General features: G+C 64.4%; 54 protein-coding genes. 31 read left to right on the top strand and 23 right to left on the bottom strand.

All coding sequences use genetic code 11. The annotated features are described in order from the left end of the window. On the bottom strand, positions 1-350 hold a 350-nt coding region (locus AC0L3U_RS35225), incomplete at its 3' end, for a transposase family protein (protein ID WP_473358155.1). A 556-nt stretch (positions 351-906) separates the two neighbouring features. After that, entirely contained in the window at positions 907-2,238 is a 1,332-nt protein-coding gene (locus AC0L3U_RS35220) for a tyrosine-type recombinase/integrase (protein WP_259216370.1), read from the bottom strand. A 633-nt stretch (positions 2,239-2,871) separates the two neighbouring features. Here AC0L3U_RS35220 and AC0L3U_RS35215 point away from each other — a divergent pair. Together AC0L3U_RS35215 and AC0L3U_RS35210 are read left to right on the top strand one after the other, a co-directional pair. Beyond that, entirely contained in the window at positions 2,872-3,144 is a 273-nt protein-coding gene (locus AC0L3U_RS35215) for an AbrB/MazE/SpoVT family DNA-binding domain-containing protein (protein ID WP_027520193.1), read from the top strand. Then, complete coding sequence (locus AC0L3U_RS35210; RefSeq protein WP_473364758.1) at positions 3,131-3,520, top strand: type II toxin-antitoxin system VapC family toxin; 390 nt, start codon at positions 3,131-3,133, stop codon at positions 3,518-3,520. The genes AC0L3U_RS35215 and AC0L3U_RS35210 overlap by 14 nt, the downstream gene beginning before the upstream one ends. Positions 3,521-3,652: 132 nt before the next feature. Here the strand turns inward: AC0L3U_RS35210 and AC0L3U_RS35205 are convergent, their stop codons facing one another. The 4 genes from AC0L3U_RS35205 to AC0L3U_RS35190 form a co-directional block, all read right to left on the bottom strand. Beyond that, entirely contained in the window at positions 3,653-4,330 is a 678-nt protein-coding gene (locus AC0L3U_RS35205; RefSeq protein ID WP_473364757.1) for a hypothetical protein, read from the bottom strand. A 54-nt stretch (positions 4,331-4,384) separates the two neighbouring features. Then, complete coding sequence (gene greA, locus AC0L3U_RS35200; RefSeq protein WP_473364756.1) at positions 4,385-4,867, bottom strand: transcription elongation factor GreA; 483 nt, start codon at positions 4,865-4,867, stop codon at positions 4,385-4,387. A gap of 40 nt (positions 4,868-4,907) precedes the next feature. After that, on the bottom strand, positions 4,908-5,432 hold the full coding sequence (locus AC0L3U_RS35195; RefSeq protein WP_473364755.1) for a hypothetical protein: 525 nt from the start codon (positions 5,430-5,432) through the stop codon (positions 4,908-4,910). 158 nt (positions 5,433-5,590) lie between these two features. Next, positions 5,591-5,929: a hypothetical protein gene (locus AC0L3U_RS35190; RefSeq protein WP_247282441.1), complete on the bottom strand. Its 339-nt coding sequence runs from the start codon at positions 5,927-5,929 to the stop codon at positions 5,591-5,593. A 254-nt stretch (positions 5,930-6,183) separates the two neighbouring features. Between AC0L3U_RS35190 and AC0L3U_RS35185 the strand changes: the two genes are divergently transcribed. The 4 genes from AC0L3U_RS35185 (at position 6,184) to AC0L3U_RS35170 (ending at position 10,727) form a co-directional block, all read left to right on the top strand. After that, positions 6,184-6,417 (top strand): DUF3551 domain-containing protein, encoded by a 234-nt coding sequence (locus tag AC0L3U_RS35185; protein ID WP_473364754.1) that lies wholly within the window; start codon positions 6,184-6,186, stop codon positions 6,415-6,417. 324 nt (positions 6,418-6,741) lie between these two features. Then, on the top strand, positions 6,742-8,277 hold the full coding sequence (locus AC0L3U_RS35180) for a peroxidase family protein (RefSeq protein ID WP_473364753.1): 1,536 nt from the start codon (positions 6,742-6,744) through the stop codon (positions 8,275-8,277). A 259-nt stretch (positions 8,278-8,536) separates the two neighbouring features. Further along, positions 8,537-10,138 carry a hypothetical protein gene (locus tag AC0L3U_RS35175; protein ID WP_473364752.1) on the top strand — a complete coding sequence of 534 codons (1,602 nt, stop codon included), beginning with the start codon at positions 8,537-8,539 and terminating at the stop codon, positions 10,136-10,138. Between the two features lie 22 nt (positions 10,139-10,160). Further along, entirely contained in the window at positions 10,161-10,727 is a 567-nt protein-coding gene (locus tag AC0L3U_RS35170; protein ID WP_473364751.1) for a hypothetical protein, read from the top strand. Positions 10,728-10,772: 45 nt separating this feature from the next. On the opposite strand, the gene AC0L3U_RS35165 is transcribed toward AC0L3U_RS35170, so the two are convergent. The 3 genes from AC0L3U_RS35165 to AC0L3U_RS35155 form a co-directional block, all read right to left on the bottom strand. Further along, positions 10,773-11,291, bottom strand: coding sequence for a hypothetical protein (locus AC0L3U_RS35165; protein ID WP_473364750.1), 519 nt, complete (start codon positions 11,289-11,291; stop codon positions 10,773-10,775). A 319-nt stretch (positions 11,292-11,610) separates the two neighbouring features. Next, positions 11,611-13,158: an acetolactate synthase large subunit gene (locus AC0L3U_RS35160; RefSeq protein ID WP_473364749.1), complete on the bottom strand. Its 1,548-nt coding sequence runs from the start codon at positions 13,156-13,158 to the stop codon at positions 11,611-11,613. A 47-nt stretch (positions 13,159-13,205) separates the two neighbouring features. Further along, positions 13,206-13,331 carry a hypothetical protein gene (locus AC0L3U_RS35155; protein ID WP_473288151.1) on the bottom strand — a complete coding sequence of 42 codons (126 nt, stop codon included), beginning with the start codon at positions 13,329-13,331 and terminating at the stop codon, positions 13,206-13,208. Between the two features lie 92 nt (positions 13,332-13,423). Here AC0L3U_RS35155 and AC0L3U_RS35150 point away from each other — a divergent pair, with 92 nt between their 5' ends. Both AC0L3U_RS35150 and AC0L3U_RS35145 read left to right on the top strand, forming a co-directional pair. Beyond that, a complete protein-coding gene (locus tag AC0L3U_RS35150) occupies positions 13,424-14,002 on the top strand; it encodes a L,D-transpeptidase (RefSeq protein ID WP_473364748.1) in 579 nt (192 codons plus the stop codon). Between the two features lie 69 nt (positions 14,003-14,071). Continuing rightward, positions 14,072-14,887, top strand: a complete 816-nt coding sequence (locus tag AC0L3U_RS35145) for a DUF2927 domain-containing protein (protein WP_473364747.1) — start codon at positions 14,072-14,074, stop codon at positions 14,885-14,887. A 70-nt stretch (positions 14,888-14,957) separates the two neighbouring features. On the opposite strand, the gene AC0L3U_RS35140 is transcribed toward AC0L3U_RS35145, so the two are convergent. Both AC0L3U_RS35140 and AC0L3U_RS35135 read right to left on the bottom strand, forming a co-directional pair. Then, on the bottom strand, positions 14,958-15,764 hold the full coding sequence (locus tag AC0L3U_RS35140) for a class I SAM-dependent methyltransferase (RefSeq protein WP_473364746.1): 807 nt from the start codon (positions 15,762-15,764) through the stop codon (positions 14,958-14,960). Between the two features lie 102 nt (positions 15,765-15,866). Continuing rightward, positions 15,867-16,994 (bottom strand): threonine synthase, encoded by a 1,128-nt coding sequence (locus tag AC0L3U_RS35135; RefSeq protein WP_473364745.1) that lies wholly within the window; start codon positions 16,992-16,994, stop codon positions 15,867-15,869. Here AC0L3U_RS35135 and AC0L3U_RS35130 point away from each other — a divergent pair. The 5 genes from AC0L3U_RS35130 to AC0L3U_RS35110 all read left to right on the top strand — a co-directional run bounded on the left by AC0L3U_RS35130 (position 16,993) and on the right by AC0L3U_RS35110 (position 20,973). After that, positions 16,993-17,385, top strand: coding sequence for a hypothetical protein (locus tag AC0L3U_RS35130; RefSeq protein ID WP_473364744.1), 393 nt, complete (start codon positions 16,993-16,995; stop codon positions 17,383-17,385). The genes AC0L3U_RS35135 and AC0L3U_RS35130 overlap by 2 nt on opposite strands. Next, positions 17,382-18,638 (top strand): GTP cyclohydrolase II, encoded by a 1,257-nt coding sequence (locus tag AC0L3U_RS35125; protein WP_473285069.1) that lies wholly within the window; start codon positions 17,382-17,384, stop codon positions 18,636-18,638. Before AC0L3U_RS35130 ends, AC0L3U_RS35125 begins: the two co-directional genes overlap by 4 nt. 7 nt (positions 18,639-18,645) lie before the next feature. Further along, on the top strand, positions 18,646-19,884 hold the full coding sequence (locus AC0L3U_RS35120) for a URC4/urg3 family protein (RefSeq protein WP_473364743.1): 1,239 nt from the start codon (positions 18,646-18,648) through the stop codon (positions 19,882-19,884). A gap of 171 nt (positions 19,885-20,055) precedes the next feature. Continuing rightward, positions 20,056-20,685 carry a uracil phosphoribosyltransferase gene (gene upp / locus AC0L3U_RS35115; RefSeq protein WP_027520210.1) on the top strand — a complete coding sequence of 210 codons (630 nt, stop codon included), beginning with the start codon at positions 20,056-20,058 and terminating at the stop codon, positions 20,683-20,685. A 78-nt stretch (positions 20,686-20,763) separates the two neighbouring features. Continuing rightward, the gene (locus tag AC0L3U_RS35110; protein ID WP_473346900.1) at positions 20,764-20,973 is read left to right on the top strand and encodes a hypothetical protein; all 210 of its coding nucleotides are present in this window, start codon (positions 20,764-20,766) and stop codon (positions 20,971-20,973) included. Positions 20,974-20,987: 14 nt separating this feature from the next. On the opposite strand, the gene AC0L3U_RS35105 is transcribed toward AC0L3U_RS35110, so the two are convergent. From AC0L3U_RS35105 to AC0L3U_RS35095, 3 genes are all read right to left on the bottom strand, one after another. Continuing rightward, positions 20,988-21,479 carry a DUF305 domain-containing protein gene (locus AC0L3U_RS35105; RefSeq protein WP_473346902.1) on the bottom strand — a complete coding sequence of 164 codons (492 nt, stop codon included), beginning with the start codon at positions 21,477-21,479 and terminating at the stop codon, positions 20,988-20,990. Positions 21,480-21,581: 102 nt separating this feature from the next. Then, positions 21,582-22,691, bottom strand: coding sequence for a M48 family metallopeptidase (locus AC0L3U_RS35100; RefSeq protein ID WP_473364742.1), 1,110 nt, complete (start codon positions 22,689-22,691; stop codon positions 21,582-21,584). Positions 22,692-22,694: 3 nt separating this feature from the next. Next, complete coding sequence (locus AC0L3U_RS35095; RefSeq protein WP_473347306.1) at positions 22,695-23,840, bottom strand: DUF898 family protein; 1,146 nt, start codon at positions 23,838-23,840, stop codon at positions 22,695-22,697. A 379-nt stretch (positions 23,841-24,219) separates the two neighbouring features. Here AC0L3U_RS35095 and AC0L3U_RS35090 point away from each other — a divergent pair, with 379 nt between their 5' ends. Then, the gene (locus tag AC0L3U_RS35090) at positions 24,220-25,485 is read left to right on the top strand and encodes a cytochrome P450 (RefSeq protein WP_473364741.1); all 1,266 of its coding nucleotides are present in this window, start codon (positions 24,220-24,222) and stop codon (positions 25,483-25,485) included. A 92-nt stretch (positions 25,486-25,577) separates the two neighbouring features. Then, complete coding sequence (locus AC0L3U_RS35085; protein WP_473251247.1) at positions 25,578-26,852, top strand: cytochrome P450; 1,275 nt, start codon at positions 25,578-25,580, stop codon at positions 26,850-26,852. A 225-nt stretch (positions 26,853-27,077) separates the two neighbouring features. Here the strand turns inward: AC0L3U_RS35085 and AC0L3U_RS35080 are convergent, their stop codons facing one another. Then, complete coding sequence (locus tag AC0L3U_RS35080) at positions 27,078-27,998, bottom strand: LysR substrate-binding domain-containing protein (RefSeq protein ID WP_354167852.1); 921 nt, start codon at positions 27,996-27,998, stop codon at positions 27,078-27,080. Positions 27,999-28,123: 125 nt separating this feature from the next. Between AC0L3U_RS35080 and AC0L3U_RS35075 the strand changes: the two genes are divergently transcribed. From AC0L3U_RS35075 to mdlC, 4 genes are all read left to right on the top strand, one after another. Then, positions 28,124-29,293, top strand: a complete 1,170-nt coding sequence (locus tag AC0L3U_RS35075) for an acyl-CoA dehydrogenase family protein (protein ID WP_456767898.1) — start codon at positions 28,124-28,126, stop codon at positions 29,291-29,293. A 9-nt stretch (positions 29,294-29,302) separates the two neighbouring features. Further along, positions 29,303-30,406, top strand: a complete 1,104-nt coding sequence (locus AC0L3U_RS35070; protein WP_473364740.1) for a CaiB/BaiF CoA transferase family protein — start codon at positions 29,303-29,305, stop codon at positions 30,404-30,406. An 18-nt stretch (positions 30,407-30,424) separates the two neighbouring features. Then, positions 30,425-31,273: an HTD2 family dehydratase gene (locus AC0L3U_RS35065; protein ID WP_473364739.1), complete on the top strand. Its 849-nt coding sequence runs from the start codon at positions 30,425-30,427 to the stop codon at positions 31,271-31,273. Between the two features lie 137 nt (positions 31,274-31,410). Next, positions 31,411-33,033 carry a benzoylformate decarboxylase gene (gene mdlC, locus AC0L3U_RS35060; protein ID WP_473364738.1) on the top strand — a complete coding sequence of 541 codons (1,623 nt, stop codon included), beginning with the start codon at positions 31,411-31,413 and terminating at the stop codon, positions 33,031-33,033. Between the two features lie 196 nt (positions 33,034-33,229). Here mdlC and AC0L3U_RS35055 read toward each other — a convergent pair whose 3' ends face one another. After that, a complete protein-coding gene (locus AC0L3U_RS35055) occupies positions 33,230-34,006 on the bottom strand; it encodes an SDR family NAD(P)-dependent oxidoreductase (protein WP_473364737.1) in 777 nt (258 codons plus the stop codon). Between the two features lie 76 nt (positions 34,007-34,082). Here AC0L3U_RS35055 and AC0L3U_RS35050 point away from each other — a divergent pair, with 76 nt between their 5' ends. After that, positions 34,083-34,544 carry a MarR family winged helix-turn-helix transcriptional regulator gene (locus tag AC0L3U_RS35050; RefSeq protein WP_473364736.1) on the top strand — a complete coding sequence of 154 codons (462 nt, stop codon included), beginning with the start codon at positions 34,083-34,085 and terminating at the stop codon, positions 34,542-34,544. Positions 34,545-34,664: 120 nt separating this feature from the next. Here the strand turns inward: AC0L3U_RS35050 and AC0L3U_RS35045 are convergent, their stop codons facing one another. After that, the gene (locus AC0L3U_RS35045; protein WP_473364735.1) at positions 34,665-35,459 is read right to left on the bottom strand and encodes an SDR family oxidoreductase; all 795 of its coding nucleotides are present in this window, start codon (positions 35,457-35,459) and stop codon (positions 34,665-34,667) included. A gap of 55 nt (positions 35,460-35,514) precedes the next feature. Next, positions 35,515-36,210, bottom strand: coding sequence for a PAQR family membrane homeostasis protein TrhA (gene trhA, locus AC0L3U_RS35040; RefSeq protein ID WP_473364734.1), 696 nt, complete (start codon positions 36,208-36,210; stop codon positions 35,515-35,517). A gap of 208 nt (positions 36,211-36,418) precedes the next feature. On the opposite strand from trhA, the gene AC0L3U_RS35035 reads away from it, so the two are divergent. Then, positions 36,419-37,888 (top strand): YcjX family GTP-binding protein, encoded by a 1,470-nt coding sequence (locus AC0L3U_RS35035; protein ID WP_473364733.1) that lies wholly within the window; start codon positions 36,419-36,421, stop codon positions 37,886-37,888. Continuing rightward, complete coding sequence (locus tag AC0L3U_RS35030) at positions 37,885-38,913, top strand: YcjF family protein (protein ID WP_473288132.1); 1,029 nt, start codon at positions 37,885-37,887, stop codon at positions 38,911-38,913. Before AC0L3U_RS35035 ends, AC0L3U_RS35030 begins: the two co-directional genes overlap by 4 nt. Positions 38,914-39,110: 197 nt before the next feature. Here AC0L3U_RS35030 and AC0L3U_RS35025 read toward each other — a convergent pair whose 3' ends face one another. After that, positions 39,111-40,676, bottom strand: a complete 1,566-nt coding sequence (locus tag AC0L3U_RS35025) for a glycosyltransferase family 39 protein (RefSeq protein WP_473364760.1) — start codon at positions 40,674-40,676, stop codon at positions 39,111-39,113. Positions 40,677-41,033: 357 nt separating this feature from the next. Here AC0L3U_RS35025 and AC0L3U_RS35020 point away from each other — a divergent pair, with 357 nt between their 5' ends. From AC0L3U_RS35020 to AC0L3U_RS35005, 4 genes are all read left to right on the top strand, one after another. Beyond that, positions 41,034-42,767, top strand: a complete 1,734-nt coding sequence (locus AC0L3U_RS35020; protein WP_473364732.1) for an adenylate/guanylate cyclase domain-containing protein — start codon at positions 41,034-41,036, stop codon at positions 42,765-42,767. A 317-nt stretch (positions 42,768-43,084) separates the two neighbouring features. Continuing rightward, the gene (sorA, locus tag AC0L3U_RS35015) at positions 43,085-44,284 is read left to right on the top strand and encodes a SorA family sulfite dehydrogenase catalytic subunit (protein ID WP_473364731.1); all 1,200 of its coding nucleotides are present in this window, start codon (positions 43,085-43,087) and stop codon (positions 44,282-44,284) included. An 11-nt stretch (positions 44,285-44,295) separates the two neighbouring features. Continuing rightward, complete coding sequence (sorB, locus tag AC0L3U_RS35010) at positions 44,296-44,604, top strand: SorB family sulfite dehydrogenase c-type cytochrome subunit (RefSeq protein WP_473364730.1); 309 nt, start codon at positions 44,296-44,298, stop codon at positions 44,602-44,604. Positions 44,605-44,812: 208 nt separating this feature from the next. Further along, positions 44,813-45,013, top strand: coding sequence for a cold-shock protein (locus AC0L3U_RS35005; RefSeq protein WP_007596519.1), 201 nt, complete (start codon positions 44,813-44,815; stop codon positions 45,011-45,013). A gap of 171 nt (positions 45,014-45,184) precedes the next feature. Here AC0L3U_RS35005 and AC0L3U_RS35000 read toward each other — a convergent pair whose 3' ends face one another. Further along, the gene (locus AC0L3U_RS35000; protein ID WP_007596520.1) at positions 45,185-45,646 is read right to left on the bottom strand and encodes an Lrp/AsnC ligand binding domain-containing protein; all 462 of its coding nucleotides are present in this window, start codon (positions 45,644-45,646) and stop codon (positions 45,185-45,187) included. Positions 45,647-45,760: 114 nt separating this feature from the next. On the opposite strand from AC0L3U_RS35000, the gene putA reads away from it, so the two are divergent. The 3 genes from putA (at position 45,761) to AC0L3U_RS34985 (ending at position 50,956) form a co-directional block, all read left to right on the top strand. After that, positions 45,761-48,772 carry a bifunctional proline dehydrogenase/L-glutamate gamma-semialdehyde dehydrogenase PutA gene (gene putA, locus AC0L3U_RS34995; RefSeq protein ID WP_473364729.1) on the top strand — a complete coding sequence of 1,004 codons (3,012 nt, stop codon included), beginning with the start codon at positions 45,761-45,763 and terminating at the stop codon, positions 48,770-48,772. 114 nt (positions 48,773-48,886) lie between these two features. Beyond that, positions 48,887-50,092, top strand: coding sequence for a CaiB/BaiF CoA transferase family protein (locus AC0L3U_RS34990; RefSeq protein ID WP_473364728.1), 1,206 nt, complete (start codon positions 48,887-48,889; stop codon positions 50,090-50,092). Positions 50,093-50,308: 216 nt separating this feature from the next. After that, a complete protein-coding gene (locus tag AC0L3U_RS34985; protein WP_473364727.1) occupies positions 50,309-50,956 on the top strand; it encodes a glutathione S-transferase family protein in 648 nt (215 codons plus the stop codon). Between the two features lie 120 nt (positions 50,957-51,076). Here AC0L3U_RS34985 and AC0L3U_RS34980 read toward each other — a convergent pair whose 3' ends face one another. The 3 genes from AC0L3U_RS34980 to AC0L3U_RS34970 all read right to left on the bottom strand — a co-directional run bounded on the left by AC0L3U_RS34980 (position 51,077) and on the right by AC0L3U_RS34970 (position 53,958). Beyond that, positions 51,077-51,241: a hypothetical protein gene (locus tag AC0L3U_RS34980; protein ID WP_473364726.1), complete on the bottom strand. Its 165-nt coding sequence runs from the start codon at positions 51,239-51,241 to the stop codon at positions 51,077-51,079. Between the two features lie 80 nt (positions 51,242-51,321). Next, a complete protein-coding gene (locus AC0L3U_RS34975) occupies positions 51,322-52,872 on the bottom strand; it encodes a hypothetical protein (RefSeq protein WP_473364725.1) in 1,551 nt (516 codons plus the stop codon). Between the two features lie 93 nt (positions 52,873-52,965). Continuing rightward, positions 52,966-53,958, bottom strand: a complete 993-nt coding sequence (locus AC0L3U_RS34970) for a hypothetical protein (RefSeq protein WP_473364759.1) — start codon at positions 53,956-53,958, stop codon at positions 52,966-52,968. 289 nt (positions 53,959-54,247) lie between these two features. Here AC0L3U_RS34970 and AC0L3U_RS34965 point away from each other — a divergent pair, with 289 nt between their 5' ends. Continuing rightward, entirely contained in the window at positions 54,248-54,619 is a 372-nt protein-coding gene (locus AC0L3U_RS34965) for a Crp/Fnr family transcriptional regulator (protein ID WP_473346944.1), read from the top strand. Beyond that, positions 54,616-55,428, top strand: a complete 813-nt coding sequence (locus AC0L3U_RS34960) for an MBL fold metallo-hydrolase (protein ID WP_027520235.1) — start codon at positions 54,616-54,618, stop codon at positions 55,426-55,428. Before AC0L3U_RS34965 ends, AC0L3U_RS34960 begins: the two co-directional genes overlap by 4 nt. The last annotated feature ends 228 nt before the right edge of the window (positions 55,429-55,656 follow it).

Genomic DNA, 55,656 nt, shown 5'->3' with positions numbered 1-55,656 from the left:
AACCCCAGGTGATGGACGATGTGTTCGAGCCGTGCCGTCCGACGCCGTCGAAGCGGAACGACGTCTTCTCCGAACCGCTCCGCGAAGATCCGCCGGCGGCAATGCGGCACCTCGCATGTGAAGCGCCGCGTGAGTAATCGGAGGCGCACCTTTCTGCCCGCTGATGGCAAATCGGCCACGTGCCGGATGTAGCGGCTATGGACTCGGCGCGATAGTGTCGCGCACAAAGGGCACTGGGCCTCCGCAGTCTCTGACCGAACAGCCAGAATAACCGAATCCTCTGAATCACTTACGCCATCAAAGACCAAACCACTCGGTACTAGCGATGAAATTCGAAAGCCTGTCCGCATGGCGCCGATTCTCCGTTGAAGAACCACGGTCGCCGGCGAACTTCATCAGAAATGAGTCAGAGCCCCATTAGGATGCCGATCAGCCCCCGGACCCCAAGCCGCTACAACCTCTCGGCAAGGGGCGATTCGTCCTATTTGTACGCCACAGCTACCCAGCAGCCATAGCCGCGCTTAGGATTTCTTTCTTGCTGGAGATGGCTGGGATCTTATCGCCTCAGACCGATCATGGTTCGGGGCAGAGGCATGCGCGGCAAGGACGAAAAGGCTCGGATCGAGGCATTTGGGTCTCCAGATGACAGCAAAATGCCGCTTGCCACGAAGCGCCGTCGCAAGAACCGTGGCATCCCGCCGCCCGCGACGTTCGATATCGATACACTGCCGGGCAGCTCTAATTTGACGGCATTGGAGGCAGCCGCGGTCATCCGGCGCACCCCCGGCGCCCTAGAGCAGTGGCGGCGCGATCCGAACCACCCGCTGAAATGGCGCTACGTCGATGGCCGGCCCCTTTATCGTGTCGATGCGGTGCGGGACTATCTGGCCAAGTGCGAGAAGACGACTAGGACGCCTCGGCCGCATAATGCTCACGGAGACGGCCGAGCAGCTCGGCCTTGATCGGGTCAAGCGGATTCGTCCGCTGCAGGCGCACGATCTTCCCGATGCGTTTCGCGCCAACCAGCTCTGCAATGTAGTCGTGAGCCGCCTCGAACGCCATCTTGCGGATGATCCACTGTTCGTCGTGATTGTAGACTTGATCGATTCCGCTTGGCTTCTGCCCAACACACAACCGCTGGATTTCGTTGTCGTAGCCACAGCGCGACATGATGGTGCGCAAACTGCGCCTTAGGTCATGCATAGTGAACTTGGCAACGCCCGCTTCCTTGACCAGGCGGTTGACCATCTTGGTGAAGCCCGACATCTGCCCACCGGTCTTCGGTGACGGGAAGACATAGTCGGACGTTGCCCGCTGGAAATGTTTCGCGGCCGTGAGCACCTCGTCAACCAAGTGAGTGCGCGGCACATCGTGGTGCAACCCCATTTTGGTCCACGCCGCATCGAAGGTGATCCGGTCGTCCATGATGTGCTTACGCCACTCGATCATGGTAGGCTCGCTGCGGCGCGGGCCGCCGAGCAGGCACATGCGTGCCAGGAAACCGAAAGCCCCGAGCTTGCCGGATGCATCCCAGACCTTGATGATTTCTTCATCGGTCAGTGCGCGGCCCTTTGCTCGGCGCCCGACTCTCTGCGCACGGGTTTCTTTCGGCGCGCGATAGCCGGCGAGCACGTTGTGCTCGACGTAACCTTCGCCGACGCACCATTCGAGAAAAGTATGCACGTGCTTGCGCAAGTCCTTGGCTGCACCGCGCTTGCCAGTCTTTGCAATCTTCTCGACCGCAGCCATGATCTGCCGTCGCGTCAGGTCCCCCACGCCGCTCTCGGCGTGATCCTTGAGCCCGCGCCGCAGCGCCGACATTGCTGGCTTCCAGTTGACGACTTGGCGTTCGGTCAAAGACGCCTGGTAGGGACCATCTTCAACAATGAGGCTCGCGAGCGTGGTGCACTGCTTCTCGGCTGCCTGTTGCCGCCTCGCCTCGCGCTTCGCATCGTTAGGGTCTAAGCCCTTGACGACCTCGCCTGCGGCAATGGTGGCGGCCTTGCGCGCTGCCTTCTCATTATATTTGGGCCACGCGCCGAGGGTCTTGCGCTGGGTTCCCCTCACCCCCGGCTTGGTGAAGAGATAGACCCAGGTCCGGCCACCGGTGGCGCGCATGCGCAAGGCGAGGCCGGGCAGCTTGTCGTCGTGGAGATAATGCTGCGCCTTACCCGACGGCAGCGTTGCGTCGCGGATCACTGCATCGGTGAGTGTCAGCTGGTTGGCCGGCTCCGTCATGATTCCTTCCCTCTCTCTGTGCCCCCGCGCGCCCCGCAAGAAGGGCGGTCAGCCCTCGAACAGAACCGGGGCTCAGACCTTCCCCTTGCCGTGTGCCCGCGCAGGGAGAACCCACAGACCCAAACAGAACCGGGTCTCAGACCTCCCCCCGTTTTAGTGCCCCAGGGGAAAATCCCCGGCGGGCACAACGGGGGCATACAAAATGTAGCAAGGTCAGCTATGGGCTCTTATGGGCAAATAGGGCCATAACCCTCGTCAATCAAAGGCATTTTTACATACTAACTATGGCCGGATTTGGTTGGCTCGGGTCTACGGATTGTGGTTCACACGGGAGAGGTCCAAGGTTCGATCCCTTGTGCGCCCACCATCCACCTTCCTGAACCCTGCTGATTGCGGACCCATCGTCGACGCTTGGCGGCATGTCGGGACCCGCCTCAATCAAAAATGTCGAAAACAACCCCATGCACAGTAGCCGACCCCAGTCGGATCAATGGGTTACGCCTTTCCCGAATGTCTTGATTCGTCGGGTACCACCGGCGTGATGGGACCATCCGCGGCGATCGAAAGCTGCCTCGCCCTTGCCTGAAGTCGCGGGCCGACTTATCTTACCTTGGTCTTACCAGGGGAGACCGCATGGCTTCCGACAAGCTGACAACGACCGTCTCGACCAAGGGCCAGGTCGTCCTGCCGAAGGCCATCCGTGATGAGCGCCGCTGGCGTGCGGGCACGCAGCTCACGATCGAGAGCACGCCGGACGGAGTGCTTCTCAAACCGGCCTCGCTGTTCCCGCCCGCCAAGACGGCGGATGTCTTCGGCTCGCTACCCTATCGGGGCAAGCCAAAGAGCGTGGAAGAAATGGAGGCGAGTATCGCCGCAGAGGCGCGACGACGTCATGCTCGCGATTGATACCAATCTCGTTGTTCGCTACCTCACGGGCGATCATCCCCAGCAATCGAAGAAAGCCAAGGCCGTCATCGACGGTGAGGAAGTCTTCGTCAGCACGACGGTGATGCTGGAAACTGAATGGGTTTTGCGCAGCGCCTATGGTTTTGACGCCAAACACGTGTGCAAAGCGCTTCGGGGTTTCGGTGGGCTTGCAAACGTCGTGTTCGAGGATCCCGGGCTCGTCGCGTTTGCTCTGGATCGAATGGACGACGGCATGGATTTTGCCGATTCGCTCCACTTGGGACGAGCTGCTTCCTGCGCTGCCTTCCTGACCTTCGATCAGCGACTCGTCAGATCAGCAAAAGCGATCGGCTTGGCGAAGGTCCGTTTGCCGTAACCGCGCCTGCGCTGCGCGAGACGTCACCGCGCGATGCGCGCCGACCGGATACGCCTTTTCCGAATCAACTTGCGCCGTCGGGCAAAACACGGGCATATGGCATCGTCGCGGGGGCTGAAGTCTGATGGCGGGTCAAGCAACCCGCGCCGGCCGCCAGGCTGCGTACAGACCGACGAGCGTCCCGATAGCGACCAGTGCTGCGGCCAGCAACAGCTGCAATTCCCCGTCGTCGGTCGTGCCTACGGACGACACGAGTCTGCTCACGACGACGAACAGCACCCCCACGGAGGCTGCTGCGCCCACGCCGAGATAGGCGAGCTCGCGCGTCAGGTTGCGGCCGAGAAGGCCGAGTGCCGTGAAATACATCGCGCAGGCGTTGGGATGAACGAACAGGGCAATGCGCGCGTAGGGACCGTAGGCGTCGAGGAGGGTCTCACACCGGTTCAGTGCCGCCTTTGAGGCGACCCGCTGCAACAGCGGTCGGAAAAAGCGAGCCTGTCCGTAACTCAGGATGGCGCCCACGATGATAGCCAGCCATGCCACGATAAAAACGGAGGCGTCCGCGGGCTTCGGATTGAGCGCCACGGACATCAGGATGAGAGCGGTTCCGGGGAAATAGCCAAAATACGGGAAGACCGCCTCCAGCAGCACGCAGACGAATATGAAGACCGGAAACCATGACGAACCGGTCGCATCCTGGACGATGGCGTTCAGGTCGAAAAGGTTTGTCCTGTACAGGACGAGATACATGCACATGGCCAACCCGGCCAGCGCGTAAAACGGCAACGCTCCCGACAGAAACCGCCTCATCCAGCTATCGCGCTTTGTTGCGCGGACACAGCGGAAACCATCGATAAACGCCGCCTACTCAATCGACAAAATCTCGATCTCCTGCGCACCCGATCCCACGACATCCCCGACCGCCTTCCCCATCAACGACTTTGCCACCGGCGCCACGAACGAGATCGAGCCGGCCTTGGGGTCGGCTTCGTCCTCGCCGACGATGCGATAGGTTTGCACGCGGCCATCGGCGCGGCTGAAGGTCACCGTGCTGCCGAAGGCGACGATATCGGTCGAGGCCGGGGCTGGAATGACCTGCGCCGTGCGCAGCCGTTCGGTGAGATAGCGGGCGTCACGCAAGGGCACCGCCGATTGCCGGCGCTTTTCGTTGACGTCCTCGATGGCCTGCGCGGCTTCATAGGCCTCGCGCGCGTCCTGAAGCTGTCTTTGCAGCGCCTGCAAACCCGCTTCCGTTACGAGGTTCGGATGCGGCGAGATCGGCCGATCCGGCAACAGCGTCTCGGCGGCGGTTTCCGCGCTCTCTTCTTTGGTAAAGGCAACGCTCAAGTCGAAAATCCTGTCGAACTGTTCGGGCTCACGGCCACGATCATATCTCAAGTACGACGAAACGGCGCAGCTTGAAGACGATGTCCGGCATGGCCTGGCGGAACCGGGTGGCATCGCGGAACGTGGTCGAGAACGGCGCGAAGGTGATCATCGCGTTCCAGTGCCTGTAACCGTAGACCGTCACGGAGGCGCCGGTCGCCGGAAAATTCTCGAGCTTGCGCAGCTCACCCAGGACGAGATCGGCGATCGCTTCAGCAGGCAGCAACTGCTTGCCATCAGGCGTCGTGGCGATCTTCGCCGGCGGCTCGATCGGCTTCGCAGGGGCCAGCGTCGCATCGGGCGCGTTCTCGGAGTTGTTTTCGAACTTGTTCTCTGGATTGTTCTCGAGCTTGGCCGGCGGCGTATCGGGGGCGGGCTCGACCAGCTCAAATCCATTCGTCGGTGCTGTCGGCGGCGGAACCTCGATGAGTGGCGGCGGCGCGACACTTTCTGCGGCGCGCTTGTTACCTCCCAGGATGCTGCTGATCATGGCCACAAGGCCAGCATCCCTCACGTCGTCACTCATAACTCCCCCCAGGCTTCGGCCTACTCTAGCACCGCTCGCGCGGTCCGCCACCGGGGATGTATGGCCGGATTTCGCCCGGCCAAGGTCCTATTTCAAGACCGTCACGCGATGGCACCGGCGGCGCGATGCCCGATCACGCCGCGCCGCCGTGCGATCTGTCACTGCTTATCGAACGGAACGTATTGCTGGTACTGCTTGGGCACCGAGCTGCGGTAGCGCGCGGGCACCGTGCCGCTGTCGACCGAATGATCGATCTCCTGCTGCCGCGTCATCTTCTTCTTCGCCGGCTTCTTCGACGCACTCTTCTTGGAGTCGGTCGGCTGGCTGGAAGCGTCGTTGGTTGCGCCCGGCGCCGTCGTCGTCGCTGCCGGCGCGGCGGTTGTCGCCGCAGGCGCCGCGGTTCCGGCGGCGGCCGGTGCGCCCTGCGCCAGCGCGAGCGGTGTCTGCATGAGAAGCGCCAGCGCTGCTGTCGCAGCCAGCAAGTATGATTTCTGCATTAGAACCTCCAAAATTCCTGATCCGAATAAGGCAAGCGTAGTTCTCCGGGATCGACGCGTGCAAGTCCGCTCACGATAGGCCGGAACCCCGTCGTGAACTGTGGCCGAGATCACATTGCCGACGGCAGGCTGCGTCATGATGTGCCTTGTCGCGAACGCAAGGCATTCCGCCGACACCAACACTGGCATGACTGTGCAACAGACGAGCCAGGCTCGCTGACATTCCCGTCCACTCGCTCTCGAAGGAGACTGACATGCGTCGCACCATCCTCACTCTCGCATCGCTCGCGGCTCTGATGGCCGTAGCATCCCCTGCCGCCCAGGCGCATCCTGCGAACGATCGATACTGCATCCAGGGCCGCTCGTGGGGTTATCCCGGCAACTGCCAGTTCGCCAGCTATCAGCAGTGCCTCGCTACCGCGTCCGGCACGTCGGCCTATTGTGGCATCAACCCGCGCTACGCGTTCTCGCAGCAGCGCGACTACTGACGAATTGGCGGCGTGCGCGCATGATGCGCGCGCCGCCACATTTTTTACGTGAAGCCGATCCCTTTCGCCGAAGATCCGGCGAATTGAATCCGTGCGAAGCCGCATCCGTCCGTCGATGACGAGAAAGTTATCCGTCGTCGCCACGGAGAAATTCACGATGCGCAGCCGTGGCTTGCGGGCAAGCCGCACCTTCCGAAAAATTCGATGCCGGGCAATTGTGATCCATCTCGCTCGTGGCAGGCGCGATCGCGCCTAGGCTGCAAACCCCAGCGCGAGAAACTTGAGCCCGATCTGTTTCATTCGACTTTTCAGGAAGGTGTTTCAATGAGCAGCCGCCACGCAATTGTTCCGCGCGGTCTGAACGCAACGCGTTCGCCGCTTTCGCAAGGCCGCTTCGGCCGCATGTTCCGCAAGCTCGCACCGGCCAAATTCGGCCCGAACGATTCCGACAATTTCGCAAACTTGTCGGCGCTGGCCGACAAGATGGTCGCCGGCTTCGATGGGCCGAAGGACGGGCCGGACGCGGAAGAGAGCGGCATTCCCTCGCTCTACACTTACTTCGGCCAGTTCATCGACCACGATATCACCTTCGATCCGGTCAGTTCGCTGACCAAGCAGCAGGATCCCGACGGGCTCGTCGACTTCCGCACGCCGTCGCTCGACATGGACAATCTCTACGGCCGCGGTCCGAACGACCAGCCCTACATGTATGACGGCATCAAGTTCCGGCTCGGCGAGAAGGTCACGGGCGCGGGCGTGCCCGATGCGGTCGATTTGCCGCGCTTCAAGGGCCGCGCGCTGATCGGCGATCCCCGCAACGACGAGAACAGCATCGTCTCGCAATTCCAGGCCTTGATGCTGCGCTTTCACAACCGCATGGTCGACGACAATGACAGCCTGTCGTTCGAAGACGTGCAGCAGCGCGTTCGATTTCACTATCAGTATGTGGTGCTGAACGATTTCCTACCGCGCATCGTCCACGCCAGCGTGCTGGACGAGCTGAAGACCGCAGGTCACTACGACCGCAGCAAGCTCGCTTACTACCATTGGAAGACCTATCCGTTCATGCCGGTCGAGTTCTCGGTCGCGGCCTACCGGCTCGGGCATTCCATGATCCGCCCCGGCTATAGGTTGAACGACGCGGCCAACATGCTGCTGCAGATCTTCCCCGATCCCAACAATCCCGACCACAACGCACTGACCGGCTTCCGCGCGATGGGACCGGGACGCGCCATGGACTGGGGCCGCTTCATCGATCTCGACACGCGCCCCTATGGCGTCGAGGACGACGACACCAATCCCGACAACAAGAGACGGCTGCAGTTCGCCTATCGCATCGATTCCTCGCTGGTGGACCCGCTGCGCAAGCTGCCGCCGGAAGTCGCCTCCAATCCGGCGTCGCTGGCGCTGCGCAATCTCGAGCGCAGCTGGCGGCTCGGACTGCCGTCGGGCCAGGCCGTCGCCAGGGCGATGAACCTGACGCCGCTGAGCGACGACGAGATCATCATCGGCAAGGCCGTCGACGAGCCCGGGACGGGCGATCCGCAGGTCAAGATCGCAAGCATCGCGAACGGCGTGTTCGCCGGCAACTGCCCGCTCTGGGCCTACATCCTGGCCGAGGCGCGGCAAAACATGACGGACATGGCAATCTCCGCCACCGGTGGGCCCGCCACGGTCAAGACACCGCAGCTCGGACCGGTCGGCGGCCGCATCGTGGCCGAGGTCTTCCTCGGCATGATGTTCGGAGACAATTCCTCCGTGCTGTCGCTCGACCCGCAATGGACGCCGGTGACCGGCTCCGGCTTCGCGCTGAAGGACCTCGTCGCCTACGCGCTCGGCCAGGGCGATCCGCTGCATTGAGCGGGCGACGATCGATGGTGCAAGGCCGCTCGTCGTGCGAGCGGCCTTGTGGCCCACTCGCCTCGACGCGGGCGGATGGATCCTGGCAGGCGTGCTTCCCTAACGCAAATCTGTCCGCTTCCTGTTGACTCGCATCTCGAATGGAGAAATCCTTTAGTAACAATTGCCATTGCCAATCTCAGCGGTACGAACTTCGGCGCCCTCGGTTTTGTCGGCGCCATCTGACCAGATTTATTCTGAACAGAAAACGGAGGGGCCGATGCGCGCGCTCGCCTTGAGAACCATTTCTCTTCTCGCCCTCGCTACCCTAGGCTCGATCTCCGGCACGCCTGCCGCACGCGCGGAGGACGGGGCCGATGAGCAATTTGGCAAGGTGCACTTCCAGACGTCCTGCAACGAGGTGGCGCAGCGCCGCTTTGATCGCGGGATGCGTTATCAGCACTCGTTCTGGTACCGGCCCGCAAAGGAAATTTTCGAGGAGACGCTGCAGGCCGATCCGGAATGCGCGATCGCCTATTGGGGCATTGCCCTGAGCCTGCTGTACAATCCGCATTTTCCCGCGCCGAAGGAAAACCTCACCGCAGGCCTCGTCGCGCTGCAGAAGGCCAAGGCACTCGGCGCCAAGAGCGAACGCGAACGCGACTATATCGACGCGCTGCTGGCCTTCTATACGGGCGACGAAAAGACGACGTTTGGCCAGCGTGCGCAGGCCTATCTCAAGGCAACCGAAGCCGTCGCCGCGCGCTATCCCGATGATGACGAGGCGCAGATCGCCTACGCCATCACGCTGAATGTCACGGCGTCACCAAACGACAAGACCTATGCCAACCAGCTCAAGGGCGCTGCTATCCTGGAGCCGATCTTCAAGCGCCAGCCGCGGCATCCCGGCGTGGCGCATTACCTGATCCATCTCTACGACTATCCGGCAATCGCAGAGCAGGGACTCGACGCTGCCAAGCGCTATTCCGAGATCGCGCCGGCGGCACCGCACGCCTTGCATATGCCGTCGCACATCTTCACGCGCGTCGGCTACTGGAACGAATCCATTGACGCCAATGGCCGTTCCGCCAAGGCTGCCAAGGAGGGCAAGGACCCCAGCGAGCAGCTGCATGCCGACGACTATATGGTCTACGCGCTGCTCCAGCTTGCGCAGGACAGCCGAGCCAGCGAGGTCATCGCGGACATGATTGCGACCACTGGCTATGCGCCGGCTGTCCGCGCCGGTCCCTACGCGATCGCGGCTAGCCAAGCGCGCTATATGGTCGAGCGCGGCGATTGGCAGGGTGCTGCGGCGCTGAAGGTTGAGCCGAGCCGGTTTGCCTATGTCGACGCCATCACCTATTTCGCCCGCGCCCTTGGCGCCGCGCGCTCCGGCAATGCAGACGCGGCAACGGCGGACATCGCCAAGCTGGCGGAGTTGCGGGACAAGCTGCAGCAGGACAAGGACGCTTATTGGACCGAAATCGTGGACATTCAGCGGCAGGTCGCCACAGCCTGGCAGCTCAACGCTCAGGGAAAACAGGCGGATGCGCTGGAAGCGATGCGCCTTGCCGCCGATGCCGAAGACAAGACCGAAAAATCCATCGTGACGCCGGGTCCGCTTGCCCCCGCACGCGAGCTTTACGGGACCATGCTGCTCGAACGCGGCATGGCGATGGAGGCATTGGTCGCGTTCGAAAGCACGATGCGCAAGGAGCCGAACCGCTTTGGCGCGACGATCGGCGCCGCTCACGCGGCCGAGAAAGCGGGGGATACTGTGAAGGCCCGCCAGTACTACGCCAAAGTCGTCGAAACAGCGAGAAATGGCGACTCATCTCGGGAAGACCTCGCGGCCGCACGAAAGTTGATGGCTCAGAATTAGCAAAGGTGCCGCGGCAACTTCCATGCGCCTGACAAGCAAATTCGTTGCAATCAGCGCAGCCACTGCGCTGCTCTGCGCAGCTGCAGCGTTCTGGATTTCGCGATCCGGTGAACCGGCACGCGCAACAGCGGCCTCCGGCGAGGTCCGCCCGGTGTGGACGGAAATCGACTGGCCTTTCGGCGCGGATCCCTGGGGGAAAGGAAAGGCATTTCGCTGCAATGCCGAAGATTGCGGCGGCGAGGTCCAGCTCTACGTTCGCCCCAAGCTCGGCTTTTGCAATTGCGCCACCGGCGTTGCCGACGACGGCGACCTCGAGCAGATGGGCGACCTGGCGCTGATTGGGAAGGCAACGCCGATGGCTGACGGCCGAGCGATCGTCGTCGGTCCAATGCGCGGCCGCAGCCGGGCATATCGCGTTGAGGGAAACCCCAAGGCCGCGCTCTCACTCGCCTTCAATCAGCGCTGCGACATGGTGGCCGCAACGGCCTTGCTCGCACCGGGCGCGACCGCGTCACTGGAGCCGGCGGTGCTGTCATTCCTTAATAGCGACCGCATGCTGAAATGGGCCGAGATCGCGCTTGGGTTATGACTCAACGCAATAGCTGAATTAAAGGCGACAATCTCGGCACGCGCCTTACCGCGCAGCCCCGAGGCCGATCTCCGCGAGCCGCGTCGCGAACCAGCGCGACAGTGGCTGATCGAGGACGCCGCTGACATAGACTTCCGAGATCGTCACATGGTCCTTGTCCAGCACCAGCAGCACGCCGATCCAAAAGGCGAACCAGACATGCGCATCGGTCAGCGCCATCAGCTTGTGCTGGTCGTGGTCGAGCGCGGTGTGATTGCTCGCCTTGCGGATCTCCACGGTGAGCAAATTGTTCGGGATCTCGCGCTGATGCACCACGACGTCGGGGTAGATCGACTTGCCCAGATGATCGTCGGTCGAGATGATGGTGCCGTGCGGCAGATGCAGCGTGCGTTCGCCGAGCCGGTCGTAGTTGCAATCGACCGACCAGCCGGGGAACTGCTTCTCCAGATGTACGGCGAAGCGGTGCGTGATGGCACGCTCGCCGATGTCCTTCTCGAACAGGAATGCTTCGTGGGCGTAGAAGTCCCGGAGCGCCGCGATCACCTTGTTCAGCTCGGTCTGCATCTTGCCCCCCGGCCCATTTCAACCTTATGCGTCCCGACCGGTCTCTCGCTCCCTCGCCCCGTTCTTACGGGGAGAGGGTGGGGTGAGGGGCCGTCTCCGCGAGTTTGGTTGGAATGATAGGTCGAACGCGCGCGGCGTGCGAGTCGGATGGTCTTTTGCGTAGGTTAACAGCTTGCCTTGCCCCTCACCCGGATTGCACCGGACGATGCTTCGCATCGCCGGGAGCGACATAGCCGAAGCTTTGCTTCGGCGTTCTTGAGAACGGCCGCCGGAGGCGGCCTACGCCTCTCCCCGCAGAGGAGCGGGGAGAGGTTGAACCCTACATCTGGACTTCGATCAGCCGCGGTCCGGGCTCGGCGACGGCCTCGGCCAGCGCCTTGTTGAACTCGTCCGCGTTGGTGACGGCGCGGCCGGGCACGCCCATGCCCTTGGCCAGCGCCACGAAATCCAGCGTCGGCCGGTCGAGACGAAGCATGTCATTGGCGCGCTGGCCGGGCTCGCCGGCGCCGACATTGTCGAACTCGCCGCGCAGGATCTGGTAGATGCGGTTGGCGAACACGATGGTGACGATGTTGAGGTTCTCTCTCGCCTGCGTCCACAGCGACTGGATCGTGTACATCGCGCTGCCGTCGCCGACCATGCAGATCACCTTGCGGTCCGGGCAGGCGATCGCGGCGCCGATCGAGAGCGGCGTCGAGAAGCCGATCGAGCCGCCCATGTTCTGGAGCCAGTCATGCGGCGCGGCCGCCGCCGTCGGCGGGAAGAAGGCGCGGCCGGTGGTGAGGGATTCGTCGACCAGGATTGCGTTCTCGGGAATGGCATAGGCGATCGACTGCGCGATCGAGGCGTGGGTCAGTGCGCCGGTCGGCTTGAGCAGCTCGGCCGCGGCCTGCGGCTTGACGTCCTTCGCGCTGGCCTTCACGGCGCCGGCAAGCGCTTCCAGCGCCGCGACCGAATTCTCACCCCAGGAGGTCATGCGATGCACGTCGCAGCCCTCGGGCTTGAGGATGCTCGGCTTGTTCGGATAGGCGAAGAACGCCACGGGATCGTCGGACTCGACCAGCACGATATGGCGGAACCTCGCCAGCATTCGCAGCGCGTTGTCGATCACGTAATGGATGCGGTCGATCGAGAAGCGGCCGCGGCCGCGCGCCATCCTGGGACGGAAGGTCGGGCCCATCACGGTGCAGCCGGTCTTGGCGGCGATACGCTCGGCAAGCGCCAGGCCCTGCTCGCTCAGCGCACTGCCGGTCATCAGCAGCAGCGTGCCCTCGCCGTCGCCATGCAGGATCTTTGCGGCCTGCTCGACCGCCTGCGGCGAATAGCTCGCGCGCTGCTGCTCCGCCGGAACCTCGGCGATGCCGTCCGCTTCGTTCCAGGCGGTGTCGGCGGGCAGGATCAGGGTCGCGATCTGCGGCGGCGCGCTCTTGGCGGCGGCGATCGCCGCGGCACCGTCGGCGGCGACCGATTTGGAGTCCGGCGAGGTCCGGACCCAGGACGACATCGGCCGGGCCAGGCCCTCGATGTCGGAGGTCAGCGGCGCGTTGTAGCCGATGTGATAGACGGCGTGCTGGCCGACGATGTTGACGATGCCGGAATTCGCCTTCTTGGCGTTGTGCAGATTGGCAAGGCCGTTGGCGAGGCCGGGACCGAGATGCAGCAGCGTCGAGGCCGGCGTGCCCTTCATGCGGAAATAGCCGTCGGCGGCGCCGGTCACCACGCCTTCGAACAGGCCGAGCACGCAACGCATGCCGGGCACGCGGTCGAGCGCTGCGACAAAATGCATCTCGGAGGTGCCGGGGTTGGAGAAGCAGACGTCGACCCCGCCCTTGACCATCGTCCGCACCAGACTTTCCGCACCGTTCATCCGTCAGCTCCCGCAACCGGCAATGTTCCAACAATCCGTCCGATCAATCATTGTTCGCTCGTCTCGTCAAAGCAATAGCCGGCATCGCCGCCCTGCGATGCGCCGCGATGCGCCGGTTTGGCTAACGCTTTTCGCCAAATTGGCGCGGTTGCCGATTTGGTAACTTCCTTCATTAAGGATGCCTCCCTCACGGGGCCGTGGCTTGCGGAAAGCCTGCAAATATGGCCTGTGACTTCAGTTGAATCGATTTTTGCTGGGGGAAACTATGATCCGGTATTTTGCCGCGCCGATTGCCGCCATCGCACTGCTGTCGGCTACCGCCGGCGGCGCCTGCGCCGAGGAGTTCGACTCGCGCGACATCATGGGCGGCGGCCCGAATTTCTTCCGCGGCGGCTCGAGCCCGGTTCCCCGCACCACCGTCATGTATAACGGCAATTACGCCCCGGGCACGATCGTGGTGAACACCTCCGAGCGCCGGCTCTATCTGGTGCTCCAGAACGGCCAGGCGCTGCGCTACGGTATCGGCGTCGGCCGCGACGGCTTTCGCTGGGGCGGCGTGCACCGGATCACCGCCAAGAAGGAATGGCCGGACTGGACGCCGCCGTCGCAGATGCTGGCGCGCCGGCCGGACCTGCCGCGTCACATGAAGGGCGGCGTCGAAAATCCGCTCGGTGCGCGCGCGATGTATCTGGGCTCGACGCTCTACCGCATCCACGGCTCCAACGAGCCGGAGACGATCGGCCAGGCGGTGTCCTCGGGCTGCTTCCGCATGACCAACGACGACGTCACCGACCTCTACGGCCGCGTCGGGGTCGGCACCACCGTGGTCGTGCTGAACAATTAGCAGGAACCCACGGGCGCGTGGATATGCGGTCTTGTGCGTCGGTTCCGAATACGGCAGCGTCGCCTGGCAATGAGCGCATTGGCCCCGTCTTCGTCCGGCTTTCGCATCGCCCTGCTGGCGCTCGCCACCGTCGCGTTTGCCCCTGACACCGCTACCATCGCCGTCGCGGGCGAATTGCCCGCGATCGTCTCGCGCCAGCGCGCCGAGAAGAAGAGCTTTACCGACGGCGAGATCGTCGATGGCTTTCTCAAGACGGCGTTCGGCGCCGAATATCATCTTGCCGGCCGCGTCGACCGCATCCGCAAGTTCGACGGACCGGTGCGCGTGTTCGCCGAGAGCGACCGCGCCGACCGCAAGGCGCAGCTCGCAAAGGTCGTGGCCGACATCGGCAAGCGCGTGCAGCATCTCGACATCGCCATGATCGACTCCAGCGAAGCGGCGAATGTGCGGGTGAAGCTCGTGCGCGACCGCGATCTGTTCCGCACCATCTCGAGCTTCTACGGTGCGGAGAAGGCCCGCGAGATCCGCACCTCGCTCGATCCGCAATGCCTGTCCGGCTTCCGGAAGAACGACAATTTCGAGATCGAGCATTCCGACGTCATCCTCACTGTCGACAACGGCGATTTCACCTTCCTCGACTGCGCCTATGAGGAGCTGCTGCAATCGCTCGGCCCGATCAACGACACCGCGAGCGTGCCCTGGACCATGTTCAACGACAATGTCTCGATGGGCTATTTCGACGTCTACGACCAGTACATCCTCAACCTGCTCTACGATCCCCGCATCAAGGCCGGCATGACCGTGGCTGAGGTCAAGGCGGCGCTGCCCGGCGTGCTCACCGATGTGCGCATTTGGGTGAGGCGCGTGAACGATCTGAAGGAATGAGGCGCTTCCTTCTCCTCTTGGGGGAGAAGGAAAAAGGCACCGGCGCTCCTGGCTACTTATCGCAGCCTGCTCACGCCTTTTTCGCCTTCGTCATCAAGAATTGCTGGCGCATCACGTTGTTGCTTCCGTCGTAATATTCGGAAATCAGCGCCTCGAACTCGCTGCGAAAACTCCGCAGCCTGTCCGGCTCGTCCTTGTACTGGGCAATGAGCTTGATCAAAGGCCCGATCGTCGTTTCCATGGTGCGGCGGAAATGCTGCGGGCTGAGTGCGGACGGCGTCATGATGTCCATGTCGAAGGCGATGTCCTTCACTTTCCCCGCGAGACGTTCGGCGACGATGTTGGGATCGCCCCACGACACCGGTGATGCCACGCCCTCGGGCGGCGGCAGATGGCGGCCGATCAGCGCGAACATCCGTCCGACATAGAGATGCGGCGGCCAGGTGGAGAAGGCGATGGTGCCGCCGGGCTTCAGCACGCGCAGCATCTCGCCGATGGCGACCTCGGGGCGCGGCGCGAACATGTGGCCGAACTGGCTGAGCACCACGTCGAACTCGTTGTCGCCATAGGGCAGGCTTTCGGCGTCGCCTTCGGCGAAGTCGACATCGAGGTTCGCCAGCTGCGCGTGCTCGCGGGCGCGCTCGATCAGGACCGGCGACAGGTCGAGACCCCTGACCTTCGCACCGCGGCGCGCTGCCGTGATCGCGGCGACGCCGGTGCCGCATCCGACGTCGAGCAGCCTTTGACCGGTCGCGACTCCGGCGAAGCTGACGAGCTTGGCGGCCGAGGGTGTCGTGAACACTTCCATCGGCGTGAACAGCGACCAAGCTTCCTTCTGGACGGCCTTGAAACCAGCAAACGGGTCTTGATCGGGCATTGAACTCTCCCTTCGCTCGATGTCGGCCTTCATGAGGCTGACGACGGATGCCAAAGGTTCAACGCGGTCCCATGACGGCGATGGCTTCGCCTCCTCGCGGTCCTATTGCACGAGATCGGCAACGATGGTCGCGGCCTTGAGGCCGGTGCCGGTGAGGACCGCGACCGTGGTCTCGTTCGCCTTGATCGCACCGGTGGCGGATAGTTTGTCCAGCGCGGCGGCAGCACTTGCGCTGGTCGGCTCGGCGAACAGGCCCTGCCGCGCCAAGCGCCGCAGCGCGGCGACGATCTCATCCTCGGTGAGCGCGACGGTGCCGCCGCCGCTCTCGCGCAACGCGCCGATGATTTCGCGCAGGCGCAGCGGATGCTTGATCGCGGTGCCTTCGGCGATGGTCTTGTTCACCTCGCGCACGACAGGCGTGTCGACGCCCGCCTTGAAGCTCGCATCGACCGGCGAGCAATTGAGCGGCTGCGCCGCAAACAGCCGCGGCAGCTTGGTGATCTGGCCGGCTTTCAACAGCTCACGGAAACCAAAGGCGCAACCCAAAAGGCTGCTGCCGGCGCCGACGGGGACGATGACGTTGTCGGGGGCGCGGAAGCCGAGGTCCTCCCAGATCTCGTAGGCGAGCGACTTGGTGCCTTCGAGAAAGAACGGCTGCCAATTGTGGCTGGCGTAGAAGGTCTGTTGCGACTGCCGGATGGCCTCGGCCTCCGATTCCTCGCGCGGGCCCTCGACGAGCTGCACCGCCGCGCCATAGGCGCGGACCTGCGCGATCTTGGCCGGTGACGTCGATGCCGGCGCGAGAATCTTCACGCGCATGCCGCCGGCGGCACCTAACCCCGCCATCGACGAGCCGCCATTGCCGGACGAGTCCTCCAGAATGGCGTCGACGCCGATCTGCCGCAGGAATGACAGCATCACCGCGGAGCCGCGGTCCTTGAAGCTGCCGGTCGGATTGAACCATTCGAGCTTGAAGAACGGGCGCAGCTCGCCCCAGGCCTGCTGCACCAGCGGCGTGCAGCCTTCGCCGAGCGTGATCGGAGTCTTGATCTCGACCGGCAGCGCCGCCCGGTAGCGCCAGAGCGAGCGCGTGCGCGGCTCGATGTCCTCGCGCGACATCCCGGCCCCCGGCGTCACCAGCAGCGGCGTGCGCTCCTCCGAGCACCAGCGCGGCTGGTCCAGCGGATAGAGCTTTCCGTTGCGGGGATCGATGTAGGCGGCGGCGGGCATGGCGGTCTCCAAGGAAGGCGATAGGGCAGAGGCGATCTGTACGTTGGGTTTGATGACACGTTTTGTCGGGAAACTCGACGCCCGGCGCGCCAACCGTGCGGCGCCTCTTGAAAACGTGAAAACCATAATTAGTTCATTAGCTTACTTCGATGGCGGTGAGGTCCGCCAGTGCGGTGGCGTGGCACTCGGGCAAGCGCTGCCGGATCGCGGGATGACCGGAATTTGGCCGCGAGCCGCCCTGCCCCGCGCAGCACGATTAACTTGTCTGTCGCGACTGCCCGCTACAATATGTTGGATTGAGCTCGCGCCGCCGCTGTTCCGCATCGGCAGCGCGACGAGCCAAGGCCCGTCCAAGCGGCGGGCCGTTGGCTTTTTAGGAGTTTGGTCATGAGCCGCGCGAACCGTACCGACCACATCCGCCTCACCTCCCATCCGGAGCCGGGCCGCAAGGCCGCCTTCCCGATCCACTGGGGCGCCGCCGACGCGCGCGCCCGCGGCCCGATCATCGGCACGGTGTCGCGCGCCGGGGATCGCAACGTGATCGGCAGCCATGGCGGCTCCTATGCGATGTACCGTGCGCTCGCGGTCTCCGCCGGCGCGCTCGACCCGATCCGACGTCCCGATCTCACCAACACCTTTCCGGCCGCCACCATCGGCCCGTTTCCGCAATGGAGCGATCCCGCCAAGATCGTCGCGCTTGATCCCTGGGGGCATCTCGTCGCCGAAAATTTCGGCAAGGACATCGCCGAGGGCATCGACATCAGGCCGAGCATCGCGGTGACGCGGGCGCGGCTGGACCTGCCGGAGATCCGCGAGGCGCTCGCCGCCAAGCGCCTGCGCGCCGACGGCGACGTCGTGCATGCCAATGGCAGCGTGTCGGTGGTGAAGATCGCGATCGATCCGGTCTGGTATCTGCCGGGCCTTGCGGAGCGCTTTGCCACCAATGAGACCGAGCTGCGGCGCACGCTGTTCGAGCAGACCGCCGGCATGTTCCCTGAGCTGGTGACCCGGCCGGACATGAAGGTGTTTCTGCCGCCGATCGGCGGCACCACCGTCTACATGTTCGGCGATGTGACAAAACTGCCCGACCACCGCACGAAGATCACCTGCCGCGTGCATGACGAGTGCAACGGCTCCGACGTGTTCGGCTCCGACATCTGCACCTGCCGTCCCTACCTCATTCACGGCATCGAGGAATCCGCGCGTGGCGCGCAGGAGGGCGGGCTCGGGCTCGTGATCTACAACCGCAAGGAAGGCCGCGCGCTCGGCGAGGTCACGAAATTCCTGGTCTACAATGCGCGCAAGCGCCAGGAGGACGGCGATGCCGCCGCCGCCTATTTCGAGCGCACCGAATGCGTCGCCGGCGTCCAGGACGCGCGCTTCCAGCAATTGATGCCTGATACCATCCACTGGCTCGGCCTGAAGCGCATCGACCGCTTCCTGTCGATGAGCGACATGAAGCATGACGCGCTGACCTCGCAGGGCATCGACATCGTCGAGCGCGTGCCGATCCCGCCCGAGCTCATTCCCGCCGATGCCTATGTCGAGATCGCCGCGAAAAAGGCCGCCGGCTATTACTCCACCGACATTGCGCCGGAGAAAGACGTCGACGGCGTGGTCGGGCGTTCGCTGGAAAAATACTGATCGATTGATGGCAGACGCTTTGGAATTGCAGGCCCGTTCGCTGCTCAGTGCAGCAGCGGTTCGCGCGCGTGCCGGCGAGATGTTCGAGATAGGCCTGAATGGCGGGCTGACGTACTTCACCATCGATCTCGATCGCATGGACGGCGTTGCCGATGCCGTGCTCGCAGTGACGCGCAAAGCCTATCCCACTTTGGAAATCCCGTTTCATGCGCGGTGGCGCCATTTCGTGCTTGGCGGCGTCGACCGTTGGGCGCGGCTTGCGGATTCGGCGTCATGGCCCGATCGCGCGGCACGGGCACGCGCGGAGTTCGATCTTGCCATCGTCAGCGTGCTGCTCGACGCCGGCGCCGGTGCCGTCTGGCGATACCGCGACGCCGTGACGGGACAGAGCATCGGCCGATCCGAAGGACTCGCGATTGCAAGTCTCGACATGTTCGCGAGCGGTCTTTTTTCCCGCGATCCCCGCGCGCCCTTCAGGGCCGATGCCGACATCCTTGCTAAACTGCCCCTCGCCTCCCTCACCTCCGCCTTTCAGGTGAGCGATGCCAATCCGCTGCTCGGGCTCGAGGGGCGGACCGATCTGCTGCAGCGTCTGGGCAGGCTGGTGGCGGAGCGCGCGGACGTGTTCGGCGCGCACGATAAGCCGCGGCCGGGCGGATTGTTCGATCACATCGCGGCGCAAGCGAAGGGCGGCGCGGTTCCGGCACCCGCGATTCTGTCGGCGGTGCTGAACCAGCTCGGACCGATCTGGCCATCGCGACTGGAGCTTGCCGGAATTGCGCTCGGCGATTGCTGGCGCCATCCGGCGATCAGGGCCAGCGATGCAACCTCGGGCCTCGTGCCCCTGCACAAGCTGTCGCAATGGCTGAGCTATTCGCTGATCGAGCCGCTGCAGCGCGCCGGATTTGACATCACCGACATCGACGGCCTGACCGGGCTTGCCGAATATCGCAATGGCGGCCTGTTCGTCGATCACGAGGTGCTGCGCCTGCGCGATGCCGCCGACGCTGAGCGTGCGCATGCGGTGGACTCCCTGCTCGTCGTCGAGTGGCGCGCGCTGACCGTGGCGCTGCTGGACCGGCTCGCCGAACTGGTCCGCGCCAAACTCGGCCGCACGCCTGAGACATTGCCGCTCGCCAGCATTCTGGAAGGCGGCACCTGGGCCGCGGGCCGCGCCATCGCCTTCGCGCGCCGCCCCGATGGTTCGCCGCCGCTCAAGGTGATCAGCGACGGCACGGTGTTCTAAACCCTCTCCCCCTGTGGGAGAGGGTGGCTCGCCGCGACAGCGGCGAGACGGGTGAGGGGTTGCTTCCGCGAGAGCATCTCTCACTGGCGTTCGCGGAGACGACCCCTCATCCGGCGCGCGTTGCGCGCCACCTTCTCCCGCAAGGGGAGAAGGGAAGAAAGGCATCCCGTCATGCAAGGCGTCACGATCGTCGATCATCCGTTGGTGCAGCACAAGCTGACCCTGGTGCGGGACAAATCGATTTCGACCAAATCGTTTCGGGAGCTGATCAAGGAGATCGGCATGCTGCTGTGCTACGAGGTGACGCGCGATCTGCCGCTCGCCGATACCGTCATCGAAACGCCGCTGGCGACGATGCACTCGGCCAAGATTGCGGGCAAGAAGCTGGTCTTCGTGCCGATGCTGCGCGCCGGCACCACCTTCGTCGACGGCATGATGGATTTGGTGCCGACTGCGCGCGTCGCACATATCGGCCTCTATCGCGAGCCGCACAGTTTTGCGGCGGTCGAGTACTTCTTCAAATCGCCGTCCGATCTCGGCGAACGCCTGGCGATCGTGGTCACGCCGGTGGTTGCGACCGCCAACACGGCTGTGGCCGCAATCGACCGGCTCAAGGAGCGCGGCGCCAAGGACATCCGCCTCGCCTGCCTAATCGCCGCCCCAGAAGGGCTCGAACGGCTGCGCGGATTGCATCCTGACGTCCCGATCTGGACCGCTGCGGTCGACGAAGGTCTCGACGAGAACGGCTTTATCCTGCCGGGCCTCGGCGACGCCGGCGACCGCGCCTACGGGACGCGATAAGCGTCGGCCTGCAAACCGCGTCACGTTAGGAACAGCTTCGCTCGCGCAAGGTTTTCCTGCTCTACGATGGAGAGCACGATGACCTATCAGGATGACCGCAGGGCAGACAGAGCACGCCGCAACAGCCCGGTGGGCTGGGCGATCGGCGCGATCTTCGTGATCGCCGTGGTCGCGGCCGTCTTCTTCTACAATGGACGCGACGTCGGTCCGCAGACGACCACCAGCAGCCCGAACAACGCGCCGAGCGTCACCACGGGCTCGACCAATCCGGCCGCCCCGGCAAAGTGATACGCCCCGATCCGTCAGGTCGGCGGCCGCGGCGGCAGATCCTTCGCGTCCGCGGGCGCGGGCTTCTCCTTGAGGTCGGCGATCAACCGTTCCATTTCGCCGATCTCCCGCACCTGGGCTTCGATAATGTCGTCGGCCAGCTTGCGGACTCGGGGATCCCTGATGTGCGCACGCTCGCTGGTGAGAACCGCGATGGAATGATGCGGGATCATCGCCTCCATATAGGCGACGTCGGTCACGGTCTGCTGGCTTCGAACGAGCCAGAGCGAAACCGCGAACACGACGGCGCTGGCCGCCAGAATGGCGACGTTCGCCGTACGGTTCCTGTACATGCCCCACATGAAAGCGAGCATCACGGCGGCCATGACTGCGCCCATCAGCAACGCCATCCACGTCCGGGTCTGGCTGTACCAGACGTGATCCAGAGCGAAGGTGTTGAGATACATCAGACCGAACATGATCACGGTGGAAGCCACGATCATCGTGACGAAACGACTGTAAGCCATGAGGAACTTCCCGCTGTCTATCGGGGGATAACCAGACCCCGACGGATCGTTCCTCACCGACGGATGATTTGGCGCGGGGCCGACGCGTCGGCGGCAAGAGATTCAGATCTTGCCACTGCCGCAGATCCCCTTCAGCGCCTGCCACTCCGCATTCGTCAGCAGCGGCGGGCCGCTGGCGGGGCGATCCTCTTTCGTCATGCGCGCGAGGCGGTCCTCGGTCAGCGGATGGCTCGCCAGGATCGACGTGAGGCCGCCGCCCTCCTTGCCGGTGATGCGGAACATCAGTTCCGCCGCGGGTTTGGGCGAGCGGCCGAGCTTGTGCATGATCTCGATGGCAAAACTATCCGCGGCGGTCTCGGCCTCACGCGAATAGGAGGCCTCGACCACGCTGCGCGAGGCGAAGATCACGGCGCTCGAGCCGGTGACGTCGCCGAACAACAGGCCGATCAGGAACGAGGTGCCGCCGTTGTAGATCAACCCGCGCATGTTGTCGTAATGCTTGAGATGACCGAGCTCGTGGGCGAGGATGCCGGCGAGTTCGTCGGGACTTTCAGCCTTGTCGAGCAGACCCTTCAGCACGAACACCTTGCCGCCCGGCAGCGCGAACGCGTTCGGCACCGGGGTCGGCAGCACGCCCGCGGTCATCGAATCGTCGTCGAGGCCGGCGGCATCACGCAGCCGGTTGACGAGCTTGACGAAGGCCGCCTTCCCCGCCGCATCCTCGCACGCATTGCGGCCGAAGATGGTCTTCACCTGAACCTCCGACGCATCGCCAATACGCCGCTCGATCGGTTTCGGCACCAGCGGCGCGAGGCGGTCGGCAGCGAGCGGCACGCCGAACAGCACGACGCAGACGATGGGGACGGCGGCAGCCATCGACCAGCCGACGATTTTTGCGACGCCGCGGCGCGAGGTCTGGTGGTCGTCGAGCCGCATGCAGCGCGCGGTCACGTCTGAGGCGAGCAAAGCGTCGCGGATTTCCAGCCGCGCCAGCGGCGGCGCGGAAGCGCAGGCGAGCCGCAAAATGCCGGGCGGGCTGTCGGCACGGCGGATGTCGGCATAGTCCCAGCGAACGGGCGTCGCACCCTCTTCGAGGATCTCGAGCGCGTCACTGAGCGTCAGCGCCACCTGCCGCCTGCGGCTCGACACGCCGTCGAAGAAGATCGTCGGCTTTGCGGATTGCGCCGGGGTCTCAGCGAATACGTCACTCACAGCTCAGAATCCCGCGACATCGAGTCCATCGGCAAAGCCTTCGCCGAGCGCGCTGGCAAGCTCGGCGCTGCCGCGCACATCCGCGGCTGCGGCGATGTTGTGCACATCGACGGTTTCCAGCACCTTGGCCCAGAGATCGCGCTGGAGATAGACCCGCATGACGATGTTGAGGGCCAGGGCGAGAGCGAGATAGCCGACGACCATCATCACCAATGTCGGGATGCTCTTGCCGGCATTGCCGGGCCCCAACGCCTGCTCGACCGAAAGGCCACTCAGGGTGACCACGAGCATGGTCGCTCCGCCGATATAGGCGGCGAAGATGGCCGAGAGCAGCGTCCACCAGCCGATCACTTTCCAGTACAGGCCGTAGAATGCATTGTGCGGCAGTTGCGAGGACAGGCTGACGTCGCCGATGCGGATACCGTCGAGCCACCAGCGCCACTCGCGCGCCTTGAATTCGGCATAGAAGAAAGGCGCCAGCGGAAAGATCACCATTGCGATCGGGCTCAGCAGCCACAGCCACCAGGCGCGCTTGAAGAACGTCCAGCCATTGCCCGCGAAATCGCCGCGCAAATCGCCGTAATGGGTGTGCCGCATCTTGTAGCGTTCGAGCGAGGCCTCGCGCCAGGGCAATGCGAGCCCGAGCGTCAGGAACACCAGCAAGCCCCACAGCATGGCGCGGAACGAATAGGCCCAGCCCGATCCGTCCATCCAGAACCGCACGCCGCGCCAGACCGTGCGCGTCAGCCGATAGCGCCGCGCGCGAAAAATCGCAAACTGACCGAAGGCGTAGAAGCTGATGAACAGCGGCGTCGAGGCAAAGCCCTGCCAGCGCTCGAACTCGATACCGACGAGGAAGTAAGCGAGGTAGATCGGCACCAGGATCGCGAGCGCGAACAGGAAGCCGACCAGAAGCTCCTTGGCCCGTCCGGTATATTCGGCGGCGTCGCCATCAACCGCGGTGTTCGCCCACAGATGGCGGCGGATGTCGGTGACGAGCCAGAACCGGTAGAAGCCGAAGGTGACGAGCTCCAGCATGGCACCCTTGGTGACCAATTTGCGAAACTCGGTACGGTTGCCGGTGAAATCGACCCGCGTGGGCGGCAGCGGCGGGGGTAAGGGTTCGGAGCCGATGGGGGCCCATTGCATGTCGTTCACGGCGGCAACCTCGGGGTGCGGACCTGGTTCGATCAAACTTATAGATCAGAGATTAGTCGATCCCCAAGATGGGCGGGTTCGATTTGGCTCGATTCCGGTCGGTTTCTGGCACGATTCCACGACCGAGGGCGTGCGCGAGATCACGTTGTTAAATCAACAGCCTCGTAGCCCGGATGGAGCGCAGCGCAATCCGGGACAGCGTCAATGGCCGCCCGAATCCCGGATTTCGCTTCGCTCCATCCGGGCTACATCACACCGATGTGGCAAAACTCGCCCTTGCTCCGGCGCAGACAACCGGCTGTAATTGCAAATCAAATACCGCAGCGCAGAATTCAACGAGAACGCGCGGTTCATGTCAGGGAGAGCGGTCATGCATGGGACCATCGAAAGCGCGGCGAAGCTCGACGCGTTACGCGCACGCGCAACGTCACTGCCGCTGGAGCAGTTCGATCCGGGCGACCCCGAGCTGTTCAGGACAGATACGTTCTGGCCCTATTTCGATCGCCTGCGCCGCGAAGATCCCGTGCACTATTGCAAGGACTCGATGTTCGGCCCGTATTGGTCGGTGACGCGCTACAACGACATCATGGAGATCGAGACCAATCATTCGGTGTTCTCCTCGGCCTCCTCGCTCGGCGGCATCACCATCCGCGACATCGATCCGGAGCTGCGCCGCGAGAGCTTCATCTCGATGGACCCGCCGCGTCACGGGGCGCAGCGCAAGACCGTGGCGCCGATGTTCACGCCGACGCATCTGGATAATCTCGCGCTGAGCATCCGCAAGCGCTCGGCCGAGTGCCTGGACAATCTGCCGCGTGGCGAGGTGTTCGACTGGGTCGACCGCGTCTCGATCGAGCTCACCACGCAGATGCTCGCCGTGCTGTTCGACTTCCCCTGGGAGGACCGCCGCAAGCTGACGCGCTGGTCGGACATCGCGACCACCATTCCCGGACCCGACGGCCTCGTCGCCACCGAAGACGAGCGTCAGGCCGAGCTGACGGAATGCGCGGGCTATTTCGCGCGGCTGTGGAAGGAGCGCATCGAGCAGCCGCCCAAGAGCGACCTGTTGTCGATGATGGCGCATGGTGCCGCGACGCGCGACATGGACGCGAAAAACTTTCTTGGCAATCTCATCCTTTTGATCGTCGGCGGCAACGACACCACTCGCAACACCATGTCCGGATCGCTCGACGCACTCAGCCAGCATCCGGAGCAATATCGCAAGCTGCGCGAAAACCCCGCGCTGCTCGACAGCTTCGTACCGGAAGTGATCCGCTGGCAGACGCCGCTGGCCCATATGCGCCGCACCGCGCTTGCGGACTTCGAGTTCCGCGGCAAGCAGATCAAGAAAGGTGACAAGGTCGTGATGTGGTACGTTTCGGGCAACCGCGACGCCGACGCGATCGAAAAGCCCTACGAATTCATCATTGACCGCGCCCGCCCGCGCACGCATCTCTCGTTCGGCTTCGGCATCCACCGCTGCGTCGGCTTGCGGCTTGCCGAACTCCAGCTCAAGATTATCTGGGAAGAGATCCTCAAGCGATTCGACCATATCGAGGTGGTCGGCGAACCCAAGCGGGTCTATTCGAGTTTCGTAAAGGGTCTCGAAACCTTGCCGGTGAAGATTGCGGCTTAGATTCGCAAAGATGAGTTCGACACGTCCACAAGGAAGCTGCGCCCCCTCTCCCGCACGCGGAAGAGGTTAAGCAAGCAACTGGAGCAACCACCATGAACATCCAAGCGCCGGTTCAAGTGGACAAGGCCGAACGCATGCGCAGGGCTCGCGAGGAGGCCTATGCGACCCCGCTGGCGCAGTTCCACCCGGGCGCGCCAAGGCTGTTCCAGGATGACACCCTGTGGCCGTGGTTCGAGCGGCTGCGCAAGGAAGAGCCGGTGCATTACTGCACCAACGCGCCGATCGAGCCGTATTGGTCGGTGGTGAAGTACAACGACATCATGCATGTCGACACCAACCACGGCCTGTTCTCCTCTGACTCGACGCTCGGCGGCATCGGGATCCGCGACGTGCCGGAAGGTTATGACTGGCCGAGCTTCATCGCCATGGACCAGCCGCGTCATTCGTCGCAGCGCAAGACGGTGTCGCCGATGTTCACGCCGACTCATCTGGACGAGCTGGCAAAACTGATCCGCCAGCGTTCGCAGACCGTGCTCGACAATCTGCCGCGCAACGAGACCTTCAATTTCGTCGAGCGCGTCTCGATCGAGCTGACGACGCAGATGCTCGCCACCCTGTTCGACTTTCCTTGGGAAGAACGGCGCAAGCTGACGCGCTGGTCCGATGTCGCGACCGCGCTGCCCAAAAGCGGCATCGTGGCCTCGGCCGAAGAGCGCCGCCGCGAGATGGACGAATGCTACGCCTACATGTCCAAGCTCTGGAACGAGCGCGTCAACTCCGCCCCGCGCAACGATTTGTTGTCGCTGATGGCGCACAACGACGCCACGCGGTTCATGGATCCCGACAATCTGATGGGCAACATCATCCTGCTCATCGTCGGCGGCAACGACACTACGCGCAACACCATGACCGGCTCGGTGCTGGCATTGAACGAGAACCCGGAGCAGTATGACAGGCTGCGCGCCAACCCGGAACTGATCGATTCCATGGTGCCCGAGGTGATCCGCTGGCAGACCCCGCTCGCGCATATGCGGCGCACTGCGCTGCAGGACACTGAAGTTGGCGGCAAGCACATCAAGAAGGGCGACCGCGTCGTGATGTGGTACGTCTCGGGCAACCGCGACGAGGAGATGTTCGAGCGGCCGAACGAGTTCGTCATCGATCGCCCGCGGCCGCGCACCCACCTCTCCTTCGGCTTCGGCATCCACCGCTGCGTCGGCATGCGCCTCGCCGAGCTCCAGCTCAAGATCGTCTGGGAAGAGATGCTGAAGCGCTTCGACCGTATCGAGGTGGTCGGCGAGCCCAAGCGGATCTATTCGAGCTTCATCAAGGGATACGAGTCGCTGCCGGTAAGGATCCCGGGGTAGGCTCATCCTCCGTCATTGCGAGGAGCCCTTGCGACGAAGCAATCCAGACCGCCACGGCGGAAAGATTGCTGGATTGCTTCGCTGCGCTCGCAATGACGAGGTTTTGGCGGCACATGCCCGCCAAACTGGCGGCGCACGAACCCAGCTATAAAATTCCGGCATGACAGCTCGCACAACATGCGATGGGTCGCATACGGCCTTCTGTCCTAAACCGCACCGGCACATCTAACTCAACTTGATGTCCCACACGCCGTCCTTGCGGCAGGCGGCGACTTCCTCGCGCAGGAGGGCGGTGACGGCGACCGAGGCCGTCGAGACCGGACGGTCGATCGGAGAGGCAAATATGAGCTCGCGCGTCATCGGCTTCGAGACGACGGCCGTTTCCAGCCGCCCGTCCGCGACCTCGGCGTGGACCGACGAGGGCGGCAACAGCGCGAAGCCGAGGCCTTCCTCGACGAGGCTCGTGAGCACGCGGAACGAATCCGCCTCGAGCTGGACGTTGAGCTTGATCTTGCGTTGCGCCGCCGCGTGCTCGATCAGCGCACGGAGACCATGGGAATGACTGGGCAGCACCAGCCGTTGCCGCAGCAGCCAGCCGACATCGACGCTCTTCTTGCGCGCCAGGCCACAACCGCGCGGACCCACCGCGACGATGTTGTCGCGCCCCAAGCTCTCCACGTTGAGATGCAGATCGGCGGAGCGGCCGTAGAGGATGGCGAGATCCATCTCGCCGCGATGCAGCCATTCGACCAGATGGCCGCTGTAGCTCTCGACGATGCGCAGCGAAATGCCGGGAAATTTTTCGACGCAGCGCCGCGCGAAGCGCGCCGACAGCACGCAGCTCACGGTCGGGACCAGGCCGAGCACGACCTGGCCGGACGGCGGCCCCTTCGACGACTGGATGTCGTCGCGGATCTGGTCGATCTGCCGCACGATGCCCGAGGTGCGCGCCAGCAACAGGCGGCCGGCATCCGTGAGCACCATGCCGCGGCCGTTGCGGGTGAACAATTCCGTGCGCAGCTCGTGTTCCAGCAGCTTGATCTGCCGGGAGAGCGCCGGCTGCGCCACGCGCAACGTATCGGACGCCTTGGAGAGGCTGCCGAGCTCCGCCACGCAACTGAAGGTCCTGAGCTGACGGAAATCCATGCTTGCCAATCCTGGAAGGCTACTCCATACGCTATAGCAAATGAGCATAGGGGGCTGGCATTGTTTTCACAACGCCAGAGGATCGGCCGGCGTTATCTTAACTGCCGCACCCAACTGGAAACGCCATGAGTGAAGAACACCACACCGAAGATCACGCCGACATCCGCGAAGCCGTCGCAAAGCTCTGCGCGCAGTTTCCCGGCGAATACTGGCGCAAGCTCGACCGTGAGATGGCCTACCCCACGGCGTTCGTCGACGCGTTGACGCAGGCCGGCTATCTCTCGGTGCTGATCCCCGAGGAATATGGCGGCGCCGGGCTCAAGCTTTCGGCGGCCGCCGCGATCCTCGAAGAGATCCAGCGCGCGGGTTGCAACGGTGGCGGCTGCCACGCCCAGATGTACACGATGGGCACCGTGCTGCGGCACGGCAATGACGAGCAGAAGGCAAAATACCTGCCGAAGGTCGCGAGCGGCGAATTGCGCCTGCAGGCCTTCGGCGTCACCGAGCCGACCAGCGGCACCGACACCACCTCGCTGAAGACCTTCGCACGCAAGGACGGCAATGCCGGCTACGTCGTCAACGGCCAGAAGATCTGGACCAGCCGCGCCGAACATTCCGACCTGATGCTGCTGCTGGCACGGACCACGCCGAAAGACCAGGTCAAGAAGCGCACCGACGGTCTTTCGGTGTTCATTGTCGACATGCGTGAAGCCAAGAACAAGGGCCTCGAGATCCGCCCGATCCGCACCATGATGAACCACGCCACCACCGAAGTGTTCTTTACCGACATGAAGGTGCCGGCGGAGAATCTGATCGGCGAAGAAGGCAAGGGTTTTCGCTACATCCTCTCCGGCATGAATGCCGAACGGATCCTGATCGCGGCCGAATGCGTCGGCGACGCCAAATGGTTCATCGCCAAGGCCACCAACTATGCCAAGGAGCGCAGCGTTTTCGGCCGGCCGATCGGCCAAAATCAAGGCATCCAGTTCCCGATCGCGAAGGCCTACGCCGCGATGCGCGCGGCCGAGCTGATGGTGAAGGAAGCCACGCGCAAATACGAAGCCGGGCTCGACTGCGGCGCGGAGGCCAACATGGCAAAAATGCTCGCGGCTGATGCGTCGTGGGAAGCGGCCAATGCCTGCGTCCAGACCCATGGCGGCTTTGGATTTGCAGAGGAGTACGACGTCGAGCGCAAATTCCGCGAGACGCGGCTCTACCAGGTGGCGCCGATCTCGACCAATCTCGTGCTGTCCTTTGTCGCCGAGCATGTGCTCGGCATGCCCCGCTCGTACTGAGGCAGCATCATGGGAGCTCTTGACGGGATCAGGGTGATTGCGGTCGAGCAGGCGGTGGCGGCGCCATTCTGCTCGTCGCGGCTGGCGGATGCCGGCGCGGAGGTGATCAAGATCGAGCGGCCCGAAGGCGATTTCGCCCGCGGCTATGACGCGGCGGCCAAGGGCCAGAGCAGCTACTTCGTGTGGCTCAACCGCGGCAAGCAATCGGCGGTAGTCGATCTCGCCACCAAGGAAGGCTGCGCCGAGCTTGAGAAGCTGATTGCCAGCGCCGACGTGCTGATCCAGAATCTCAAGCCGGGCTCGATGGACAAGCTCGGCTTTTCGCGCGAGCGGCTATTGAAGGACTATCCCAAGCTGATCTCGTGCACGATCACCGGCTATGGCGACGAGGGCCCCTATGCGCACCGCAAGGCGTACGATCTGCTGATCCAGGCCGAGAGCGGCCTTGCCTCGATCACCGGCAATCCCGACGGTGCCTCACGGGTCGGCATGTCGATCGTCGATGTCGCGACCGGCGCGACCGCGCATGCGGCGATTTTGGAAGCCCTGATCGGACGCGGGCGTACCGGCAAGGGCGCCGACATCCGCATCTCCATGTTCGACGTGATGGCAGACTGGTGCACCGTGCCGCTGCTCAACTCGGAAGCCGGCAATCCGCCCAAGCGCATGGGCCTGCGCCATCCCTCGATCGCGCCCTATGGCGTGTTCACGTCGAGCGACGGCAAGGACATCCTGATCTCGATCCAGAGCGAGCGCGAGTGGAAGACGCTCTGCACAAAGGTGCTGGACCAGCCGGATCTGCCTGCCGATCCGCGCGTTGCCAACATGGTCGAGCGCGTGCGCAACCGCGACTTCACCGACAAGACAGTCGCGGATGCCTTTGGCAAGATGACGCGCGATGAGCTATTGAAGCGACTGTCCGATGCCGATATCGCCTTTGCCGAGGTCAACACCATGGCCGACCTCACCAAACATCCGCATCTGCGCCGCATCGAGGTGGACACGCCGCAGGGACGTGTCAGCTACCCCGCGCCGGCGCCGATCATTGTCGGCGAGACGCGCAGCTATGGCGCGGTGCCAGGGATCGGCGAACGACCGGTCAAGAAATCATAACAACAAGAGCGAGGCGTCATGACCGGGAAGCTCGACATCGATCATCTCAGGCAGTGGATCGGCCGCAGCGAAGAGGCCACCGACATCGTCACCGCGCAGCTCGTCAGGGGCCTGCGCGCGACGCTGTTCCAGGAGGTCGGTTCGCCCAAGGCCGGCGATGCGGCGCCGTTCACGGTGCATTGGTGCCTGGCGCAGCCGGTGTTTCCGATGTCGATGCTCGGCCCCGACGGCCACCCCACCCGCGGCGGCTTCCTGCCGCCGGTGCCGCTGCCGCGCCGGATGTGGGCCGGCGGCGAGATCGAGTTCCTGCAGCCGCTGCGCGTCGGCGATGAATCGACGCGGACCTCGCGCATCGCCGACGTGCAGGTGAAATCAGGATCGACCGGCACGCTGTGCTTCGTCTCGGTCGAGCACAGCATCTCCTCGCCGCGCGGCGTCGCCATTCGCGAGCGGCAGGACATCGTCTATCGCGAGATGACGACGACGCCTGCGCCGGCAAAGGCGCCGCCTCCGCCGCCCAAGGCGCAGCATCGCGAAACGCATGTCTCCGATCCCGTGCTGCTGTTCCGGTATTCCGCGCTGACCTTCAATGGCCACCGCATCCATTACGACCGCGACTACGTGACCAAAGTCGAGGGCTATCCGGGCCTGATCTTCCACGGGCCGTTGCAGGCAACGCTCATCATCGAGATGGCGGCGAAGCTGCGCGGCGGCAAGCCGCCGAAGAAGTTTACCTATCGCGGCCTCCAGCCGCTGTTCGAAGGTTCGGAGTTCTCCATCAACGCCAACGAGACCGCTGATGGCATGGAGCTGTGGACCGCGAACGCGGAGGGGCAGCCGACGATGAAGGGGACGGCGGTGTGGTGATAGTCTCTCCTCGTCATTGCGAGGAGCGAAGCGACGAAGCAATCCAGACTGTCACCGCGGCGGCATTCTGGATTGCTTCGCTGCGCTCGCAATGACGGGTGGGTTAGCAGCCCGACAAACATCAGGGAACGGAAACCATGGCGAAGAACGGCAAGACCGGCAGCAAATCCGTCACCGTCAAGCAGGCGACGCTCGACCTGCTGCGCTCCTTCGGCATCAGACGCGTGTTCGGCAACCCAGGCTCGACGGAGCTGCCGTTCCTGAGCGACTGGCCCGACGACATCGACTACGTGCTGGCCCTTCAGGAAGCCTCCGCGGTCGGCATGGCCGACGGTTATGCGCAGGCGACGCGCAATGCCGGCTTCGTCAATCTGCATTCGGCCGCCGGCGTCGGCAATGCGCTCGGCAACATCTATACCGCGCATCGCAACCAGACGCCGCTGGTGATCACCGCCGGCCAGCAGGCGCGCTCGATCCTGCCGTTGCAGGCATTCCTCTATGCGGAGCGTGCATCCGAATTCCCGCGGCCTTATGTGAAGTACAGCGTGGAGCCGGCGCGGCCTGAGGACGTTCCGGCCGCGATCGCGCGCGCCTATTACACCGCGATGCAACCGCCCTGCGGGCCGACTTTCGTCTCGATCCCGGTCGACGATTGGGCGCATGCGACAGCTCCCGTCGAAGCCCGCAAGGTCAGCCGCGAGATGGCGCCTGAGGCTGACGCGATGAAGGCGCTGATCACCGCGCTCGGTTCGGCCAAGCACCCTGCCCTCGTCGTCGGCCCCGGTGTCGATCGCGCCGGCGCGGTCGATTTGATGGTGCGCGTGGCCGAGAAGGCCAGGGCCAGCGTCTGGGTCAGCCCGTTTTCGGCGCGCTGCTCGTTCCCGGAACGCCATCCCCTGTTCGCGGGCTTCCTGCATGCCTCGCCGGCGCAATTGTCGGATGCGCTGCGCGAGCACGACCTCGTCGTCGTGATCGGCGCGCCGGTGTTCACCTTCCACGTCGAAGGTCACGCCGCGATCTTCGACGGCGGCGCGACGATCTTCCAGATCACGGATGACCCGGATGCCGCAGCGGTGACGCCGGTCGGAACCAGCATCATCGCGACGATGAAGCCGGCGCTCGCAATGCTGCTCGAGCTCCTGCCCGAGAGCAAGCGCGCGGCACCGAAGGGGCGAACGCTGCCGCCCGGCCCGCAGGCCGGCGATCCGCTTCCGGTCGAATTCCTGCTGCATTCGCTGTCGCAGGCGATGCCGGATGGCGCGTCGCTGGTCGAGGAAATCCCCTCGCACCGGCCGGCGATGCAGAAGTTCATGCCGATGCGCGGCCAGGACAGTTTTTACACCATGGCAAGCGGCGGCCTCGGCTATTCGCTGCCGGCCGCGGTCGGCATGGCGCTCGGCAAGCCAAAGAGCCGCACGGTGTGCCTGATCGGCGACGGCTCGGCGATGTATTCGATCCAGGCGCTCTGGACCGCCGCGCAGCGCAAGCTGCCGCTCACCATCGTCGTCATCAACAATTCCGGCTACGGCGCAATGCGCTCGTTCAGCCAGGTGATGCAGGTGAGGAACGTGCCGGGGCTCGAGCTGCCGGGGATCGATTTCGTCCGGCTCGCCGAGGGCATGGGTTGCCATGCGGTGCGGGTGAGCAAGGCAGCCGAGCTTGGCGAGGCGCTCAAGGGCGGGATGGCATTCGACGGGACCAGCCTGGTGGAGGTGGTCGTGGATTCGGCGGTGCCGGTGCTGTACGGGCAGAAGCATTAGGGACGCACGGTATATCCACATCGTCGTCCCGGCGAAGGCCGGGACCCATACCGCGTGATCTATCGATTGCGCGCATTGATAATCCCGAACAATCAATCTTCGCCAAATTACTCCCTGGGGTTATGGGTCCCGGCTCCCGTGCGCAATTGCGCACTAGGCCGGGACGACAGCGAATGTTTGGCACGACCGTCCGCAACTACGACGCCAGGAATCCCCCATCCGCCGCCAGCACATGCCCGACGACATACGACGACGCGTCGGACGATAGCCAGACCACCGCCTCGGCCACCTCCTCCGGGCTCCCCATCCGCCGGAGCGGCAGGCCGGCGGCGACGGTTGCGACATCGCCGACCCCGGCGCGCAGCATCATGTCAGTGACGACGCGGCCAGGTGCGACGGCGTTGATGCGGATGCCGCGTGGAGCGTTTTCCATCGCAGCAGAGCGTGTCAGCGAGATCGCTGCAGCTTTGGATGCCGAGTAGAGAGAGAAGCCGGGATTGGGATTGCGCACGCCGCTGACGGAGGCGTTGACGACGATGCTGCCGCGGCCTTGCGCGAGCATGACCGGCAATTGATGGCGCAGGCACAGGAACAGCGCGCGGACATTGGTGTCGAACACGCTATCGTAGACATCGGTGCCCTGCTGCTCCAGCGGCGCGCGGCGCTCCTGGAAGCCGGCATTGTTGAAGGCGACGTCGAGCCGGCCGCAACGCTCGACCGCCGTGCCAACCAGGCGCGCGACTTCGTCCTCGCGCGTGATGTCGGTCTTGATCGCGATGGCGTCCGCACCGAGTTCGCGGCACGCCGCGCTGGTGGCGTCGATCTCGGCTTCGCGCCGGCCCGCCACGACAATCGCCTCCGCGCCTTCGGACGCCATTCGCAACGCCGTGGCACGGCCGATGCCACTGCCGCCACCCGTCACCAGGCAGACCTTGCACCTCATCCGCTCGCCCGTTGGCAAAGTTCCGGTCATGGCTCACTCCAAAACGCTTGCACGCGCCGTTCCGCGCATATAGTTGTATTGTACAACTATATGCGCGGAGTCAAGCATGACCGGGCTTTCGCTGATCGACGACATTCGCGCGGCCTCGCGCCTGATGGTGCGGGAGCTCGGCTTCATGGATGCGACCGTGGCGGCATCGGACTATCCGCCGTCGGCCGTGCACACCATTCTGGAGATCGGTATCCGCGGCCCGATGAATTCGGGCGAGCTCGGCGATTTCCTGCGGCTGGAGAAATCGAGCGTCAGCCGCCTGGTGCGCAAGCTGATCGACTGCGGTGAGTTGCGGGAGACGCCCGACGAGACCGATGCACGCAGCAAGCTGCTGTCGCTGACGGCGAAGGGCCGCCGCACGCTAGAGGCGCTGCACGCGTTCGGACGGCAGCAGGTGAGCAGCGCCCTTGCCGCGCTGACGGAGGCCGAGCAGCGCACGGTGCGGGAAGGGATGATGCTCTATGCGCAGGCATTGCGTCAGAGCCGGGTGGAGGACGAGGGGCGGACTGCGGCGTGAGTCCGTAGCCCGGATGGAGCGGAGCGCAATCCGGGGCCTTGCGTGCGGCGGAAAGACTTTCCCGGATTGCGCTTCGCTCCATCCGGGCTACGACACCGGAGGTCGTGGCAAGCCTCTTCCTTACGTCCCGAACTCGTCGCGCATCCTGGCCTGGATCTTGGCCATGCCGCCGATCCAGCGATCGTAATTCTCCGTCTTCTTGCGCATGTAGCCGAGCACCTGCGGGTGCGGCAGGATCAGGAACGTCTCCTGCTCGAGACCGGCGAGCACGTCCTTGGCAACCTGCTCGGCCGAGAGATCGCCGTCGCCGGATTGCGGGCCCTTGGGGATCGAACGCAGCATGTTGGTGTCGACACCCTGCGGACAAAGGATCGAGACGCGGATGTTGTGCGCCTTGTGGGAGATCGCGAGATTTTCGGCAAAGCCGACCGCGGCATGTTTGGTGGTGGAGTACGCCGGACTGCCGACCTGCGACAGCAGGCCCGCGGCCGAGATGGTGTTGAGGAAATAGCCGCCGCCGCGCGCCTTCATGCGCGGGATCAGATGCCGCGCCGCATAGACATGCGCCATGACGTGAATGGCCCAGCTGCGCTGCCAGGGCTCATCCGAGGCGCCCCCGGCATTGACCGACATCGGATCGAAACCGCCGCCGATGCCTGCATTGGAGCAGAACAATTCGATCGGGCCGAACTGCCGCTCGGTCTCCTCGATGACGTGGGAAATATCCTTTTCCTGCGCGACATCGCATTTGAACGCCGCGCCATCCACCGTGGCTGCGACCGCCCGCGCATTGTCCGCGTCCATATCGGCGACGACGACCTTGGCCGCACCGGCCTTGTGAAAGGCTTCGCACAGCGCCTTGCCGATGCCGTTGGCGCCGCCCGTGACGACCACGACCTTGCCGGTCACTTGCATGCGACGTCTCCTCTTGTCTTATACCGCTTCGCTTATTCCGCCTCGCGGAGCTTGCTCAGCTCAACACGAGGTCGAGCACCGCGGTATAATGGCACGCCGCGCCGGCCAAGACAAAGCCGTGCCAGATCGCATTCTGGAAGCGCAGCCGTCGCCAGGCATGGAAGATCACGCCGAAGCTGTAGAGCAGGCCACCCGCAAGGATGAAGCCCAGCACCAGCGCAGGCAGCGCCTTGACCACGGAATCGTAGAGCATCACGCCGCTCCAGCCCATCGCGAGATAGATGCCGACCGCGACGCGGTCGAACCGGCCGGGGTAGAGAAGTTTCAGCACGATGCCGAGGAGTGCCACGCACCAGACGCCGGCGAGCAGCACCAGCGCGAACCCGCTGTCCTTCACTTCCAGGATGAACGGCGTGTAGGTCGCCGCGATCAGGAGATAGATCGCCGAATGGTCGAAGCGCCGCAGCAGCCATTTGGCCGGCGAGACCGGCCAGAGATTATAAGTCGCCGACAACACCAGCATCGAGAGCAGGCCGGCGACGTAGATCGAGACGCCGACGATGTCGGTCGCGTCGGCAAAGAGCACCGTCAGCACCACCAGCACGGTCGCGGCAATGAGGCCGCAGAGCACGCCGATCGCGTGGATCACGCCGTCGGCGATCAACTCGGCGCGGTCGTAATGCCAGCCGACCGCGTCGGCGGCTGCGTGGACGGAGGAGGATGCGAGCTGTTTCAGTTGGAAGACGGTCATGGCAATCCGCAAAGTGAGACAATACCCTCTTGTATGGGTGTTTCGGGACCGGCGCGTCGTTCAAACGGTTGACTTGCAAACGGCTGATTTGCAAACGGGTGATTTGCCGACAAAGGAGGTGGAAGTATGAAGCTTGATTTTCCCCACGCAATTGCCACTTTTGTGATCGGCCACACATTTTCTCCCGCCGAGATCACTTAACGTTCAAATGGCATTCAGTTTCCAGGATATGGTCGAAGAAGCGCGGCTGTCGGCGAGGGCGCTGATCGACTATGGCGAGCACTTCTTCAATCCGACCGTGCGGCTCGGGGTCACCGGCCTGTCGCGGGCCGGCAAGACGGTGTTCATCACCGCGCTGATCCACGGTCTGACGCGCGGCGGGCGGTTTCCGGTGTTCGAGGCCTATTCATCCGGACGGATCGCGCGGGCGCATCTGGCGCCGCAGCCGGACGACGCCGTGCCGCGCTTTGCCTATGAGAGCCATCTGCGCGCGCTGATCGAGGAGCGGCGCTGGCCGAGCTCGACTGTCGACATCAGCGAGCTCAGGCTCGTGATCGACTACCAGCGCCCGAACGGCGCCGACCGCACACTGACGCTCGACATCGTCGACTATCCCGGCGAGTGGCTGCTCGACCTGCCGCTGCTGCAGAAGAGCTTTGAGCAATGGTCAGCCGAAAGTCTCGCCCTGTCGCGCGAGGCGCCGCGCGTCCATCTTGCCGCGGACTGGCACGCGCATCTCGCAACCCTCAAGCCCGAGGCGCGCGAGGACGAGCAGGCGACGCTGACGGCCGCGAAGCTGTTCAGGGGCTATTTGCAAGGCTGCCGCGACGAGCGGTTTGCGATGAGCCTGCTGCCGCCCGGCCGCTTCCTGATGCCGGGCAATCTCGCCGACACACCGGCGCTGACCTTTGCGCCGCTCGACGTGCCCGCGGGCGGCCAGGCACCGGAGGGATCGCTGTGGGCGATGATGGTGCGCCGCTACGAGGCCTACAAGGACGTCGTGGTGCGGCCGTTCTTCCGCGATCATTTTGCCCGGCTCGATCGCCAGATCGTGCTGGCCGACGCACTCGCCGCGTTCAACGCCGGCCCCGAAGCATTGCACGATCTCGAAGCCGCACTCGCGGGCATTCTCGACTGCTTCAACATCGGCCGCAGCACGATCCTCTCCGGCCTGTTCCGGCCGCGGATCGACCGCGTGCTGTTCGCGGCGACCAAGGCGGATCATCTGCATCATTCCAGCCATGACCGGCTTGAGGCCGTGCTGCGCCGCGCGGTCACCCATGCGGTTGCGCGCGCGGAAACTACCGGCGCGGCGATCGACGTCGTCGCGCTCGCCGCCGTCCGCGCCACCCGCGAGGCGCAGGTCGCGCATGGCCGTGACAAATTGCCCTCGATCCTGGGGACGCCGGCCGCGGGCGAAAGCGCCGGCGGCGAGTTCTTCGACGGCAACACCGAGGTCGCGACCTTTCCGGGCGACCTGCCGCTCGATCCCGAGCCGCTGTTCAACGGCACCGACGCGTTCCGCGGGCTCTCGACCGAGGCCGCCGAGAAGAGCGATTTTCGCTTCCTGCGCTTCCGTCCGCCAAAGCTCGAGAGCGAGGGGGCCGACCAGCCGGCGCTGCCTCACATCCGCCTCGACCGTGCCTTGCAGTTCCTGATCGGAGACAAATTGTCATGAACGACCGATCGAAGCCACGGCGACCGGCGACGTTCCGGCTCGACGACCCCGGCGTCGTCGTCACCGAGGCCGACGAGACGACCCGGCTCGGCCGCACCACCATCCAGATCACGCCGGAGCCCGATCCGGCGAATTTGCCGGTGCCGATCGCATCCGCGCTCCCGGCGCGGCGCGGCTTCCCCTGGGGCGCATTGTTCTGGTCCGGCGTTGCCGGGCTGACGCTGCTCGGGGTCGGGCTCGGCGTCGTCCGTCTGATCGAGGATCTGTTTGCGCGCAGCGAAAGCCTCGGCTTCGTCGGACTGGCGCTTGCCTCCGTCACCGCGCTTGCGCTCGCGGTGGTGACCGGACGCGAGGCGTACGGGCTGGCGCGGCTGGCAACGATCGAAAAGCTGCATCAGCGCGCGGCCGCCGTCCTTGCCAGCGACGATCGCAAGGAGAGCCGCATCATCGTGCAGGATCTGCTCAAGATCGCACATCAGAACCCGCAGCTCGCGCGCGCCCGTGCCGCACTGGAGAGCCACGCCGGCGAGATCATCGACGGCGCCGACATGATCCGGCTCGCCGAGCGCGAATTGATGTCGCCGCTGGACATCGAGGCGCGGCGGCTGGTGTCGTCAGCCGCGCAGAAGGTCTCGATCGTCACGGCGGTTTCGCCCCGCGCGCTGATCGACGTGCTGTTCGTGTTCGTGGCCTCGCTGAGATTGATACGCCAGCTCGCTTTTCTCTATGGCGGCCGTCCCGGTGCGCTCGGCATGATCCGCCTGCTCCGCCACGTCATCGCCCATCTCGCCATCACCGGCGGCATGGCGGCGAGTGACAGCCTGGTGCAGCAGATGCTCGGCCACGGCATTGCGGCGAAGCTGTCGCAGCGGCTGGGCGAAGGCATGCTGAATGGATTGCTGACGGCCCGGCTAGGCCTGGCCGCGATCGACGTCACACGGCCGCTGCCGTTCGCGGCACTGCCGCCGCCGAAGCTGTCGGACCTCGCGACGGATCTGCTGCGGAAGAAAGACGAGGAGGAGTAGCGTTCTGTTTGCGCGACGCGCTCGTTTTCCCCTCTCCCCTTGTGGGAGAGGGTGGCTCGACGCGAAGCGGCGAGACGGGTGAGGGGTTTCTCTCCGCGAGTCCAACTCTCACTGGAATTTGCGGAGAGATACCCCTCATCCGGCGCTTCGCGCCACCTTCTCCCACAAGGGGAGAAGGGAATTCGGAGCTTGCCGCGCTAGCTGAGCATACGCCTCTCAAACTCGCCCGCCAGCACGCGCCACTGGAACAGCGGCGAGTCCTTTGGCGGCGACAACTCCGGCGTCCAGCCTGAGAGCTTCTCCAGCGTGTACGTGTCCATCACGAGGCCGCGCCAGCGGCGCTCGACCTGGCCGAGTTGCTCGCGCTTGGCCGGGATCGAATCCCACAGCGATGAGCGGTTGTCCGGTTCTCGCCCGACATAGATGCCCGCGTGGTCTCTGATCCGGTCCAGGCCGGGATCACGAAAGTCCTGGAAGCGGCCGCGCTCGTTGATCTCGATCACGGGCACGCGGCCCCTGAACAGCCAGCGCATCATGGCGTAGGTGCGGTAGTCGGTGGTGGCGATCCAGGTCGCGCCGGTCTCGTCCAATGCGGCCTGTGCGCGCGCGGCGACCTGCTCGTAACCGGACTCGGCACCGATCGGATCGATCTTCCCGAGCAAATTCCACGGCGTGGCGACGTAGTAGAGGAACACGACCACGACGAAAGCGATGCCCGAGACCACCGCCGTGTTGGCCCAGAACAGCGACGACCTGATCATTCGCGCCGATCTTCCTTCGCCCGCCAACATGGTGAGGTTGACAGCGGCGGCGGCGAAACCGACCGGCCACATGAACATCGGCCAGGTGTCGCCGACGCGGAGGGTCAGCGATTTCGCGAGGAAATAGAGAAACGGCACCAGGACCGCGGTCGACAGCAAAATCGCGACCGGCTCGCGCGTGCGATAGCCGCGCCACGCCGTCAGCACCACCCCCGTCAGCACCACCGGCAGCATGACGAAGCCGACCAGTCCGAATTGCAGGCCGATGTAGTCGCCGAAGGTGCGGAGCGAGATGCCGTAGCTGGTGGTGGCGCGCACGCCCTGGAAGCGAATCGCGGCCCAGTCGTGCTGCACGTTCCAGATCAGCACGGGCGAGAACACGACGATTGCGATCAGCACCGCGAGATACGGATAGGGACTGCGCAGCCAGCGCCAGCGCCAATCCGGCACCAGCAGAAAGGCGGCAACCGCCGGCGCGAACATGATCACGGTGAATTTCGACAGCATCGCCAATCCGGCGAACAGGCCGGCGGCGAGCCACCAGCGGCCGTCGCCGCCCTGCGCAAGCCGCACCAGGGACCACATCATCGCCACCGCAAACGGGATCATGGCGACATCGGGCGCGACCTTGGCCATCAGCAGGCCGTAATAGAGCGCGGCCTCCGGCATCAGCACCGCGAGCACGACGGCGCGCATGTCGTGGGTGAGGCGGCGGACGATATCGGCGAGCAGGAGCTGCGTCACCAGCATCGCGACGATGCCGCCGAAGCGCACACCGAGCCTGGTGTCGCCGAAGATCGCAGTGCCGAACCGGATCAGCCAGGCGATGCCGGGGGGATGATCCAGGAAGCTGAGCGCCGTCTCCTGCGACCACGTCCAGTAATAGGCCTCGTCCGTGCGCAGCTCGATGGCCGAGGCGTAGACGATGCGCAGCAGCGTCATCGCGGCGACGATCGCCGTGGCCATGACGAGCGGCCGGCGCGCCGCGCCGGCGGGGGGCATCGTGATGTCGGGAGCTGTCGCCACGGCGGCGCTTTTCGCCAACCTGGGAGGGGGAGTCAATGTTGTGGGGACTGAAGCTGGGACCGCATACACCGCTGTCGTCCCGGGGCGCGACGCAGTCGCGAGCCCGGGACCCATAACCACAGGAAGGGGTTTGGCGAGCTGATCACCACGAGTCGTCGCCAAACCCGGTCCTGTGGCTATAGGTCCCGGATCTGCGCGCGCCCAAGGGCGCGCTTGTCCGGGACGACGTCGAGTGTGCGGCGGCTTGCCGCGGATGTGATCCCGCAAGCTGTCCACCCCCGGAATTAAACGCGGCGCTGGCTGTTCTCCTTCATGAACTGATACAACAGAATCATGGCCGCAACCGCATCCTCACGATTTTCCGAGCTCTCCCGCGCCATCAGCTTGCGCCAGGTGCGGCTGGTCTGCGGCGTCATTCTGTTCGCCTATGTGGTCAGCCATTTCCTCAACCATGCGCTCGGCAATATCTCGGTCGATGCCATGGAGATCGGGGTCACCTACCACACGCTGTTCTGGCAGTTCCTGCCGGTAACGATCGTGTTCTACACGGCGGCGCTCACGCATATGGGGCTCGGCATCTATGCACTGTATGAACGCCGGCAGTTCCGCTGGCGGACGGTCGAGCCGCTGCAGCTCGTGCTGGGCTTGAGCATCCCCGCGCTGGTCATGGCGCATGTGATCGGGGTGCGGCTCGGCCAGACGCTGTACGGGCACCAAAAACTCTATCCGCAGGAACTCTACCTGTTCTTCGTCGCGTCGAACCGTATCTGGACGATGACGATCCTGCTTCTCATCGCCTGGGTGCACGGCTGCATCGGCATCTATTTCTGGCTTCGCCTCAAACCGTTCTTCACGCGCGCAGCGCCCTATCTGCTCGCGGCGGCCGTGCTGATCCCGACGCTGTCGCTGCTGGGTGTCTACCAGGGTGGCCGCAGCGTCGAGGTCGAGGCCGACGACGGGGAATGGCGGACGCACAATCTCACGCGCAGCCAGGTCGGCACGACGGCCGAGGCAGCGATGCTCGACCGCATCACCGGTGGCCTCACCGCCGGTTATCTCGGATTGCTCGCCTTGGCGCTCGCCGCACGCGGCGTACGGGCCTTGCGCGAACGACGCGGTGGCATGATCGCGCTATCCTACGGCAACGGCAAGACGGTGCGCGTCCCCAAGGGCCTCTCCGTGCTGGAGGCGAGCCTGCGCCACAATGTGCCGCATGCCAGCGTCTGCGGCGGCCGCGCCCGCTGCTCGACCTGTCGCATCCGCATCATCGGCGATCATGGCGCCCTGCCCGAGCCGTCGCAGCGCGAGGCGTTCGTGCTCACCCGTGTCGGCACCAGTGATCCCTCGATCAGGCTCGCCTGCCAGCTGCGACCGACGTCGGATCTCTCCTTCTTCCAGCTCTTCACCGCGCATACTCTGTCGGCGAACACACAGGCCTCGACGCCCGCCAGAATCGGCCAAGAGCGCTATCTCGTCAGCCTGTTCGTGGACATGCGCGGCTCGACGCAGCTCGCGGAGAAGCGGTTGCCGTTCGACACCGTGTTCATCGTCAACCGCTTCCTCGGCGCCGTCTCGCAGGCCGTGATCGAGAATGGCGGCCAGCCGAACCAGTTCGTTGGCGACGGCATGCTGGCGTTGTTCGGACTGAGCGCCGATCCGCAAACCGCCTGCCGGCAGTCGCTGAAGGCCGCCGCCGGCATCGCCAGGCAAATCGACGATCTGAACGAGCTCCTGAGCCACGATCTGCGCCAGCCGATCCGCTTCGGCATCGGCATCCACGGCGGCGAGGTCATCATCGGCGACATCGGCTATCGCGATCACATCGTGTTCACGGCGCTGGGCGATGCCGTCAACGTCGCGGCCCGCCTCCAGGACATGACCAAGACACTGGCCTGCGAAGCGATTGTCTCGGAGGAAGTCCGCCGCACCGCGGGCCTTGCCGACGATGCGCTGCCGCAGCAGGAGGTCGCGATCCGCGGCCGCGACGAACCGATGGCCGTGCGTGTGGTTGCGGACGCGAGGGCGCTGTCGGCGCTCGTCGATCGCGGCGAACGCGTGGCTGCGTGAGGCGCAACCTCGCCCCGCTTGCGGGGAGAGGTCGGATCGCGGAGCGATCCGGGTGAGGGGGACTCTCCGCGTGTCCAACTCTTACCATCCTTGCGGAAGCAGCCCCTCACCCCAACCCTCTCCCCGTAAGAACGGGGCGAGGGAGTGCACCGTCGCCGCGGTTACGACTCGACTCCGCGTAACACCGGCTTGCTGCAACGCAACGGCATGGGCCTGCTGCGAAAGCACGAATTGACTTCAACTGAGTCGTTGCGACACATGAGTGCGAGATCGCGGTGATGACCGTGATCCACCGAAAAGCTCCGGGAGGAGACCACATGTTCGATCGACGCGACCTGCTCAAAGGAGCGGGCCTTGCCGCTGTTGCGACTGCACTGAACTCAACCAAAGCGCTGGCACTCGACACCGTCACCCTGCCCTTCGCCAATGGCGAGCGGCCTTTGGTGAAATATCCGCAGAAGCGGCCGATGATCGGCCTGACCAGCCGTCCGCCGCAGCTCGAGACGCCGTTCGCGGTCTTCAACGACGGCCCGATCACGCCGAATAACGCGTTCTTCGTGCGCTATCACCTTTCGGACCTGCCCTACAGTCTCGACCCCGACAAGTTCACCCTCGAGGTCAAGGGCAAGGTCGACAAGCCGCTCAAGCTGTCGCTGAAGGACATAAGGAAGATGAAGGCGACCGAGATCGTCGCCGTCAACCAGTGCTCCGGCAACAGCCGCGGCTTCCTGGATCCGCGCGTGGCCGGTGGCCAGCTCGCCAACGGCGCGATGGGCAATGCGCGCTGGCGCGGCGTGCCGCTGAAGGCGGTGCTGGCGATGGCGGGCGTGCAGAGCGGCGCCAAGCAGGTCACCTTCAACGGCATGGACGGTCCGGTCAGCGACAAGACGCCCGATTTCGTCAAGGCACTCGATATCGATCACGCCAGCGACGGCGAGGTGATGCTGGCCTATGGCATGAACGGCGAGGACCTGCCGTTCCTCAACGGCTTTCCGCTGCGCCTGATCGTGCCCGGCTATTTCGGCACCTATTGGGTCAAGCACGTCAACGAGATCACCGTCATCGACAATGTCTATGACGGCTTCTGGATGAAGTCGGCCTATCGCATTCCGGACACGCCGAACAATGCGGTCGAGCCGGGCACCGCACCGAAGGCGACGATCCCGATCAATCGCTTCACCATCCGCTCCTTCATCACCAGCGTCCCCGATGGCGCCAAGCTGAAAGCAGGCGGCACGACGCTGCGCGGCATCGCCTTCGACGGCGGCAAGGGCATCAAGGAAGTCGCGGTCTCCACCGACGGCGGCAAGACCTGGACCGGCGCCAAGCTCGGCAAGGATCTCGGCAAATACTCATTCCGTGAATGGACGCTGCCGGTGAAGCTCGCGGCGGGCTCCCACGAACTCAAGGTGCGCGCCACCGGCAATGGCGGCGAAACCCAGCCGGATACGCCGCGCTGGAATCCGGCGGGTTACTTGCGCAACGTCGTCGAAACCGTCCGCGTCACCGTGGCTTGAGGGGAATGATCATGCAGCGCACCGTTTTCCTCGCCAGCACGCTCGCCCTCGCCGCCGTGGTGGGTTCGGCACTTGCGGCACCGGTCAATTACAAGACCCCCGATGAGGTCGCGGCGTTCAAGCCCGGGCCCAATCTTGAAGTCGTGCAGGGCAATTGCAGCGCCTGCCACTCCGCCGACTACATCAACACGCAGCCGCCGATGAAGGACAAGAAAGGTTTCTGGCAGGCCGAGGTCACCAAGATGATCAAGGTCTATGGCGCCCCCATCGACGATGCCGATGTCGGCAAGATCGTCGATTATCTGGCCGCGACTTATTGACGGATGGCGCGCGGCGCGCGGACCAAGTGACCGCGAAACGGGCAAATCCGGCAAAAACGCCGCGAAGTTGAGCGGAATTCGGCGAAAGGCGGATGTGGTTTGAGCTACCAAGCCAGCCACATTCCGCGTATCGTATTAGGACCGAACCGGCCGGTTGGCGGGGACTGGCGGTTCGCGATCTCGGAGGAAGACCCGCGGAGAAGTCGTGATGGCTAAAGGTACGGTCAAGTGGTTCAACCCGACGAAGGGTTATGGATTTATCCAGCCTGCGTCGGGCGGCAAGGATGTGTTCGTGCATATCTCGGCAGTGCAGAAAGCCGGTCTGTCGTCCCTGAACGAAGGACAGACGGTGGAATATGAAGAGATCGCAAACCGAGGCAAAAGCTCCGCAGAGAACCTCAAAGTATAAGCCCGCCGGCTGTTGCCAACTCCCGGATCGATCCGGGAGCCGGGCCAAGAAAATTTCAGAAGACGGTCAGTGCATTCGACGACAGGCGTTGCGATTGCACACGGAGAACTATTTGTCCCGCGAAGACCGCCCGATCAACGCCACAGCAACGACAATCGCGACAGCACTTCGTTAGTCCACCGGCAATGGTGCGTCGCGCTTGATCTCCTCCATCACCGCATAGGTTCGCGTTTCGCGCACGCCCGGCATCGACAGCAAGGTCTCGCCGAGGAAACGTCGATACGCGGTCATGTCCGCCAGCCGCGCCTTCACAAGATAGTCGAAGCCGCCGGCAACCATGTGACACTCCAGCACTTCGGGCGCGAGTTTCACCGCGCGGGCAAAACGCTCGAAATTATCAGGCGTGGTCTTGTCGAGCAGCACTTCGACGAACACCAGGAGCCCGAGGCCGAGCCGGTGCGGGTTGAGCCGCGCGCCATAGCCCTCGATAAAGCCCTCTCGCTGCAAACGCTTCAGCCGCTCGCCGATCGAGGTCGGCGACAGCCCGATGCGTTCCGCGAGCTCGACATTGGCGATTCGCCCGTCCTGCTGCAAAATCGAGAGGATTTTCCGGTCGGTTCGATCTAATTCCATACTTTATGAGGCCAAATGGCTGTGAGGCTTCATTTCCTAAGCCAAATCAGCTAAATTGTCTATCGAGCTAAGGTATCGCGGGCATTATCCTGGATTGGAGCCACAGGACACGCCATGCCGAACATTCCGCCTCTCTTCTCCGCCGCCTACGCGCCCGATGATGCCGATGTCGCCGCGCGCCTTTTGCCGTCTGCGCATCTCGGCCCGCCGCAGGAGGCGAGGATCGATCGCACCGCGACACGGCTGATCGAAGCCATCCGCAAGCGCGACGATCGACTTGGCGGCGGTCTTGGCGGCGTCGAGGACATGCTGCGGGAATTCGCGCTCTCGACCAAGGAAGGGCTCGCTTTGATGGTGCTGGCCGAGGCGCTGCTGCGCGTGCCTGACGCGCGCACCGCCGACCAGTTCATCGAGGACAAGCTCGGCGAGGGCGACTTCATCCACCACGAGACCAAGTCCACCGCCTTCCTGGTCAACGCCTCGGCCTGGGCATTGGGCCTCTCGGCACGGGTGATCCAGCCCGGCGAGACGCCCGACGGCACCATCGGCCGGCTGGTGAAGCGGCTGGGCGCACCGGCCGTGCGCACCGCCACACGCCAGGCGATGCGGCTGATGGGCAATCATTTCGTCCTGGGCGAGACCATCGCGCAGGCCTTGGAGCGGGCCCGGCCGCGCTCCGGTGAGAGGGCGCGCTATTCCTTCGACATGCTCGGCGAAGGCGCCCGCACCGCCACTGACGCCAGGCGCTATTTCGACGCCTATGCCAGTGCCATCGAGACGATCGGCAAGGCGGCCGGCAACCATCCCCTGCCCGACCGGCCCGGCATCTCCGTCAAGCTCTCGGCGCTGCATCCGCGCTTCGAGGCGATCAGCCGCGACCGCGTGATGGCTGAGCTGGTGCCGCAACTGCTGGACCTGGCGCAGCGCGCCAAGGCCCATGATCTCAACTTCACCGTCGATGCCGAGGAAGCCGACCGGCTGGAATTGTCCCTCGACGTGATCGCGGCAACGCTCGCCGATCCCTCGCTTGCCGGTTGGGACGGATTTGGCCTCGCGATCCAGGCCTATCAGAAGCGCGCCGGCGACGTGATCGACTATGTCGATGCGCTGGCCCGCGCGCATGGCCGCAAGCTGATGGTGCGGCTGGTCAAGGGCGCCTATTGGGACACCGAGATCAAGCGCGCGCAGGAGCGCGGGCTCGACGGCTATCCCGTGTTCACGCGCAAGGCGATGACGGATCTGAACTACGTCGCCTGCGCGTCAAAACTGCTCGGCTTGCGGCCGCGGATCTTCCCGCAATTCGCTACCCACAACGCGCTGAGCGTCGCGACCGTGCTGGAGCTTGCCGGTGCGAACGGCGGCTTCGAATTCCAGCGCCTGCATGGCATGGGCGAGGCGCTCTACGAGCAGCTCGCCAAGGATCACCCCGAGATCGCCTACCGCACCTACGCCCCGGTCGGCAGCCATCGCGACCTGCTCGCTTATCTGGTGCGGCGACTACTGGAGAACGGTGCCAACTCCTCCTTCGTGGCGCAGGCGGCCGATTACCGCGTGCCGGTTACGGCGCTGTTGCAACGTCCGGCGGATGCCATCGTCCGGCCGCAGCAGGCCGCCCATCCCAAGATTCCGCTGCCGGGCGATCTGTTCGCGCCGGAGCGGCGCAATTCGCGCGGCGTCGAATTCGGCGCGCGCGCTGCGCTCGAGCGGTTGCTGACGGATGTCAAGGCCGAGACGATCGACCTCAGGCCTGTCACTGAGGCAACGCCGGATCAGGCCAATGCGGCAGTGGCTGCGGCGCGCGCGGGCTTTGCCGCCTGGAGCCGGACTCCGGCAGCCACGCGCGCGGCGGCGCTGGAGCAGGCCGCGCATCTTCTGGAGAACCGCGCACCCCATTTCATCGCGCTGCTGCAGCGTGAGGGCGGCAAGACGCTCGACGATGCCCTGTCGGAGCTGCGCGAGGCCGCCGACTTCTGCCGCTATTACGCCGCGCAGGGTCGCAAGCTGTTCGGCAGCGATGTGGCGATGCCCGGTCCGACCGGCGAGAGCAATGCGCTGGCCATGCGCGGCCGCGGCGTCTTCGTGGCGATCTCGCCCTGGAATTTTCCGCTGGCGATCTTCCTCGGCCAGGTCACGGCAGCGCTGATGGCCGGCAACAGCGTGGTGGCCAAACCCGCAGAGCAGACCCCGCGCGTTGCGGTGGAGGCGGTGCGGCTGCTGCACGAGGCCGGCATCCCCGCAAGCGCGCTGCACCTCATCGCCGGCGACGGCCGCGTCGGCGCCGCGCTGACGGCGCATCCCGATATCGCCGGAATCGTCTTCACCGGCTCAACCGAGGTCGCGCGCAGCATCAACCGGGCGCTGGCAGCCAAGGACGGGCCGATCGTGCCGCTGATCGCGGAGACCGGCGGCATCAACACCATGATCGCGGATGCGACCGCATTGCCCGAGCAGGTCGCAGACGACGTCGTCACGTCGGCGTTTCGTTCCGCCGGCCAGCGCTGCTCGGCGCTGCGGCTGCTGTTCGTGCAGGAGGACGTCGCCGACCGCATGATCGAGATGATCGCGGGCGCGGCGCGCGAGTTGAAGATCGGCGACCCCAGCGACGTCGCGACCCATATCGGACCGGTGATCGATAGCGAGGCAAGGCAGCGCCTCGATGCGCACATCGCACGAATGAAGAGAGAGGCGCGGCTGCACTTTGCCGGCAGCGCGCCGGAGGGCTGCTTCGTCGCGCCGCATATTTTCGAGCTTGGGGATGCCGGCCAGCTGACCTCCGAGGTGTTCGGCCCGATCCTCCACGTGGTGCGCTACCCTGCCGAAAATCTCGAACGCGTCCTGCAAGCCATCGAACGCACCGGCTATGGGCTGACGCTCGGCATCCATTCCCGCATCGACGATACGATCGAGGCGATGGTCGACCGCGTGCAGATCGGCAACATCTACGTCAACCGCAACATGATCGGCGCCGTGGTCGGCGTGCAGCCGTTCGGCGGCAACGGCCTGTCCGGAACTGGCCCGAAAGCCGGCGGCCCGCACTACCTCGCGCGCTTTGCGACCGAGCAGACCGTGACGATCAACACCGCAGCAGCCGGCGGCAACGCTGCCCTGCTCGCAGGGGATGAGTGAGTCGCGGCGAGGAGCGTTGCATCCCGCCGAAACATCGGTCTAATGCTGCCCGTGACGTGGCCCTCGCCAATTCCAGCGCGCGGGAAACAACACGAGCGAGGGAGCGACGCCGCGATGGAAAAGGGCATTTTTGCAGGGCTCAAGGTGCTGGATTGCGCGAGCTTCATCGCAGCACCAGCGGCCGCGACCGTGCTGTCGGATTTCGGCGCCGACGTCGTCAAGATCGAGCCGCCCGGTGCCGGCGATCCCTACCGCAATCTGCCCAACATTCCGGGCTATCCGACCAGTGAGCACAATTTCGCCTGGCTGCTGGAGGCCCGCAACAAGAAGAGCATCGCGCTCGACCTCGCAAAGCCCGAGGCGCAGGCCGTGCTCTACAAGCTGGTGGAAGAGGCCGACGTCTTCATCACCAACATGCCGCCGCCGGTGCGCACCAAGCTCGGCATCACCTATGACCATCTCGCCCATCTCAATGATCGCCTGATCTACGCCTCCTTCACCGGCTATGGCGAGAAAGGCGAAGAGGCCAACAAGCCCGGCTTCGACAGCAACGCCTATTGGGCGCGCTCCGGCCTGATGGACCTCGTCCGCGCCGACACCGACACGACGCCGGCCCGCTCGGTCGCCGGCATGGGCGACCATCCCTGCGCCATGGCATTCTACGGCGCCATCGTCACCGCGCTGTATCAGCGCGAGAAGACCGGCAAAGGCTCGCATGTCGCCTCCAATCTGATGGCAAACGGCGTGTGGGCTGCGAGCGTGCTGGCACAGGCAAAGCTCTGCGGCGCCAAGTTTGCCGAGCGGCGGCCGCGCGAACGCGCGTTGAACGCGGTCGCCAACCACTACCAGTGCAAGGATGGCCGCTGGCTGATCCTGTCGCTGCTGAGCGAGGAGAAGCAGTTTCCGACGCTCGCCAGGTGTCTCGGCCGCGAAGACCTCATCACCGATCCGCGTTTCGCTACCAAACCCGACCGCCACGCCCGCTCCGTCGAGCTGATCAAGATCTTCGACGAAACCTTTGCGACCAGGGATCTCGCCGAATGGCGCAAGATCCTCGACGGCAACGGACTCGTGTTCGGCATCGTCGGCATCCTGGACGACATCCCGAACGACAAGCAGATGCTCGACAACGAGGTGCTGGTGCCGTTCGAGAACGACACCATGCTCACCATCTCCAGCCCGATCTGGATCGATGGCGCCAAGAAAGTGCGGCCGCGCAAGCCGCCCGGCGTCGGCGAGCACAGTGACGAGATTTTGCGTGGCGCGGGATACGACGAGGCGGCGATCAAGCAGCTGCGGTCGCAGGGGGCGGTGGGGTAGGGCGGCTACGCGGTGATACATCCACGCTGTCGTCCCGGCCTAGTGCGCAATTGCGCACGGGGGCCGGGACCCATATCCCAGAGAGGAAGTTGGCGGACGAAGCTGATAACTCCAAGTCTTCGCCAAACCACGTTCGGTGGTTATGGGTCCCGGCCTTCGCCGGGACGACCGTAAGGGAATAGCTTGCTTCAACAATCACCGTCATCGCGAGGTCCCATGCCCAGCTACCGCCTGCACTACTTCCCCGAATCCGGCAACAGCTACAAGCTGGCGCTGATGCTGACGCTTTGCGGCGAGAGGTTCGAGCCGGTCTGGACCGACTTTGCCGGCGGCGTCACGCGCACGCCGGAATGGCGCAAGAGCGTGAACGAGATGGGCGAAATTCCCGTGCTCGAGGTCGACGGTGTGAAGATGACGCAGACTGCGCCTCTCCTGCTCAAGCTTGCCGAGCAGTACGGGCGTTTCGGTGCCGAGACCGAGCAGGAAAAGTTCGAGCTGCTGCGCTGGCTGTTCTGGGACAACCACAAGCTCACCGGCTACATGGCGACCTACCGCTTCATGCGCGCCTTCACGCAAAGCAACGATCCGCAGGTGCTGAAACACTTTCGCAGGCGGCTCGAAGACTTCCTCGGCATTCTCGACGGCCATCTCCAGCACAATGAATTTGCGATCGGCACCAGGCCGACCGTCGCCGATATCTCGATGATGGCCTATCTGCACTATCCGAGCGACGAGCACGGCTTCGATTTCGCGGAAAGCTATCCCGCCATCCACGCCTGGCTTGGCCGCATGGCCGCACTGCCCGGGTGGAAGCCGGCCTACGAGCTGCTGCCCGGCAAGCGGATGACGAATTACGCGAAGTGAGTGCGCTCGCGCCACTTCGTCTCGGCCGTCATGGCCGGGCTTGTCCCGGCCATCCACGATCATGAGCGGGGACACCAGAACGTGGATGCCCGGGACAAGCCCGGGCATGACGAAAGAAAGCTACTTCAGCGCCAGCCAGCCGAGCGTGAACAGGATTCCGCCGATGATGACGACGACCGCGACCGCCCAGGTGCTGACGCGGATGCTGCCGGTGACCTGCTTGGCCTCTTCATTCTGCGCGATCTCGCGATTGCGCTCCTTGTTGGCGTCGCTCGTATTCGTCATGGGTCATCCAAATCGCTTGTGGGCTTTATCTTGCGCGTGATCTTCTCGGAAAACCGCTGCACACTTTTCCGGATCACGCGCTAACGCGTCTTGATGAAGCACATGCCGATGCGGCGCGAGGCCGCGGCAGCCTGACAGGTCAATCCTTTAGCACAGCTCCATGACGTAAAACTCCTGTCGGCCGATCCCGATCCCGCATCTTCCAGGGAACAATGCGCGCCCCAGCCGTCCTGATATTCGGTCCCGGCCAGCTCAGTGCTGCCGCGGGTCTGCGGCCGGCTGGCAAATCCGCGTGAGAAATCAGGACGTTTGCCTGCGGCCATCGCGGTCAGGATGTCGCGGCGGCGGACCTGGTCGCCCAGAAAATGCGGCGAATCCGGCACGATGGCGGCATTGGACGGCTTGTCCGCGAGCCAATCGACGCCGGGGAAATGAAAGCCGCCAATGCCGCGGGTCTGGTGGCAGCCGGAACAAGTGACGTCGTTGAGGCGGCGCTGGAAACCCGCGACCGAGCGGACGTTCTGGAGATCGATGCCACGCGCCGCCGCCTGCTTCAGCGCCCCAACCACGTCGCTGTCGGAGAAGACCGGCTCGCCTTGTCCCTCTCCGTTGCCCTCCCCTTGCATCATCCCGAACTCCGGCTGCAACGGAGACGCATCGAGGCCGGCGGGCGTCGGCACGATTGCAGCCTTGGCCAGGAATTTCTCCGGGATCAGCACCGTGCCGCGATCGAAGTCGCGAAGATGATCGGGAGCGAGCAGCCAATCCCTGAAGTCGCGCCGGAGATCATTGTCGGCGAGAATGCGGTCGCGGTCGATCTGGTTCTCCAGCGTCGATTCCTCGAAGGTCTTCGAGGCAGCGTCGTACTTGAACACCTTGAGCAGATAGTCGGAGCGGAAATCATGCAGCGCCGATTTCGCTGCAACCGAGATCTGAACATTGGTCTCGATGCGATCGAGCATCGCGTCGTAAGGGAAGAAGTCGCTGCCGATCAGCCCCTGCCAGTCGCCATTGCCCAGCCAGCGTCGCGCGACCTCGGCGCAGGTGATCGGCTTGCCGTTCCCGTCCATCTGGCGCGCGTCGCGCGCCTTCATCACCAGATTGAGCGTCATCGGCAGCCGCGTGGCTGTCCTGCCGCTATCCGGCTTGGTCTCGAAACGCGCGAGACGATAGATCAGCCTGATCTCGCCGCAAGAGTCTTCCGAGACATAGGCGCGGTCCATGCGGTTGACGATGCCGGCCAGCACGAAACGGGTGTCGCGGGATTTCAGATTGGCGCGATCGAACAATTGTACGTCGAAGCCCTCGCCGACGCCGATGGTCTCGGTCGGATATGCCGCCTTCTGCCGCGCGACGTAACGGTCGATCTCGGCGTCGATTGCGGGGCGAATTTCCTTGAGCTGCGACAGCCACGAAAACATCAGATCGGTCGTCAGCGGAAAGTTCGCGTTCCGCTCCGGCCACAACAGGCGCGAGATCGTGAGCGCATCGTGCTGGTCGAGCTCGCGCAGGAGATCGGGATCGGTGATCGCCGTGCCGCGCGCCAGTTGCGCGTTCTCCGCGGCCAACAACGACACGATGCCGCCGAAAAACACGGCGGCGGCAACGAGAATTCGCAAGGCGCGGCTCATGGCTTAGGTAACACCGCGCAGGGACGGCTATTCAAGCAAAAAGGCGCTTCACACGGTGGTGAAGCGCCTCTTCGAAAGTCGGATATGAGGCGTTCAGCGCGCGACGATCAGCCCCTTGCTGGTGACGACCACCCACCGGCCGTCCTGACGGCGGATCGCATCGACACGGCCGACGCCCGGGATGGGGTCACCGGCATAAACCTCGTAGAGGCCACCGCGGCCTTCGACCAGTGCGCCGCCGTTGGAGACGTCGCGCAGCACCCAGCCTTCGACCGTCGGCAACCGGCCGACCTCGGTCTTGGGTGCGGCGGGAGCCGGCGCAGCTGCGGCGGTCGCAACCTGGGTCGGCGCGATCGAGCCGGTGGTCTCACGGGCCGGCACGGCGGCTGCGGCTTGGGCGGGCGCCGCCGGCGGGGTGGCACGGAGCTTGTCGACGGTCTCGGACAGCTTCGCGATTTTGGCCATCGGCTCGGCCTGCGCCTTCTCGAGCTTGTCGAGGCGGTCGTTGGTCCGGTTGAACTGGCCGAGGCCGGTCTTGGAGGTGTGCTCGACATTGGCCTTGAGCGCGACGACATCGGCATCGATCCGGGCGACCGAGGATTCCAGCGCGCTGGTGTCGGCAACCTGTGCCGGCGCCGGGCTTGCGAAGTGCATCATCCCTGCGGTCGCGAGCGCGCCACTGATGGCGCCGACACTGGCCGCAATCGCTACCACCGCGGCCATGGCCGACAGGCGGCGCTTGCCGCCGGTCTCGCGTGGCTCGTCCGCCTTCACATGCGGCGCAAACTCCTCACGGTCCCAGGACCGCTCCGCGGGTGTCATGACGATGAGCTTGCCGGGCTTTGGCTCGGACCTGGTCTCAGGCTTGGTCTCGGTCGTGGTTTCGGCCTTGGCATCGAACTTCGGCGCCTCGATCCTCGATGCCTCGATTTTTGGCGGCTCGATCTTGACCGGGTCGGGCTTCGGCGGCGTCTCGTGGTCGGGGGCAATCGAGGGGGCCTCGATGCCGGCGGCAGCCTCGATGGCCTGTGGCACGGTCGCTGCGGCTTCGACGACGCCAGTATCCTGGGCGGCCCGCTCGGGCATTGGTTCGCTCACGGCTCAAATACTCCAGTCTCGGTTGACCTTTTGGTAACTTTCATTGCTTGCGAATTCCTTACCTCCGGACCCGCTTACCGAAATTTTAGGAAGTCTTCCGGGGCCGAATTGGGCCGGGAACGTGGAACCGGTGTGGCGCTGTGCAACAAATTGTCAGCCGATGCTGCCCTGCGGCAGGCCACGTTCCCGCCAGAACAGGCTGTTTGCCCGCCCCTGTTACCCCGCTAACATGACTGCCTGTCAGCCAGAACGGCTGCAGAGGCCCTTGGGGGGTGTCATGACGATCGAGAAGTGCATCAACGAGTTTGGCGTCGATGACATCATCTTCGAGGAGGGCTCGACCGGCCGCGAGCTTTACGTTGTCCTCGACGGGGAGGTCGAGATCGCCAAGATCAGCGGCGCCAGCAAGACCAGCATCATCAAACTCGGCAAGGGCGAATTCTTCGGCGAAATGGCCGTGATCGACGGCTCGGCACGTTCGGCGACCGCGATCGCGGCGGCGCCGAACACCAGGGTGATGAGGGTCAACCACGCCCGCTTCGTCTATCTCGTCAGCCAGCAGCCGGCGTTTGCGCTGATGGTGATGGACGCGCTGTCGAAGCGCCTGCGCGCCGCCAACGCGGTCAGCTACCGGGCGGCCCAATCATGAGCGACGGCAAGCCGACGGCCTTTCCGGTCCTGATGAAGAACGACACCTGCTCGCTGATCCAGGCGGCGGACGACGTCTACCAGATCCGTTTCTCCAATCGCGCCGCCAACGTCTATCTCGTGCGCGGCTCGGCGCGGACCATCCTGATCGATACCGGGCTGTCCTCGAATTATGCGGCGATGGTCGAATGCCTGAACTTCGTCGGCTGCCCGCCGGAGAAGATCGACATGGTGGTGCTCAGCCACGAGCATCTCGACCACATCGGCGCGGCCTGGCACTTCAACGAGCGTCGCACCTTCGTCGCCGCCCATCGCCTCGCAGCCAACAAGATCATGCTGCGCGACGACTTCTCGATGCTGCGCAAGATGTTCAACGAGCCGAACGTGCCTGTTAACATCGACATCTGGCTCGAGGAGGGCAATCTGATCGACCTCGGCAATTTCCGTCTCAACGTGATGCACACGCCCGGCCACACCTCGGCCTGCATCACGCTGTTCGACCAGGACAAGGGGCTGTTGTTCGCCGCCGATACGCTCATGCCAGGCGGCGTGATGGGCGGCGTGTTCGGCTCGGGCAGCATCGCCGACTACATCGAATCGCTGGAGCGGCTCAAAGGATTGAACGCGAAGATCCTGCTGTCAGGCCACGGCCGGCTGTCGGACACGCCACAGGAAGACGTGCGCATCGCCATCGCGCGGTCGCACGGTCTACTGGAGGACACCGCACAATTGTTCGACGCGCTGGATGCGCGCTCGAACTTCGAACCGATCATGCAATCGGTGCGGGATCTGAACAAGCTGGACGATTAGGTGGGCTGGCGGCTGCGTGTGCCCGCGAGGCGAAGCACCGATGTCCCCACAACGTCGTCCTGGCGAAAGCCAGGACCCATACCGCGAGGTCTATCGGTTGTACGCAGCAGGCGTACCGAACGATGAATCTTCGCCACTTCTCCCTGGGGTAATGGGTCCCCTGAGTTCACAAACGAAGTGCAACACTTCCATCTGGAGGTGTTGCCATGGGGCGGACTTACAAACAGC

It is taken from the genome of Bradyrhizobium sp. Kon69 (assembly GCF_055807515.1).
This window is presented reverse-complemented; position numbering and strand designations above follow the sequence as displayed.

Coding starts and splice junctions, on each gene's coding strand:
- AC0L3U_RS35220 (WP_259216370.1), bottom strand. CDS start 2,238: ATGACGGAGCCGGCCAACCAGCTGACACTCACCGATGCAGTGATCCGC.
- AC0L3U_RS35215 (WP_027520193.1), top strand. CDS start 2,872: ATGGCTTCCGACAAGCTGACAACGACCGTCTCGACCAAGGGCCAGGTC.
- AC0L3U_RS35210 (WP_473364758.1), top strand. CDS start 3,131: ATGCTCGCGATTGATACCAATCTCGTTGTTCGCTACCTCACGGGCGAT.
- AC0L3U_RS35205 (WP_473364757.1), bottom strand. CDS start 4,330: ATGAGGCGGTTTCTGTCGGGAGCGTTGCCGTTTTACGCGCTGGCCGGG.
- AC0L3U_RS35195 (WP_473364755.1), bottom strand. CDS start 5,432: ATGAGTGACGACGTGAGGGATGCTGGCCTTGTGGCCATGATCAGCAGC.
- AC0L3U_RS35190 (WP_247282441.1), bottom strand. CDS start 5,929: ATGCAGAAATCATACTTGCTGGCTGCGACAGCAGCGCTGGCGCTTCTC.
- AC0L3U_RS35185 (WP_473364754.1), top strand. CDS start 6,184: ATGCGTCGCACCATCCTCACTCTCGCATCGCTCGCGGCTCTGATGGCC.
- AC0L3U_RS35180 (WP_473364753.1), top strand. CDS start 6,742: ATGAGCAGCCGCCACGCAATTGTTCCGCGCGGTCTGAACGCAACGCGT.
- AC0L3U_RS35175 (WP_473364752.1), top strand. CDS start 8,537: ATGCGCGCGCTCGCCTTGAGAACCATTTCTCTTCTCGCCCTCGCTACC.
- AC0L3U_RS35170 (WP_473364751.1), top strand. CDS start 10,161: ATGCGCCTGACAAGCAAATTCGTTGCAATCAGCGCAGCCACTGCGCTG.
- AC0L3U_RS35165 (WP_473364750.1), bottom strand. CDS start 11,291: ATGCAGACCGAGCTGAACAAGGTGATCGCGGCGCTCCGGGACTTCTAC.
- AC0L3U_RS35160 (WP_473364749.1), bottom strand. CDS start 13,158: ATGAACGGTGCGGAAAGTCTGGTGCGGACGATGGTCAAGGGCGGGGTC.
- AC0L3U_RS35155 (WP_473288151.1), bottom strand. CDS start 13,331: ATGAAGGAAGTTACCAAATCGGCAACCGCGCCAATTTGGCGAAAAGCG.
- AC0L3U_RS35150 (WP_473364748.1), top strand. CDS start 13,424: ATGATCCGGTATTTTGCCGCGCCGATTGCCGCCATCGCACTGCTGTCG.
- AC0L3U_RS35145 (WP_473364747.1), top strand. CDS start 14,072: ATGAGCGCATTGGCCCCGTCTTCGTCCGGCTTTCGCATCGCCCTGCTG.
- AC0L3U_RS35140 (WP_473364746.1), bottom strand. CDS start 15,764: ATGCCCGATCAAGACCCGTTTGCTGGTTTCAAGGCCGTCCAGAAGGAA.
- AC0L3U_RS35130 (WP_473364744.1), top strand. CDS start 16,993: ATGGCGGTCTCCAAGGAAGGCGATAGGGCAGAGGCGATCTGTACGTTG.
- AC0L3U_RS35135 (WP_473364745.1), bottom strand. CDS start 16,994: ATGCCCGCCGCCGCCTACATCGATCCCCGCAACGGAAAGCTCTATCCG.
- AC0L3U_RS35125 (WP_473285069.1), top strand. CDS start 17,382: ATGAGCCGCGCGAACCGTACCGACCACATCCGCCTCACCTCCCATCCG.
- AC0L3U_RS35120 (WP_473364743.1), top strand. CDS start 18,646: ATGGCAGACGCTTTGGAATTGCAGGCCCGTTCGCTGCTCAGTGCAGCA.
- upp (WP_027520210.1), top strand. CDS start 20,056: ATGCAAGGCGTCACGATCGTCGATCATCCGTTGGTGCAGCACAAGCTG.
- AC0L3U_RS35110 (WP_473346900.1), top strand. CDS start 20,764: ATGACCTATCAGGATGACCGCAGGGCAGACAGAGCACGCCGCAACAGC.
- AC0L3U_RS35105 (WP_473346902.1), bottom strand. CDS start 21,479: ATGGCTTACAGTCGTTTCGTCACGATGATCGTGGCTTCCACCGTGATC.
- AC0L3U_RS35095 (WP_473347306.1), bottom strand. CDS start 23,840: ATGCAATGGGCCCCCATCGGCTCCGAACCCTTACCCCCGCCGCTGCCG.
- AC0L3U_RS35090 (WP_473364741.1), top strand. CDS start 24,220: ATGCATGGGACCATCGAAAGCGCGGCGAAGCTCGACGCGTTACGCGCA.
- AC0L3U_RS35085 (WP_473251247.1), top strand. CDS start 25,578: ATGAACATCCAAGCGCCGGTTCAAGTGGACAAGGCCGAACGCATGCGC.
- AC0L3U_RS35080 (WP_354167852.1), bottom strand. CDS start 27,998: ATGGATTTCCGTCAGCTCAGGACCTTCAGTTGCGTGGCGGAGCTCGGC.
- AC0L3U_RS35075 (WP_456767898.1), top strand. CDS start 28,124: ATGAGTGAAGAACACCACACCGAAGATCACGCCGACATCCGCGAAGCC.
- AC0L3U_RS35070 (WP_473364740.1), top strand. CDS start 29,303: ATGGGAGCTCTTGACGGGATCAGGGTGATTGCGGTCGAGCAGGCGGTG.
- AC0L3U_RS35065 (WP_473364739.1), top strand. CDS start 30,425: ATGACCGGGAAGCTCGACATCGATCATCTCAGGCAGTGGATCGGCCGC.
- mdlC (WP_473364738.1), top strand. CDS start 31,411: ATGGCGAAGAACGGCAAGACCGGCAGCAAATCCGTCACCGTCAAGCAG.
- AC0L3U_RS35055 (WP_473364737.1), bottom strand. CDS start 34,006: ATGACCGGAACTTTGCCAACGGGCGAGCGGATGAGGTGCAAGGTCTGC.
- AC0L3U_RS35050 (WP_473364736.1), top strand. CDS start 34,083: ATGACCGGGCTTTCGCTGATCGACGACATTCGCGCGGCCTCGCGCCTG.
- AC0L3U_RS35045 (WP_473364735.1), bottom strand. CDS start 35,459: ATGCAAGTGACCGGCAAGGTCGTGGTCGTCACGGGCGGCGCCAACGGC.
- trhA (WP_473364734.1), bottom strand. CDS start 36,210: ATGACCGTCTTCCAACTGAAACAGCTCGCATCCTCCTCCGTCCACGCA.
- AC0L3U_RS35035 (WP_473364733.1), top strand. CDS start 36,419: ATGGCATTCAGTTTCCAGGATATGGTCGAAGAAGCGCGGCTGTCGGCG.
- AC0L3U_RS35030 (WP_473288132.1), top strand. CDS start 37,885: ATGAACGACCGATCGAAGCCACGGCGACCGGCGACGTTCCGGCTCGAC.
- AC0L3U_RS35025 (WP_473364760.1), bottom strand. CDS start 40,676: ATGCCCCCCGCCGGCGCGGCGCGCCGGCCGCTCGTCATGGCCACGGCG.
- AC0L3U_RS35020 (WP_473364732.1), top strand. CDS start 41,034: ATGGCCGCAACCGCATCCTCACGATTTTCCGAGCTCTCCCGCGCCATC.
- sorA (WP_473364731.1), top strand. CDS start 43,085: ATGTTCGATCGACGCGACCTGCTCAAAGGAGCGGGCCTTGCCGCTGTT.
- sorB (WP_473364730.1), top strand. CDS start 44,296: ATGCAGCGCACCGTTTTCCTCGCCAGCACGCTCGCCCTCGCCGCCGTG.
- AC0L3U_RS35005 (WP_007596519.1), top strand. CDS start 44,813: ATGGCTAAAGGTACGGTCAAGTGGTTCAACCCGACGAAGGGTTATGGA.
- AC0L3U_RS35000 (WP_007596520.1), bottom strand. CDS start 45,646: ATGGAATTAGATCGAACCGACCGGAAAATCCTCTCGATTTTGCAGCAG.
- putA (WP_473364729.1), top strand. CDS start 45,761: ATGCCGAACATTCCGCCTCTCTTCTCCGCCGCCTACGCGCCCGATGAT.
- AC0L3U_RS34990 (WP_473364728.1), top strand. CDS start 48,887: ATGGAAAAGGGCATTTTTGCAGGGCTCAAGGTGCTGGATTGCGCGAGC.
- AC0L3U_RS34985 (WP_473364727.1), top strand. CDS start 50,309: ATGCCCAGCTACCGCCTGCACTACTTCCCCGAATCCGGCAACAGCTAC.
- AC0L3U_RS34980 (WP_473364726.1), bottom strand. CDS start 51,241: ATGACGAATACGAGCGACGCCAACAAGGAGCGCAATCGCGAGATCGCG.
- AC0L3U_RS34975 (WP_473364725.1), bottom strand. CDS start 52,872: ATGAGCCGCGCCTTGCGAATTCTCGTTGCCGCCGCCGTGTTTTTCGGC.
- AC0L3U_RS34970 (WP_473364759.1), bottom strand. CDS start 53,958: ATGCCCGAGCGGGCCGCCCAGGATACTGGCGTCGTCGAAGCCGCAGCG.
- AC0L3U_RS34965 (WP_473346944.1), top strand. CDS start 54,248: ATGACGATCGAGAAGTGCATCAACGAGTTTGGCGTCGATGACATCATC.
- AC0L3U_RS34960 (WP_027520235.1), top strand. CDS start 54,616: ATGAGCGACGGCAAGCCGACGGCCTTTCCGGTCCTGATGAAGAACGAC.